This window comes from Amycolatopsis sp. WGS_07, from assembly GCF_045278895.1.
Lineage (GTDB): Bacteria > Actinomycetota > Actinomycetes > Mycobacteriales > Pseudonocardiaceae > Amycolatopsis.
In genome coordinates, this window is record NZ_CP136053.1 from 856,265 (window position 1) to 912,599 (window position 56,335).

Here is a 56,335-nt window from a genome sequence, read left to right on the forward strand (position 1 = left end):
TGCCGAACTCGTGCAGGCTCTGCTTGATCTGGCTGAACATCAGCTCGATGCCGATGCGCCGGAACGTCTCGTGCCGCTCGTCCTCGGGCAGGCTCAGCGCGCTCGGCTCGGCCTTGATCACCTCGGCCGCGATGTCGCTGATGTACCCGCCCGCGTAGCCGTCCTCCGGCGCGGGCTCGCCCTTCGCGGCGGCGATCAGCGAGCGCACGAAGCGGTCGATCTGCGCGCCGGCGTCGTTGAAGTAGTACTCGCGGGTGACGTCCGCGCCCTGCGCGGCCAGCACGCGGCCCAGCGCGTCGCCGACCGCGGCCCAGCGCGTGCCGCCGAGGTGGATCGGGCCGGTCGGGTTCGCGGACACGAACTCCAGGTTGATCCGGGTCCCGGCCAGCGCGTCGCCGCGGCCGTACTCCGTGCCGGCGGCCAGCACCTGGCGCACGACCTCGCCCTGCGCGTCGGCGGCGAGCCGGAAGTTGAGGAAGCCCGGCCCTGCGACCTCGGCCGCGGCCACGCCGTCCGCGCCCGCGACGACCTCGGCGAGCGCCTCGGCAAACTCGCGCGACTGCATCCCCGCCTTCTTCGCCACCTGCAGCGCGAGGTTGGTCGCGTAGTCTCCGTGGTCCGGGTTGCGCGGGCGTTCGATGGTCACGGTCTCCGGCAGCACGGCGGAGTCGACGCCGCGTGCGGCGAGGACCTGCTCGGCGGAGCTGCGGACCAGATCGGCGAGAGCGGCGGGAGTCACTCTCCGGATTCTAGGTGCGCTTCGGCCGCGTGCTTCCGCCGGTACGCGCTGGCGAGACGGCGGGCACACCGGAGGCGGATGTTCCGCTCGCCGGGGCGCCTCGCGGGTGTTCACGGTGATCGCACGCCCGGTCTCTACACTGGGCTACCGGCAGGGGTCCGCCCGGCTCCCTTCCCCGCTCTCACGAGGAGATCTCGGCAATCATGGCCAACGGGACCACCAAGAAAAAGGGCTCGTCCGCGGTCAAGGCGGCGAAAAACCGCTCGGTCGTCGCGGGCAAGCGGACGCCCTGGGGCACCATCATCGGCGTCGTCGTGGTGGTCGCCCTGCTGGCCGGAGTCGTCACCTACTACCTGGTGAAGTCCGCTCCGAAGCGCGACCAGGCGTCCCGCGACGAGGCCGCCGCCGCCTTCGCGCCGACCGCGAGCAACCCGGACCCGTCGAAGAAGATCCCCGGCATCGTCATCAAGCAGTACACCGGTCAGCTGCACATCCTGCCCACCGAGCGGGTGGCCTACGACCAGAGCCCGCCGTTCGGCGGCCCGCACGACCAGAGCTGGGCCACCTGCACCGGCGTCGTGTACCCGGAAGCGGTGCGCAACGAGAACATGGTGCACTCGCTCGAGCACGGCACGGTGTGGATCGCCTACAACCCGGACAAGATCAAGGACGACCAGGTCGCCCTGCTCGAGGCGCGGGTCAAGGGCAAGCCGTTCACGATGATGTCGCCCTACCCCGGCCTGGACAAGCCGATCTCGCTGCAGTCGTGGGGCCACCAGCTGAAGCTGGACAGCGCCGACGACCCGCGCATCGACCAGTTCATCGCCGCGCTGCGGAGCAACCCGAACGGCGTGTACCCGGAGATCGGCGCCTCGTGCGACGCGCTCGGCAAGGGCCTGTTCGACCCGGCCAACCCGCCGAAGTTCGACCCGAGCAAGCCGGGCAAGGACGCGAAGCCGATGGACTACAAGGGCACCCCGGGTGCGCAGGGCGAACAGGGCGGCATGCCGGGGACCCCGCCGGCCGGGCAGTGACCGTGGGGCGCTCCGAAGACCCGGCTGAGACCTCCGGCGTCGCGAGCACGGCGCCGGAGGCCGTCGAGGAGCCGGCTCCGGCGGAGCGGACCGGCTGGTCACGCTGGGTCGTGATCGGCGGGACGCTGCTCGCCGTGCTGCTGGTCGGGGCCGCGATCGGCGTCTTCGCGACGCGGCTCACTGACGGCAGCGACGCGGTGCCGGCGACGCCCGGCGCGGGTTCGGTCGAGGTCGGGTTCGCCCAGGACATGTCGGTGCACCACCTGCAGGCGGTCACGATGGCGGGCTGGGCCCGCGACCATTCGGCCGACCCGGAGATCCGCCAGCTCGCGTTCGACATCGAGCGCACGCAGACCGAGCAGGTCGGGCGGATGAAGGGCTGGCTCATGCTGTGGGACCAGCCGGAGCAGGCGACCGGCGCGTACATGACGTGGATGACCGAGCCGATGGGGCACGCGGGCATGCAGATGCCGACCAGCTCCCCCGCGGGCGGCGCGCCGATGCCCGGCATGGCCACCGACGCGGAACTCGCGAAGCTGCGCACACTGTCCGGCCCCGCCCTGGACGTCGACTTCCTGCAGCTGATGCTGCGCCACCACCAGGGCGGCGTCGCGATGGCCGAGTACACGCAGGACCACACGGCCAACGACGCGGTGAAAGCGTTGTGCCGCAGCATGTTGGTGTCGCAAGGGGCCGAGATGGACCAGATGAAGGCGATGCTGAAGGCGCGGAGCGCGCAACCGCTGCCCGCCCCCTGACCAACCCTCGTGAGTGTGAAACCCGGTTCGAACCGGGTTTCACACTCACGAGCTTTTGTACTGCGGCCTCGCCAGCTCCCGCACGCCCCCCACCGTGCCCCATTCGTCCCGCCCCAGCCGGGACAACGGCCGCAGCCGGTCAATCAGCGGATGGTCCCCGTCCAGCACCTCCTCGCTCACCGCGAGGTGCACGACCCGGCCGAACACCACCGTCGAACGCCCGAAACCGACCGTGCTGTGCAGTTCGCACTCGAACGCCACCGGCGATTCCGCCACCCGCGGCGGGCGAACCTTCAGACTCGGCTCGCGGGTCAGCCCCGCTTCGTCGAATTCGCTCAGCTCTGGCGGGAAATCCGCGCCGGTGGCGTTGATCTGCTCGAACAGCGGCTCGGGGGCGAGGTTGACCACGAACTGCCGGGTCGCCTCGACGTTGCGCAGGGTGTCCTTCCGCCCGACCGACGTGAACTGCAGCACGGCGGGCGCGGCCGAGGCGACGGTGAAGAACGAATGCGGCGCGAGGTTGTCCACCCCGTCCCGCGACGTGCTCGACACCCAGGCGATGGGCCGCGGCACGACGGTGGCGGTCAGGAGGCGGTAGAACGCGTTCGGGGCCAGCTGTGCGGGGTCGAAGTCCTTGCGCATAGTCCCCGGTCTACCAGGACAGCTCCGAGCACCGGCGCGCGCATTGCGGTCCCTCGACTTGCAGCGTCGCGTGTTTGATCTCGTAGCGGACCGACAGCAGGTCCTGCGCCTTGGTGAGCACTGTGGACTGTTCGGCGTCGGCCTTCATCGTCAGGTGCGCCGAAGCGACCTCCATGCCCGAGGTGAGGGTCCAGACGTGCAGGTCGTGCACGTCCGCGACGCCCGGCAGCGCGGCGAGTTCGGTGCTGATCTCGCCGACGTCCACGCCGGCGGGCGCGTGCTGGAAGAGGATCCGCAGCGCGCGGCGGGCGAGCGTCCAGGTGCGCGGCAGCACGAACAGTCCGATCGCGACACCGATGATCGGGTCGGCGTAGCGCCAGCCGGTGGTGAGCGTGATCGCGCCGCTGAGCAGCACGCCGACCGAGCCGACGAGGTCGGCCAGCACCTCGAGGTACGCGCCGCGGACGTTCAGGCTCTCCTTCGCCCCCGAGCGCAGCACCAGGAACGAGACGACGTTGGCGACGAGCCCCGCCGCCGCGGCGAGCAGCACCGGCAGGCCGGGCACCTCGGGCGGGTCGGTGATCCGGCCGATCGCCTCGACCGCCACATACCCCGCGACACCGAACAGCAGCACCGCGTTGGCAAGCGCGGCAAGGACTTCCGCCCGGTACATGCCGAACGTGCGGCTGGGCGTCGGCCCGCTGCGGCGCGCGAGCACGATCGCGGCGAGCGCCATGCCGACGCCGAGGACGTCGGTGAACATGTGCGCGGCGTCGGAGATCAGCGCGAGCGAACCGGTGGCGAAGCCGACCGCGAACTCCAGCACCATGAAGCCCGCACCGACCGCGAGAGCGATCAGCAGTGCGCGGACGTAGCGGCCGGACGCGCTCGCCGGAGCGGCGGTGTGCCCGTGGCCGTGCCCGTGTCCCATCGCTCGCCTCCCAAGTCTTGGTGTCGAGAGGGAATATATAGTGACATGCGCATATGTGCAATACAGGTTAGCCTAACTTCACTCTAATGCCTGGTGGAGCGTTCTCCCAGCCCTGTTCCGCGAGCTGGGAAAGATCAGCGCACGAGCCGGAAGAACCCGCGAATCTGCTCGACAAGCGACTCCGGTTGCTCCATCGCCGCGAAGTGCCCGCCGCGCGGCAGTCGCTCGAACCAGCGCAGATCGGTGTACTTCAGCGCCGCCTGCCGCCGCGAGGGCCGGACGATGTCACGCGGGTAAACCGAGATGCCGGACGGCGCGGTGACGAGATCGCCGAAGCTGCGGTAACTCTCCCAGTACAGCCGGGCGGACGACGTCGCCGACGCGGTGAACCAGTACGCCGAGATCGCGTCGAGAAGCTGCTGCCGGGTGACCGCGTCCTCGGGATGGCCGTTGTTGTCGGTCCAGGCCCAGAACTTCTCGGCGATCCAGGCCGCCTGCCCCGCTGGCGAGTCGGTGAGGCCGTAGCCGAGGGTCTGCGGACGCGTGCCCTGCTGGCCCGAGTACCCCTGACCGGTGCGCCGGAACTCCGCAACCGCTTGCGCGCCTTCACGTTCCTCGGCCGTCTCGTCCTCGAATTGTTTCTGCGGCGCGGCCGCCATGTTGACGTGCACCCCCGCGACCCGCTCGCGCGCGACCTCGCCGAGCGCCCCCGACACCGCCGACCCCCAGTCGCCGCCTTGCGCGCCGTAACGGTCGTAGCCGAGGGAGACCATCAGCTGATCCCAAGCCGTCGCGATCTTCTGCACACCCCAACCGGCCTTGCTGGGCTTGCCGCTCCAGCCGTACCCCGGCAGCGAGGGCGCGACGACGTGAAACGCGTCCGCCGGGTCACCACCGTGCGCCCGCGGGTCGGTCAGCGGGCCGAGGATGTCCAGGAACTCGAGCACCGACCCAGGCCAGCCGTGCGTGATCACCAGCGGAAACGCGTCCGGCTCCGGCGAACGGAGGTGCACGAAGTGAATCCCGAGACCGTCGATGGTCTGGCGAAACTGCGGGAAGACGTTAAGCCGGTCGGCGAAGCCGAAGTCGTAGTCCTCGGCCCAGCTGCGGCACAGCTCCTGCGCGTAAGCCAACGGCAGCCCCTGCGACCAGTCGCCGACGGTCTCCGCCTCCGGCCACCGGGTACGCCGCAACCGCGCCCGCACGTCGTCGATGTCCGCAACAGCCACCCTGACCTGGAACGGCTCGGCGCGCACCGCCGCCTCCCTCCGTCTCGATACCTCGACGCTACCGCGCTAAGCACCCTCTGTGCGTGGGCGGAAAGGGGTATGCGCTAGGCTTTGCTCAGTCGCGAAAGCGAGCCCTCGTAGCTCAGGGGATAGAGCACTGCCCTCCGGAGGCAGGTGTCGCAGGTTCGAATCCTGCCGAGGGCACCACAAGGATGGGAACGGGAGAGATGTCAGACATGACATCCTCCCCTTTCTCGTGTTTGCGCTGGTCAATCCGCTTGCTTCGGTCAAGCGGTACTACGACTGCATCACGGGCAGCATGCTGCGCCGCTGAGACCGCAGGTCCGATCAACGTGGCTGTGCACTTGATTTGATTGGTTTCCTTCTGGTAATGCAGCTCAAGCCGGAGGGCTTCGAAGAGCTGCCGCGCGACGTCTTCGGGCAACTCCTCGACCCGAACCTCGCCCATGGGCAGAGCGTCGAGCAGGTCCGGATTGGTCGCCTGTTGCTGCTCCTCTTCGACCTGGGCGAGCTGAGCTTCGAGCTGGGATTTGCGTTCGTGAAGCTCGTTGCGCTCGTCATTGATCTCTCCGACAAGTTCCTTGGTCGGTTTGTCGAAGAGCGCGAAACTGCGGACCACGTTCTTGATCATGCGAGCGGTGTCGTTGATCTCGCGGCGGAGGGCGTCGATGCGTTGCTCTCGCTCCCTCTGAGCGACAGCCCCGAGTTCGCGAGCAGCATCTCCGAGCAGGCTCCGGCGGTAGGTGCCGAAGATGTGTGCGGACAGGAACTCGTTGAGCTTGTCGACGATGGCATCTTCGCGAATCCAGAAGCTCCCCGCGCCAGGGTGCCCGTCGGGGACGTATCCCTTTTTCGGAGCGCAGACGTAGTAGACGTGACCACGGCGGGTCTTGCCGTTCATGCGTCGCCCGCAGGCCCCGCAGAACAGGTAGGTGCGCAGCAGGTAACTGCGCTTGGTCTGGGGATGATTGACGTTCGTGTTGCCGGTGCTGCGAGAACCGAAGCGGTGGCCGCTGACGTCCTGAGCTTGCAGCCAATCGTCCAAGGTGACGAGAGGTTCGTGGACGGGCTGTGCACTCCAGATCCATTCCGTTATCGGGTTGGCGCGGTTCCCGCGAGATTTGCGCCCCTTGCGGTTCCACACCATGTGCCCGGTGTACTTGGGATTGGTGAGGATGTCGCGGACGTTCGAGTAGGTCCAGCGGCCGACGGCACGACTCGGGTCGACAGGGACAGGCGGAGGGTAGACGGCGGAGTCGAGGTTGAGGCGGTCTGCGATTGCTTGGTAGCCAAGCCGTTTGGTGATTCGCCAGTGGTACGCCTTGCGCACCGCGGGTGCCTGGGCAGGGTCGACTTCAAGGAACGTTTTCTTGACACCCTTAGCCCGCTTGGCGGGGACCGGGTGCGGCACGTGGCGCGCACGGTAGCCGTAGCAGGCTTTGCCTATGTTGTATCCCGCTTCGGTATGAGTGGCGTAGCCGTCCCAGGACTTCTCCAGCATGTCTACGACGTAGAACTCGGAGATGCTCTGCTTGACCCGACGAGTCAAGAGTTGCGTGGCGGTCTTGGGCTTTCGACCGTCCACTGTGGTCAGCTGAAAGGGTTCATCGGCGGCTAGGAGGCGAACTCCGGCGCTCTCCAAGCGATGTTCGATGGTCGTGCCGTAGTACATGTGCCGGGCGGTGCGCTCGATCGACTCGCAGATGACGTAGTCGAATCGCCGGTCAGGCCGCTCGGCCTCGGCGAGCAGGTCTTGGATGCCGCCGTCACGCGGGATCGTGAGGTCGAATTGTTCGTGCGCGTGCCCGCCTCCGCGAATGTCGAGATCCATGCGACCGGACTCGACGTCGTAGAAGTGCGCGACGATGAGGCCGCCTTCGGGGAGCGAGCGTTGCGACGATCCCAGCTGACGAGGCAAGGACAGGGTCGGGTCCTGCATGTCCCGTGTGGACACACGCCCCAGCCACGCGAAGCGTAGAACCGTTGGTTGTGCGGCAATGCCCACCCGTTCGCAGTCCGCCGTCTGGCCGTAAGGGCTTCGCACGCGCCCTACGCCGCGTTGCCCAACCCATCTGCGGACCTGTTCCGGGCCTGCCATTGGGTCACCTCCCACAACGCCTCTGCTTGCTCCAGGCGAAGCCGCACCGCCTCGGCGCCGTCGGCAGACCGGATGTCAAAGATCAGCTCCGGAGCTTCGTCCAGGCTGAACCGCCCCGCGTCGGGTCGCTTCATGTCGCTCCTCTCGCTGTCGTACGACTTCGACTGGACCCCGTGCCGACGCTCGCTGGGAGGAACGTCCACTCGACCCAACGGAGGTGAAGCCGATCGGAAACTAAGCTAACACCTTAGCAAATAAGCCAACACCTGAGTAATGCAAGTCGCACCTGTCCTCCCGGTTGCGCTTGCTGAACACGCCGGACATGCAGAGACACGCTGACCGCTGTCATCGGGAACACTGAGCGTCGGTTGGCGGCGAGGTGAAGCGCCGTGGCATGACGACGGCGGGACGGCAGCAGGTGAAGATCGAGTGGCAACTGCGACAGGTCGCGGCCTCCCGCGGCGTCTGGGACGCAACCCAAATGCGCGCACTCCTTAGCCGCCGAGCAGGATTCGAACTGTCCCTTCAGTCAGTTAACGTGCTGCTCAAGAAGGAGCCGGCCCAGGTGAAGATGGCGACTCTGCAGGCGCTTTGCACAGCACTGGAGTGCACGCCCAACGAACTGTTCGGGTTCGACGCGCCACATCGGGTTTCGCTTGGCGAACCGGACGACGTGTAGTCGTGAAGCTGCGGTACTAGCTGTCATCCGGGGCGGCCGGGCACCGACAAGACACAGCCTGGCGTTGCTGGACCCAGTCGAGACGGCTTCCGGCTAGCCCCGTTGGAAAGAGATCGGACGCTCAGTTCGCGCCTGCGTTCGTTGCCGCGTTTCAGAAGAGCAAGACCACGGCGAAGGTTCAGCTGTGACCGTTCATGCCGCGCTCGGCAGTACGTCAAGTGGTGCCGCTGAACCCGGTGCGACCGGCTGGGCACGTTGGAACGTGCCGTCGTCGATCAGCCGTTCATGGGCGTTCCGCGCCGAGATTACCCACTGCCTCGTAGGCACCGGCCGGCCGTCGACGGTACGGGCCCAGACCTGCCGCCCGGTGTACTTGACGTTCAAGACGATGCGTCGGACCGACTTTGCAGTCCACCGCCCGTTGGGCACCGGGGCCGGATACTGGCGCAGGTCGCTGTTCAGTCGCGCGGCGATGGCCGCGAACGTGAGACCGTCGTCTGCGCGCCAGCCGAAGATCTGCTTAACGACAGCGGCGGCCTGCCAGTCCTGGACGAGCACCGCCCGCAGCCGGCTGTTTCCAGTCGGACCGGTAACCCGGACGCGCACGACTCGGTAGCCGTAGGGCGGCGGACCGATCTGGTAGCCGGCGCGGACGATGTCGGCCATCGCCGCACGGGCGCGACGGGTGGTCTCGGCGTGGTGTACAGCGAGCACGGCCCACTGAACGCGGTCGCCGCGGGTATCAACCAGATCGCCGTCAACGGCGGGGGCTTTCGCTCCAGCCTCGGTGACAGCTGCGGCTTTACGCACGGAACCTGTGCACAGGGTTATCCACAGCCTTGTCCACCATGGCGGGCAGGACTCGGCTACCGGTATTCCGGTGCAGCGGTGGCGGGCAGCAGCCCGCAGCGCGGCGCGCTTCCGCCAGAACGCGAGCTGCCAGCCGCACTCACGACAGTACAAGCGGGCAGTCATGCCGCGCACTTCCCGTTCCTCCAGGCGAGGTCTCCCGCAGCGGGCACGCCAACTGCATCTTCAGTTGGCAGGGAGTCATTGCCTGACGCCACAGCGGCGAGTTCGACCTCGGAGTCGAGGCCGAACACGAGCACTTCGTGGTGCACCGTGAGTGTCGTCGGCTCGCCGGCGGCAGCCGCTCGGGAGGCGGCGCGGCGGTCAGCAATCGAGGACCGCGGAACCAGCCGACTTCCACGCAGTTCAGCGGTCAGCGCAAGGCATCGCTCGACCAGTGCGAGTCCGGCCGCGGTTGCAGCGGCGGCGATCGGAGTGGTGAGGTCGACCAGTGCACCATCCGGGTTCCGCCGCGGTCGCGTGACGACGACAAGACGCCCACCGGTGTGTAGCAGCGGCTCGCAGTAGTGGAGTGTCGTGGCGAAGCGGGAGAGAACAGACTCGAATGACTCGCGTTCCGCATCCTTCCGATGATCCGTCTCCGTGCGCAGGGCGGTCAGGACGAGTCCCGCTCGCCCGATCAACCCGGCGGCCCGGACGGTCCCTAGCACCCTTGGCCGGGCGTCGAAAACTGATCCGTCGCACCAGGCACCTGCGGTCTTCGCGGCAGTGATGTTGCCGCGAGCAAGGGCCCACCACGGGGTGGCGGGGGTCAGGCCGAGCGCGTGCCGCCCTGCGCGCAACGCTTCGGTCAGTACCGTGCCCGCTCCGCAGGAGGGATCCACGACGAGATCACCAGGGTGGCTGTAGGCGGTGATCGCGTGCGCGGCAACGGCAGGTGGAATCCGCTCGGTGTCGGTCTCGGTGCCAGGCACACAGCCGGCGTCGCGCAGCTGCGCAAGCGGGCCTCGCTGCCCGGTCGGCCAGACCGACGGCAGCGGTGTCGGCGATTCCTTCCCCGCAGGAAGAGGATGCGGCAGTGGCGGTGTGGGGCGGTCACTCATCGGAGGTTTCCACTTCTCCTGCGGCGGTATTCGGAGCCGGTTGACGGGTGAACACGAACAAGTCGTCGTGCACCTGAACGTGCTGTGCGAGCGCGCGCGGCGATACCTGTGGGCGAGGGCGCGCGGCCGGAGCCTCAGCGAGCGCACCGTCGCGAACCGGTACGCGCAGCAGAGCGATGCGATCGAGGTAGCGCAGTCCGGCCTGGCGCGCAGCGCGCACTATTGAGCTGGCGGGGTCGATGAGTCGACCCGATGATCGGTCACCTTGCGTGACTACGGCGAGAGTGCCGGAAGGGGTAAGCAGACTCGGCCAATCAACCGGCCGGAACCAATCGGCGGTGCATGATTCGGCCGCGGCTACGACAAGGTCATAGCGGTCCGGACTGGTGCCGGTCGCCGCAGAGTCCGCTCCGGAGCGACGGTCCGCAAACGGCCCGGCGGCTTTGTCTTCGGTCAGACTGTTCGGGTCCAGTCGGAGTCCGGACTCGGACTCGACGCTCGCGCCGCCGGAGCGTCCGCGGGCTGCGCCGAGGCGAGAGACATCTGTCAGCGTCTGGACGCAGCGGCCGAGTCGGACCACGGTCCAGCCGGCTTCGTGCAAGCCAGCGTACGGACCGGGCCAGGGCTGGCTGCGACCGCCGATTAACGACCACGACGAGGGCTTCGCGAGGTAAGGCGCGCGGTCAAGCAGGAGCACTCGCTGCCCGGGCCGGGTGTAGGTGGTGACGATCTTGACGACTGCTGTCAGCAGCCAGTCGGCGATCAGTCCAGTGCAGTCGCGGAGATCGCCTTGCCCACACGGCCAGACAGTGCTCGGTCGCGCAGGACGGGGATGGCGCGATAGCCGACGGCGAGCGCGCATCCGCGGCGAGCGCCGTCGCCGCGGAAGCGGGATCGGGGCGGTCGGCGGGTCAGTCCGGTCATGCTCGTGTGCACCCGTTGGGGAGTCGTTGCCGTGTGCCGGGGTCATCGCGGGTCTCCTCCATCGGATGGGTATCGCATGCTCTTACGCCCTTAACTCCGGATTGCAGCCTCGTTTTGGACGCACCTTCGCGAAGTTTCTCCGTCTGCGCCGAAGGCTGCGGCGAGACCTCTTCGAAGAACCGCTGGAAGCCACGCTGCATAGAATTGGAGGTAGCCCCTCAGTGCAGCCGCTCACAAGGTTCCGAAAATCGCTACGCCGTTCCGCGCCGATTCGATTGCCGAGCTTTTCGATCACGACCGGGGCAGCCTTGGAAGCGCGTCGCCCACAGTCGTCCGCGCAGCTGCTGACGCGACAGTCATGCAGAACGAATAGCCAAAGCTCAAGCCCTACTAAAGCTCGGATGTCAGACCCCGCCGGGAGACCATGATCTGATCCCTTATTTCGCGCAGCAAGGACACGAATAGCAAGTCGCTAGTAGACCGCTCTTGGATTTCTGGCCAGCAGATAGTAATACTATGATATTTCCGCAGTATACGTTGTGAGTTCCTGGCGTCGTTGTTGTTCGCATCGACGCCGCAGGAGTCACGACATGGCAACGCAATCAACATTTCGCCGCCGCGGTTCCGCGGCGGCCACCAATTCACTGGATATCGCACGGGACGCGTTTACCTGGCTGGTTACCGGGCCGCATCCGGTGTCGCTGGACGGCCGGATCTTCCAAGGCCTGCCAGACAGGCGCGTCGCACTGGACGAGGTCCGCGATCGCCTATTGGCACGCCGGTGCCCGCAGGCGACCCGGGACGCGGTGTGGGCGCATCTGGTGCTGCGCTCGCGTACTGAAGGAGCAACCTGGACAGTCGCCGCGGTAGGTGTCGCGCTGCCCGCGCTGACGTCGGTGGCGGCTACTTTGTCCGGTCGGTTCGTCGGCGATCCGGCCGACATCTACGCCGAGGTGTTGCGAGGTTTTCTCGCCGCCTTGCCGAGTATCGACCTGCGTCGTCCGCGGATCATGCTGCGCCTGCGGTGGGCTGCTTACCGGTCCGGCTACGCGGCGCTCGCCGAGGCGTTGGCGGTTCCGACTCCGGTCGCACCGGGGTTCCGCTCCACTCCGCCGCACGCTCCGTGGGGACACCCCGATCTTGTTCTCGCCCGCGCGGTGGCGGACGGAGTCCTGACCCAGACCGAAGCAGCGCTCATCGGCGCGACTCGGCTGGAGCACATGCCGGTGGCGGACTGGGCGGCGCGGCATCAGACCGGCGAGTGGGCGGTCTACAAGGCGCGCAAACGCGCCGAGCTGAGGCTGGCCGACTATCTGCGCGACCGTATCGCCGAGGCCGATCCAACTGACCTGCTCGCCGTTCAGGTGGCTACTGCGGTGGCACTCGCCCGCCCCGCCGACACGGCTCCAGGCAGAGCAACGCCGTCACCTTCCGTGTCCGCCGAGCACGCCGGCTCCGGGCGGAAGAGCCCGGGCCACGTGTCCAAAACGGATGCGAAATCCGGAGTTCAGGGCTGCGGGACACACCCGCGCTCAGCCCGCCCCTCGGAGGTGCCGCCATGCGCCTGATCGACCACTCTTCTGCCACGACGGTCGAGCCGCGCTGCGCTCGCGCCGAAGACAACCGCTTGCCGCCGTCACAGAACGCCAGGCAACGAAACCTCGAACGGCTGCCCGGCCGACCATCGAAAGATCGGACCAATAAGCGCGGACGACTGTCGTCGCGTTGGCACCGATCCCGCGCTGCGTTCGTCGCGCAACTGTCAGGGGCAGCGCTCCTCGCGTCGGCGTCGGCAGCACATGCCGACACCGTGGTGGTCGCCTTGGCTGGCTCCGTCACCGAGATTCTGAGCAACGTCCAGACGTGGATCATGGGGATCCTGGCGGGCCTAGCCACGTTGTTCATGACCGTCGGTGCCTCCCGCTACATGTGGGGGAACAACGAACCTCAGGAGATCGCGAAAGCCAAGGCCGCGGTCAAAGCGGCCGGGTTCGGCTACTGCCTGGCTCTGCTTGTGCCACTCGTCCTCGAGATCCTCAAAGGGTTCGTGGGCGCGTCATGACCGCCAGTGCCCCTCCGACAGTTCGCTCGCGTCGCCGCACTAACAGGACCGACGACGCGGCCGACTGCGGAACGTCTGACTCTTCAGCCCGCCTGCATCGGCCGCCGCCTGATCGACGACGGCGCTGGCGTGCGGCCGTGCTGTTGTTGCTGAGCGTCGTCGCGCTTCTCGCCGCAGTGCTCGCGGCGAACGCCGGAGCCGTGCCTGCTGCCCCGCAGCAACCGCCCCCGCCGGCACCGCTCCCAACCAACGAACCGTGCACACCGGGTTCCCCGTTGCCGGCATGCCACCTGCCAACGCCGACCACGACGACACCGAAGCCGCCACCGAACACACCGCTGCCCGTCCCGACCGAGGTTCCTCCACCGACGACATGCAGCTTTCCCGGACAACTCAGCTGCGCCTCACTGGGTCCGACGACAACTGCACCGTGCGCAGGCGAGGACTGCATCCCTCAGCCGACGACAACCCCGCCCGCGACCGGTACGCACCCTCCGGGCAAAGGCAGCAGCGACAGCGACTCGAAGTGCGGCATCACCGACATCGGCGCATGTATCACCGAGGCGATCAACTCTGCGTTCCGCAGCATCGTCGACTCCGCCCTGTCGCCGATCCTGGACCTGATCGGGCATAGCGCACTGTCGACGCCCACCATCAGCGACCTGCCAGGTATCGGCGAACTGTGGAACGGTTCGTGGGAGATCGTCGTCGCCGCGTACGGCTTGTTCATCCTCGCCGGTGCCATTCTCGTGATGAGCCACGAGAGCTTCCAGACCCGCTACTCGCTCAAAGAGATCGCGCCGCGGATCCCGCTCGCGTTCATCGCCTCTGCGCTGTCGCTGTTCCTCGTTGACAAAATCATCCGGCTGGCCAACGGCCTGACCCAAGGCGTGCTGGGCGGCGGGGTCAGCCCTACCTTGGTGGGCGACACGATGACCGAGGCGCTCAACAGCGCTGCGGCTGGCGGGTTGTTCACGATCCTCGTCGGCTTGGTGCTCGTCGTGGTCGGCGTCGCGCTGCTGATCGTGTACGCCATCCGAGTCGTCATCACTCTGGGCCTGATCGTCTGCGGGCCGCTGCTCCTCATCTGCCATGCCCTGCCGCACACCGACCCGCTCGCCCGCTGGTGGTGGAGGGCGATCGCTGCCGCGCTCGGTATCCAAGTCGCCCAGGCGGTGGTGCTGGTCACCGCAGTCCGGACGATCCTTTCCGGCGGTGTCCATCTGTTCGGGTCGACGCTGTCGGCGCTCGGGATGCTGCTGGTAGGCATCGCGTTGTTCTTCGTGCTGTTCAAGATCCCGTTCTGGATGCTGTCCGCGACCAAGATGGGCTCCGGGCGCTCGTTCCTCGGCAGCCTCGTCCGTGCCTACGTCATGGCCAAGACCTTCGGCATGGTCATGGGCAAAACGCGCACACCTCGCAAGGCCGCTGCCAACACAGGCACGGGCACCGTCGGTCGCGGCGGACGACCGGACGTCGCGCCACAACCCGCGCCACGTCCCGGAACGGTCGGCGAACGGCTCAAGGCCGCACACGATGCCGAACGTCAACGTGCATCGCGTCGACCGAGACTGCCGTCTCAAGCACCGCAGTTCCTCCAACCCTCGCCACAGCGAACCACTCACGATCCGGCGGTCACTCCGGCGAAAAAGGGGCCAGCGACGCCAGAGTTCAGCTCCGCGCCTGAGCCCGCCGCGCCGGTGCCCAGTCCGACGCAACAACCCCGCGCGCCGCAGTTTCGCTCTGCTGCTGCGGGCCGCGGTCGCCCCGATTCCCCGGCTCCGGCACGGCCGATCCGCACGGCTGCTGTACCGCCGAAGCTGAAATTCCAGTCAGCCGCGCCGACTCCGCCGCGACCACAGATGCCGAAGAAACCGACCGCCGCCCCTGCCGCGCCGACTTTCCGGCCAGCACAACCGGAACCCCGGATCGGCGACGCCTACCGCCGAACCCCTCGATCCCGCCCGCGGTGTTCCGCGCGCCGAAACCCGCTCCTGGAGGTGATCGGCCATGAGCCAACCGATCCGCATCCCCGCCGACGTCGACCGCGAAGACCGCATCATCGGCCCCCTGACCGCGCGGCAACTGGCGATTCTCGCCGTCACCGGGCTCGTGCTGTACGGGGTCTACACGATCACGCGCGTCTTCGTGCCGTTGCCGGTGTTCCTGATCTTCGCCATCCCGGTCGGAGTGACGGCCGCGGTGCTCGCGCTGGGGCAGCGCGACGGCATCTCCCTCGACCGGCTGGCGTTGGCCGCGCTGCGCCAGCGGATGAGCCCGCAGCACCGGGTCACTGCCCCGGAAGGCATCCGCCCAGCACCGGAATGGCTCGCCAGCCGAGTCAACGCGGACGGGCACGGACCCGCGCACCGAACTGCCAACGCTGGCACCGCGGTCTCGCCAGCACCGCTACGACTGCCCGCCGATGCGGTTACCGAGACCGGTGTCATCGACCTGGGCAAGGACGGCCTAGCGGTCGTCGCGGTCGCCTCCACCGTCAACTTCAGCCTGCGCACCCCGGCAGAACAGGAGTCGCTGGTCGCCTGCTTCGGGAGATACCTCCATTCGCTCACCGCGCCCGTGCAGGTGCTCGTCCGCGCGGAACGGCTGGACCTGTCCGGCCAGATTGCGGAACTGCGCGACCACGCTGGCGGACTGCCGCACCCCGCGCTCGAACGCGCCGCACGCGAGCACGCCGAGTACCTCGAACAACTCAGCCGGACAACCGACCTGCTGCGCCGCCAGATCCTGCTGGTGTTGCGGGAACCGCTGCTCCCGGGAACCCCCGACAGCTTCGGCATCGCCTCGCCGCTGGCCATGCTGTCCGCGAAACGCAAAGCCGCCAAACACGCCGACGCTGTCGACGACGCCGCCCGCAACGCTGCCGAGACCCGGCTGGCGCGCCGGCTCGGCGAAGCCGCAGAGTTGCTTTCCCCGGCAGGGATCACCGTCGTTCCGCTGGACGCCGGGCAGGCCACCGCGGTGCTGTCCGCGGCCTGCAACCCGGACTCGCTGATCCCGCCCGGCTCCGGGCTGGCCGGCTCGGACGAAGTCATCACCACCGCTCCGGCCGAAGGCTGGGACGACGCAGCCTTCGGTCAGCCGGTGGCCGCTGCCGCCGATTTCGACGACGCCTGGGACGACGACGTCGACGAGCCCGACGACTACGGCAACTTCGAGGGGAGGCACCAATCATGAAATCCAACCGCAAACGCCGACAGGACCCGGTCGCGGACACTCCGCTCGGACGGGCTGGCGCGTTCACCCCGGATGCCATCTCAGTCCGTCCGCGGGCGCTGGAAGTCGGCGGCGAATGGGTCTCCTCATTCGCGGTCGCGGGCTACCCGCGTGAAGTCCACAACGGATGGCTGCAACCGCTGCTGACCTACCCCGGACGAGTCGACGTCTCGCTGCACATCGAGCCGATCGACCCAGTCACCGCTGCCACCCGCCTGAAGAAACAGCTCTCGAAACTCGAATCCGGGAGACAGCACACCAGTGAGAAGGGGCGGCTGATCGATCCTGCTGTCGAAGCCGCCACCGAAGACGCCTACGACCTGTCCTCGCGAGTGGCCCGCGGCGAAGGCAAGCTCTACCGGCTCGGCCTGTACCTGACCGTGCACGCCGCCACCGAAGCCGCCCTCGCCGACGAGGCCGCCGCGATCCGGTCGCTTGCCGCGTCACTGCTGCTGGACTGCAAACCGACCACCTACCGCAGTCTGCAAGGCTGGATCACCAGCCTGCCCATGGGCATGGATCTGGTCGGCATGCGCCGCACCTTCGACACCTCCGCGCTCAGCGCCGCGTTCCCGTTCACCAGCCCGGACCTGCCACCGCCAGACCCGACCTCGGTCGGCGCGCCGAGCGGAGTCCTCTACGGGTTCAACGTCGGCAGCCAAGGCCTCGTGCACCACGACCGGTTTGCCCTCGACAACCACAACAGCGTGACGCTCGGCCGCTCCGGTGCAGGCAAGAGCTATCTCGCCAAACTCCAAATCCTGCGTTCGTTGTACCGCGGGGTCGAGATTCACGTCATTGATCCCGAAGACGAATACGCCCGCCTGGCCGCCGCCGTCGGCGGCACCTACGTCCGGCTTGGCGCGGAACAAGTCCGCATCAACCCGCTCGACCTGCCCATCCACACCCGCCCGGACGGACGCCGCACCGCGCCCCGCGACGCGCTGATCCGTCGCTCCCTGTTCCTGCACACCGTTGTCGCGGTATTGCTCGGCGCGGAACTAGCGGGAAACGAACGAGCGGTGCTCGACCAAGCAATCACCGCCACCTACCAGCGCGCCGGGATCACCTCTGATCCCCGGACCTGGACCCGTCCGGCACCGCTGCTGTCCGACCTCGCCGACGTCCTCTCCACCAACGGCGATCCCGCCGGGACCGAACTGGCAGCGCGGCTGCACCCTTACGTCGCCGGCGCGTTCTCCGGCCTGTTTTCCGGCCCCACGACAACACGGCCCGAGGGACACCTGGTCGTGCACTCCCTGCGCGACCTCGCCGACGAACTCAAACCGATCGGCACCCTGCTGACCCTGGACACGATCTGGCGACAGGTCTCCAACCCCGCCATCCGAAAACCCCGACTCGTCGAAGTCGACGAAGCCTGGATCCTCATGAAGATACTCGCCGGCGCCGAATTCCTTCTCCGCATGGCCAAGGCATCGCGGAAACAATGGGCAGGGCTGGGCATCTCCACACAGGACACCGCTGACCTGCTCGCCTCGGACGAGGGGAAAGCCATCATCGCGAACGCAGCCACGCAAATCTTGCTCCGGCAAGCGCCGCAAGCGATCGACGAGATCACCCGCGCCTTTGACCTGTCCATGGGCGAACGGCAATACCTGCTCTCCGCCGACCGCGGACAGGGCCTCCTGAGCACCGGCGTGCAACGGGTCGCGTTCCAGTCCATCGCCTCGCCGTTCGAGCACCAGCTGGTCACCTCCAACCCAGCGGAGATCGCCGAATTCGCCGACGCAGCAACGGGAACCGAGGACTCCTACGTCGAAATCAGCGCCGACCCGCTCGGCGACGGTGAGACGTCGCAGATCGAACTCGACGCTGCCTGAACGCCTCGCAGAACAAGCGTCCACACGACAACGCCGTTCCACAGCCAGGGGGATACCCATGCCCGCATCCGGCAACGTTCGCCGCCCTTCGCCGTTGCTCACCCAGAACAGCGAAATGCGCCAGATCGGCGCATGGAACTGGTCCCTGCCCGCGTGGGCCGGCCGCCTGCCCGACGGTCGCACCTTCAACACCTGCCCGAGCGCCGGCATCTGCGCGCAGGCGTGCTACGCACGGCACGGCACCTACACGTGGCCAGTCGTGCGCGCTAAGCACCGGGCAAACCTGATGTTCGTCCTTGACGACTTGCCCGGCTGGGAAGCCGCAATGCTCGCCGAGCTGGAAGCAGCCAAGTTCCGCGGAGCTTGGATCAGGATTCACGACGCAGGAGACTTCTTCAGCGACTCCTATTTGCTGGCGTGGCTGCGTATCTGTCGCGCCCGCCCCAACGTGAATTTCTATTGCTACACAAAGGAAGTTGCCAAGTTCCGCTTGCTCGTCGAACCAGAACCGCCCCCGAACTTCTTGTGGGTCTACTCCTACGGCGGAACCCAGGACGCGGATCTGAGCCCAGAAGCGGATCGCGTTGCCGATGTATTTCCCGACGAAGCCGCCATCGCCGCCGCTGGATGGGCGTCACAGGAAGAAAACGATCTGCTCGCAGTGATCGGCCCGCACCTCGTCGGCGTTCCAGCCAACCGGATTCCCCACTATCTCAAGCGCATGGCCGGGCGTCGGTTCTCCGAATGGCAAGCCGAGAGCGACAGCAAGCGCGCTGCCCGCCACAACCGCCGGCATCTGCGGCTGGTCGCCGACGACGGCAACTCCGTCGACGAAACCAACTCGCCCGATCGGGCCTCGGCGAAGCAGCTCGATCATCGCCGAGCAGCCTGAGCCGCAGCTCGGTTCGTGCCCCTTCCGTCGCTGGCTTCCTTAAGGAGGTCCCCGATGCCCTCGTCGTTCACTCTCCTACCTTTGGCTTCCGCCTCCGGCTCGCGCGCCGGTGTGGAGGCCGGAGTTCTCGCGTCGCCGTTCGGCGACTACTTGCGCGATCCCCTCGGCACGTTCCAGAGCCTGCTCTCCGCCATGTGCGACCTCGTTCTGGTATGGGGACCAGTCGCCGGTCCGATCCTGGCAGTCGCCATTGCCGCGGCGGCCACCGTGCGGGCTCGGTGGCGGCGTCGCTACCACCGGAAGCTTGTCGATGACGCTCGGCTGGTGACCGTGCTAGCACCACCAACAGTCGATCCGACCGGCGCGATCACCGCCTGGTCAAATCTGGTCGGGCTGCTGCGACCAGGCTGGCTCCGCAGGTTCGGCAGCCAGCCGCACATCGGGTTCGAGCTGAACTTCACCGCGGACGCCGTGCGGATCCGGCTCTGGGTGCCTGGCCTCGTACCTCCCGGCATGGTTGAACGTGCCCTCGAAGCGGCCTGGCCCGGTGCCCACACCCGCACCAGTCCGGCCAAACCGCCGATCCCGCTCACCGCCGCGCCCGGACACCGGGTCGAAGCCGTCGGCGGGGAGATGCGGCTAGGACGCACGGAAGCGTTGCCGATCCGCACCGATCACCCAGTCGATCCGATCCGCGCGCTGCTCGGCGCGCCAGTCGGACTCGGCCCGCGCGAGCGTGCGTGCGTCCAAGTACTGGCCCGCCCGGTCGCAGGTCACCGCGTGGCCAAGGTCCGTCGCGCGGCGCGTCGGGTGAACGAAGGAAGCTCAGTCAACCCGGTCGGGCGCGCACTCGATCTCGTCACCGCCTTCATCTCACCCGGAAAAGCTCCCAGCGCATCGCCAAGTACATCGAAACCCCAGCTGGATCGCCAGACCAGCCTCGAGCACGCCGCCCAAGACCGCGCCGTCGTGGACAAGCTGCGCGCCAACCAGTTCGAGACGCTCATCCGCTACGCGGTCGCCACCACAGTCCCCGCGGGCACCCCTCCCGCCGAAATCCAGCCCGTACGGGAAGTGCTCAGCGGCCGCGCACACGCGATCGCATCCGCATTCGCTGCGTATTCCGAGCACAACTACTACCGCCGGGCCCGGCTCCGTCGGCCGGCTGAGGCTTTGGCCGGACGCCAACTCGGCAAAGGCGACCTCCTCTCCATCCCCGAGCTGGCCGCAATCGCCCACCTGCCCACCGACGACGCCGCCCCCGGGCTACAGCGAGCCGGTGCGAAGGCCGTACCGCCCCCACCCGGCATCCCTACGACCGGCGACCGGGTCAAACCCCTCGGGCTGTCAGACTCCGGTCACCCGCGCCCCGTCGGGCTGTACGTCGCAGACGCCCGCCAGCACGTGCACCTCATCGGTGCCACCGGTTCCGGCAAATCCGAACTGATGGCGCGGATGGCCCTCGACGACGCCGATGCCGGCCGCGGCAGCGTCGTGATCGATCCCAAGGGCGACCTCGTCCAGGACATCCTGATGCGGCTGCCCAGACGCCTCGGCGAGAACGTCGTGCTCTTCGACGCCGACAGCCGCACGCGTCCGCCGGTGCTCAACCCTCTGGAAGGAACGGACAAGGCTCTCGCGGTCGACAACCTCGTCAGCATCTTCTCCCGGATCTACGCCTCTTCCTGGGGCCCTCGCACCGACGACATCATGCGCGCCGGTTTGCTGACGCTCTGCGAAATGCCCGGTACTCCGACTCTGGTCGACCTGCCGAAGCTGCTGACCGTCCCGGCGTTCCGGCAGCGCGCCTGCGACCAGATCGACGACGACGTGCTGAAAGGCTTCTGGACGGCGTACGAGCGCATGTCGGAAGCCGGACGTACTCAGGTCACCGCTCCGCTTATGAACAAGGTCCGGGGATTTCTGTTGCGGCCCTTCGTCCGCGCAGCCATCGCCGGAGGCCCGTCCACCGTAAGTATGGACGACGTCCTCAACGGCGGAGGCATCTGCCTGGTACGGATCTCCCGCGACGCGCTCGGCATGGAGACCTCGCAGCTCCTCGGGTCGATCGTCGTCGCCAGAACCTGGCAGGCCACGACCCGTCGTTCGGCCATTCCGCAACACCTGCGCCCGGATTCCAGCCTCTACATGGACGAATGCCAGAACTTCCTCAACCTCCCCTATCCAATCGAGGACATGCTGGCAGAAGCCCGCGCCTACCGGCTCGCCGTGATCCTGGCCCACCAGTACCTCGCGAAACTCACAAAGGAACTGTCGGAAGGAATCAGCACCAACGCCAGGTCGAAGTTCTTCTTCAACCTCTCACCCGAAGACGCCAGACAGCTCGCGCGGCACACCATGCCCCGCCTGACCGAGCATGACCTGTCCAACCTCGGCGTCTACCACGCAGCCGCCCGTCTCGTGCTACGCGGCGAGGAAGCCCCGGCTTTCACGGTGCTGACCGAGAAACTCCGACCGGCCATTCGCGGACGTGCCAGGGAAATCCGCAAAGCGGCAAGGATCAACACCCGTCCGCCGAACAACGACGCAACCGGTCCGCGCAGCCGGACTGGACCTGCAACCGCTGACCCGCGCCGTTTATCTTAAAATTTCCGACTTTCACCTCTCGCGCCGAAGACAGTCGCGAAAACTGCCGTCTCCAGGCTGACTGGTTCCAGGCACGAAGTGGCACGGAATTGCCAACTTTGCGGCCGCACCTGATGCCGGCGTTCTTCATAATGTGCATTATTCCGTATTGTTCAGATGCATGCAGGCCTTGCCAGCTACGTTTCAGCGGCAGATTCCGAAGATAAAGGCTGCCCCTCAGCCCGCGAGACAGCGCCCCACCTTTGACGTCTATGCATACCACTGGAACGGCCATGGCCCCAGCCGTTGCAGCTGAGTTACTGGACGGATTCGATGCCTTCCAGCACGATCCGGTCCGCGAGGTTCTTGCCACAAATATCGCGCCTGTCGAAATCACATCAGCAGTCAGCTCAGAAGGTATCCTGGAACAGCATGTCCGGGCCGACCGAGCGGGCAATCCATGGCCCACCATCGACTTGCTCGTACGACCGACATAATTGGATTATCTTCGGCGCACTCCCGAGCCGAACCTCTTTGCGGCGGATTCTGGTTCTACTCCTAAGCAAAGATGGCCTAAAACCGGAAGTCGAAAGAAGCAGTCCCCCGGAAGCCCCCTCCCTGAGCACAACCTCAATGAGGTATTCGAATTCTCCCGTTCCGACCTTCGCCGGCAACGCCCAGTGCTTCACCTCAATGAGATAGGTCTCGATGCCGCCGTCCTGACGACGATGAACCACCTGCAGATCATATCCGCCATCCTTGCCAGGACGTGTCAGGATGACTTCATACCCGAGTCCGTCGAGAGTTTCGTACAGGACTCGCTCAAGGTCTCGCCACTCGAGTGCGAAGAGCTCTTCGGGACAAGCCGCAATCGCCCGAACAAGCAGCCGTGCGGCCGTTCGCATCACCTCTGCCACACTCGGCGCGATCGCTCGGATCGCCGAGGCCGCGATCCGCTCCGCCTCAAAGTGCATCTTATACTCATTTTCTAAGAAGTCCCGCAATACAAGTTGATCGATGCGGCCACCTTTAGTCGCCCTCCCTTCATATTCCGGCAGACTAGTCATCAAATCGGATAACTTGCGAAGAACGCTGTTTGCGGACCGAAATCGGGGACCCCTTTCCTCCAATGGAAAGATAGGCAACTTACGAAGCAGCGTGGACAATTTCTCCACCTGACCGTCTGGAACACGCGGAACCCTCCTTTCGTTCTTAAAGAGGAATGAACAGGCAAGTATTACCTCGTTACGTGTCCACGACTGTGGTCGCATTGTCATAGCGACAGCTTGCCATAGAGAGAGCGGTACATTCCAGCCAGTAAACACGATGACTCTGCTCGTCGCGCTGCGTCGCAGAAAACCAGACAGAGACAGCTCCGCTCAGACAGCCGTACCCAACCAATCTCAGCGAGGTGCATACCAGTGATTTCGAATCCCACGCCCCAACGAGCTTTGCGCGGACACATGCCCCGACGTCTCACTCCACGCGCTGCCACCACCGGGGAGCACCACGCGCAGCTTGCCGGGCGACTCACCCTCCGGGACCGCTGGCTGGCGCGAATGCTGCACGAACACAGGGTGTTCACCACCGGCCAGATCGCCGAACTCTGCTACCCCAGTGTTCGGGCGGCCAACCACCGTCTGCTTGATCTCTACAAGTGGCGCGTGGTGGACAGGTTCCAGCCCTTCGTCACGTCCGGCACTTCCCCTATGCACTATGTCCTCGATATCGCTGGCGCGTTCGCGCTCGCGTACGAAGACGGCCTCGACCCCAAACAGGTGGGCTACCGCCACGAAGACGCGATCGGCATCGCCCACTCGCTTCGACTTGCCCACACAGTGGGGATCAACGGACTCTTCACGTCCCTCGTCGCGCTCGGTCAGCAATCCAGCGCCCGCGGACAGCTGACTGCATGGTGGTCAGAACGGCGTTGCGGACGGCTCTTCGGCGACATGGTCCGCCCCGACGGCTACGGCCGCTGGCGCGAAGACCGTTGCCAGGTCGAGTTCTTCCTCGAATTCGACTTCGGCACCGAAGATCTCCGAAAACTCGCCCGCAAGCTCTACGGCTACGAAAAGCTCGCTGCCGCAACAGGGATCGCGACTCCGGTCCTGGTGTGGTTTCCCACCAGCCGCCGTGAGGCAAACGCCCGCAAATCCCTAGCCGACGCGCTGTCCCAGTTGGACCGGCCCGCACTGGTACCAGTAGCCACTAGCGCATCGGACGTCACGGCAACAGTCGGCGGGGGAAACAGCCCTGCTTCTGCCCGCTGGCTGCCGCTGTCCCCGTCGCCGACGCGTCGGCCGGGCCGGCTGCGGCTGGCTGAACTTTGGCCACAGACCGACGCGTCCGGCACCGTCACCCCCTCGGCAGCAGTTCAGCAGCAAACATCCGCCGCAATCGCGGCACCGGAGCCGTTCCCGCCATCCGCGCCGGCGAGCCAGTTCCGGAGGTGAACGATGAAGCTCGTCATGAGTGCCGCCGCGACCATCGTCGCGGCCATCGTGCTCATCGGCGGAATCGGGCAAGCAGTCGCGAAAGCGCTCCTCGGCAACGACAACAGCGACAGCCAGCCCAGCCCAGCGGCGCTGTCCGATATTCCCAGCGACTACCTCGGTCTCTACCAGCAAGCAGTCAGCGCGTGCCCCGGTTTGGACTGGTCGGTCCTCGCAGCCATCGGCAAAGTCGAAACCGATCACGGCCGATCCGAACTGTCAGGTGTGTCCAACGGTCAGAATCTCGCAGGCGCCGGCGGGCCCATGCAGTTTCTGCAGGCAACATTCGACGCTGTCGTAGCCCGGCACCCCTTGCCGTCAGGCGGATCCACGCCACCGTCGCGGTACAACCCGCATGACGCGGTCTACGCCGCTGCGTACTACCTCTGCGACTCTGGAGCGCCCAAGGACATGCGCAGGGCGATCTTCGCATACAACCATGCAGACTGGTACGTAAACAAGGTTCTGGCACAGGCGAAAAAGTACCGGGCCAGCGGTTGCGAGGCCAGTCGCGGACCGAACCCTGCCGCCACCGCCGCCATCACCTTTGCCTGCAATCAACGCGGTCTTCCCTATCTCTGGGGAGGCAACGGACCCGCCCACGGCGACAATGGGTTCGACTGCTCGGGGTTGACCACCGCGGCCTACAACGCCGCGGGATTCGATCTGCCGCGAACAGCACAAACCCAATACAACGCCGGACCGCTTGTGCCTCCTGGTCAACTACTCCTGCCCGGCGACCTTGTCTTCTACGGCACGCCAGGGCATGTCCATCACGTCGGTCTGTACATCGGGTCCGGCAAGATGGTGCACGCACCCGATTTCGGACGACCCGTGCAGGTCAGCGAGTACCGCTGGAAGAACGACGACTATTTCGCGGCGTCGCGTCCCGCCAATTGAGGTTCCTTATATGCAAGGCAAAATCAGGCACTCTTTATATTCAACTAGAGGATAACATCGGTAACTGGACGGTGATTAATCTCCGCTGCCAGCAACCGGATAACCTTACTTCTGCAATCCCGAAGAGATTGGCTAAAAGTATCCAAAATTTGAACCGAGACGTCTACCTTCCGGAACGTCCTCATATGGATAACCGTAATTCCTGACAAGTTATCCTCAGACGCGTCCGACCAGATCGCGTGGATGAACTCGTGTCGACGCAGCAACAGTGACTCAGCTTCACAAAAAGCGGCTTCATAAGCAGGTTTAAATTCAGCCTCGACGTCATGGAGCGCACGCCTCGCCGCTTTAAGCGCCATGCCCGGTCTTCCCATGGTATCCCGAGCATCCAAAGCAAGTCGTTCCCCCGCGAACACCGCCAACGCCGTTTCGAGGCCCGCAGCATCAACGACAACGCGGCCAAGTGCTGCAAGGACGTCCGTGTCGAACACCATGCCCCTCCGCTTCTAATGGTCCGGGCCAGTCCTGACCGTAGAGCCACCGCGACCAAGGCTGCGGCCGGTGTTGCTCCACGGCGGCTCACCCAGACCGCCGGTCGGGCACGCTACGGAGCCACCGGAGCGGTACAACTGCAACGACGGCACGGAAGGCGACTTGTCGCTCGGGCCGAAATCAACCGTCCTTGTCCGCGAGAAGGATTCTGCTGACCGAGGCTGCGCTGAGCTGAGCGACCGCACCGATCTTGCGGGTGGTGAGTTCGGGATTTGCTGCCTTGACGTCACGAACCAACTTTCGCCGCTGCTCCCGCAACTCGTTGGCCTTGCTGAGTGCGTCGCTGTGCGCCAGGTCGGCGGCTTCCTTGGCACGGATTGCTATACGGACTGCCTCCTCAGCACTTGCCAGCTCGTCGGCGACACCCTTCAGTTCGCTCAGGAGGGCCGAGTCCGTCCGGGCGTCGTCCGTCGAATCAGCCATCCGCCGCCACCTTCCCGCGCTGTCGCTACCAGCGCTGTTCCGTAGACCCCAGGCGCTTTCCACTGCAACCATCCGTAGCTGCACGTTACCAGGTTGTATGCCTGTTACAAGAAAGTGCGCAAGTAGGCGGCCGCGCTTGCCTCATCAGGCCCCCGACCTTGCAGCTTCCGCGCCGACGAGGTGCCTGTTCACCAGATGCGTGGCAGCTGCCGCCGTCCGGGTGGACGCTACTTCCTCCTTCGCCCTCACCGAAGTGGCGGGATCTCGCGTAGCGGGCCGGCGATGTGCTTCCGGAGCGCGCGGTAGCGGATGCGTATCTGTGCCCGCGCTTCGGGTGGCAAAGAGCTGCCCACGCGCTGACGATGGGCCCCGGCCACCCGTTCTATCAACTGCGACCATTGGTTACGCGAGATCAGCGTCGCGCAGTCCGGGCAGACGGCCCAGTCTCCTCGGCTGCTCTGGCTGCGGTCGTCGGGGTATACGAAGTCCCGGGCCGGCAGGATGAACGCCGGGAGGCCGTCGGAGCAGAAGTCGCACCGACCGCCGCGGAAGCCGGGCGGTGCGTCGATGGGCACCGGGTCGTGGTCGAGATCCTGGATGGCGTCGATGCGCGTATGGATGTAGCGCGCGCCGTCGTCGCTCCACTCGACGTCCAGGACGTTCCGGCAGACGGTGCACACCACCACCGCGTCGGGTTCAGACATCGGAGCCTCCCCTGTTCATGCCAACCCGTCGTGCGAGGGTCACCGCGTCGGCGTCAAGAAAGCGGACACGCAGTTCGACGGTCTCGTCGTCGTGGACTTGAACCGTCCCTGACGCGCATGGACCGAAGACGACGACCGGCTCGCCGCGTCGCTCCACGATCTCGCCGTCGAGAGCATGCATAAGCTGTCTCATCAACTGGTCCCGACGGTGTCGCAGGTCCTCTGCCGCAGCGCGGCGGTCGCACGCTCCGTGAATCGCCTCCTGGTACTCGGGCAGCAACCGCCGGGTGATCTCCTTCGCGATCCGTGCAGCCGAACTGGTCGGAGACACGGTGATCACGTAGCGGGCACCCGGGTTCGGCTCGAACCGCCGCAACTCGGCAGCGAAGGTGCCGTACAAGACGAGTCGGCCTTGATAGCGGGCTTGCCACCCGCCGTACCGGATCTGGATCAGTTCGCCGGCTGGGCCGACGAGGAACGCGCCGCAGTTGTCCGCGTGGTGGCCGGGAAGGCTCGACCAGCCGTCGCCGAGCCCTTCCGCGATCTCAGTCGCCAGTTGCCTGACATCGAGGGCTTGGGTTCCTCGCTCCATCACTGGCTCCCTTGTCGGCCGCGGTCGGACCGCGGGTAGTTGCCGCGCCGGGAGTCGCCTGCTCCGCGCGGTGCCCACGCGGCCGGGAGAGATCCGCCGTTGCTCAGCCACTTGTCCAGGGCTGCGAATTTCTCTGCCACGGCGACACGCTGATCGTCGGCGGCCTCGAACAGGTCGGCTGCTTCCTGGCCCGTGTCCAATTCCCGAGACCTGGTCTCGAGGTCGGCAATGTGGGCAAGCAGCTCGCGGATCTCGGCAAGCGTCCTATCTGGGTCCATTTCTTCCTCCTGGTGTTCAAGCACGAGTCACCACGCCTGCGGCAACCACGCGTCGTCGTCGACCTGGTTCCGCACCGGCATCACCCATGCCCGGTAGTCCTTGCCGATGCGCACGCGAGTCGGCCGGTTCTCGTTTTCCTGCCGGATCTCGATGTATTCCGGGTGTCCGCGGCCACCCCGTCGCTTGGCAATCGCGGCGAAGTCGGCGAAATGCGCGCCATTGATCACTCCCGGCGCGGTGCTCGCAGGGAGGCCCCCTTGCAGGCGTTGGGCAGGCTTGGGTATGTGTAGTCGTCGACGAGCTGGATTGTTTGCGTCACAGCGAAGTCGGTCACCGTCATGGTGTCGTGCTCGACAGTGAGTCGCGTTCGCCCTGCGCGTCGGAGCATCGATTCCAGCGTCTTGACAGCAGCTGCCTCAATGAACACCGCTCGGGGGAACTCGCCGTCAATCCGGACCTGTGCGTGAGCGGCACGGAACCTGTCTGTGGACCAGCCGTGCAGGTAGCCGCCCACAGTGTGCAGGCGGACCATGCCGAGCATCGGCGTGGTCTTGTCGTTGCTCGCGGTCCGGGCCAGGTCGGCTAGCATGCCGACAAGCTCGGCACCGTTGGTGGTGATCCCTGCCGCTGTCGACTTCTCGATGGTCTCAGTCATCGCCTCTCCCGATTGTTGTTGGGACAGGCCGACATCTCGTGTCGGCCACGGCGTCCGGGCGAGTTGTGCTCGTCCGGCACCGTGATCGCACGGGGATCAGGCCAGCGACGCGAGCACCATGTCCAGCGTGGCGACGGTCTGCGCGTCCAGCTTGTCCACACCGCCGGTGACCGCGCGGACCATGTTCCTTTCGGGGCGCGACGCACCTCGAATCGGCTGGGCGTGATGGGTGTAGGTGTTGACCGCCTGGACGACGCCATACGCGGTGTTCTTCCACGGCGCGACACGGTCGTCGAAGTTCCACAAACGCGACAGTTCAGCGCGCTCCGCCGATGCCAACGTCGCGCTGCGCTTGCTTTTACCCTCGATCGGCGCGTGCGCGTCCAGGAACGCATGCCATGCCTTCTCGCTGACATCGGTTTCGCACAATGCCTTGACCTCCGCTGCGAAGTCGTCAGCAACGGTGTGCACGATCGCCAGTGCGTCGCGAACCTCTGTCATGCGCTTCTGGCTGTACTTGCTGTGCTTGATCTTGATTTGTTGGCCCTGTTCATGCAGGCCCGCGGCGAGCGTGTTGTCGCACACGACCACGGTCACCGTGCGCTTGTACGTGGTGGCAAGCGATCCGTCCAGCGACGTACATGCCAGCAGGTTCGGCCGGAACTCGACGCCCTCGGGCGTCGTGATGTTCTCCGGCACCTCAACAGAAACCCACGCCTGAGCACCGTTTTTGAGCAGCCCTGCGGAACCGATTTGCAAGTCGTCGTCAAGGATCGTGGCGACATTGGACACCAGCCAGTCGCGGTACTGGTGAATTTCGTAGCCGTCGGCGAAGTAGCCGAAAATCGCGCCGGTGTCGGGGCGGCCGACGGGGAAGCGCTTGTCATCGGAAGCCAGCGTCATGCCATCGCCGTCGTCGAAGGTCACGGCTGCAGCCCTGTCGCGGCCAGTCCAATAGAACAGGCCCGCCGAGGCGTGTTCGGTGCACGGCCGGTCGAACGTGACCATCGCAACGCCCTTGACAGCGTCCCAGTAGAACAGCCGCCGGTTCACGTCCTCGACCGGGATCGCACCCGCGTAGTGGTTGGGCTCCGCGCCCTGTTCGGACGCGCGGTAGTGCCACGCTTTGCCGCGCTTGTCGGTGAACCCGACCAGGGTGTTGTTGTTAAGCCAGGTAAGAGTTTCCTTGGACATTTTGTTCTCCCTTGCTCGCCCTAGTTGGCATGGCCGCGTCCTTCCGGACGGCCGTGACCAGACCGACTCGGTGCAAGGGGCACCGCGTCACGCCCTGACGTTGAACGCGTTCAGGTGTTCCACGTCGTACGGACCCACGTAGCGCGTCCACCCGCGCGACACCACTGCGACGATTGCGGCCCAGAGGCGCGGGTTGAACTCTGGCGACTCGCCTTCCACGTGTGCGCTGCGTTCGGTCAGCACGCCTTCCGGATCTTCGTACGGGTCCAGTTCGGACAGCCAGGTGTGCCGCCGATAGGGCCCTGACTCGGAAGGTTCGCCGAAGCCCTCGCGCTCCAGCCAATCGGCGCATTCCCGCGCGTTGTCGAACGTGTGCACCTCCGTGTATTCGTCGATGCGTTCGCGTTCGTCCTCGCCCTCACGCCACGGCGCGTACCACGCGCTGTGCACTTCAATAGTGATCTTCATCGAACGTTCCTTCCCTCCTTTGGCGCGCAGAGGCCGGGCAGCGTCTCGGTGTGACACCACACGGCGAATGCATCCTGGATTGCCATGCGTGAGCCAGTGTTTCGCCGGTTGTATTCCAGCCACGCGAACGCGAACCCGTCGGGGACCGGCATAGGCAACCGGCCGCCGGTGCGGCGGCATCCGTCCTCGAATCCCCACAAGTACGCGTTGCCGTTCGCGAACGTGATCGTTTCTTCCCAGTCGCGCGGCAATCCGAACGCGAACACGTTGACCTTGATCGATTCCATAGTCTCCTGCTTCCGCTGATCTGCTTCCTGTGAACTAGCTGCACTTTCTCTGCGCGGCGAAGCCGTGCCATCAGGTGATCCCGCACTTCGCACAGCTCCTGCAGACGTGCTTGCCGTCGCACAAGCCCCACTCGTGCGGGGCGTAGTCGAGATGCGCCCAGCGGCAGCTAGGCCGAGCAATCAGCCACTGCGCGAACGCTTGCGGCACGCGTCGGAAGAGCCCCAGGAACCGGTGATGTCCCTTTGCTTTGCGGGCGTCGAACATGCAAACGAGAGGCATGCTCGTTTTCCTTTCCCTAGCGGACAGGGAGGCACACGCGCTTCAGCTGCGCGTTGGCGGCGGCGGGCGCTATGCCGCGTTTCCGCCAGGCGTGCGTTCGTGCGTGTGCAACCCTGTCAGTTAGGTGGTTCCCTCTCACAGAACCGGCACCGTGCGCCCCCGTTGCGTTCCCTGCTAGCCCTCCCTTGTCCGGGGAGCAGTCGCTAGCGTCCCGCTGGTGAGTGGCACGGCACTGTGTCCGGCAGACTCGCCAGGGTTGTCCGTGCGTCCACTGAGGACATAGGGCGCGCGGATATCGTCGCGGGTGCGTGGCTATGAAGTGCGTCGGTATCCACCCGTACGCACGGGTGCGGATGACTCACACAGTCCCCCTCACGGGGTGAGCGCTCTGCGCGCTCGGTGGCTGGATTGAGAACGTACCGACTCGCTGACACTGGCGACGGGCGCGTAAGCGCGGCATTCGGTCCCGTGGATGGGACCGCGCTAGCAGTCTCCGCCTTCCCCGCCTAGCCATGTCGGCACGTGAGGCATCCGCTCTGTAATTGACTTCCGACCAGCACAGGGGATTCCCTTGCGTCGTCCCGTTATCCGGGGGCCGCTGGCTGGAAAACTCGGCCGGGCCCAACCTTCCGTCCCTGCCTTGTTACATCAACCATACGACGTTACAACGACAATACAATAGGCCAACAGGGTGACGCGGCCCGAATGAATTCCCCTGCAGTCCGGACGCCGATGGGTCGCCATATGTCCACAACGGACTGTTGTGGACCGGCGATAGGACACCCTTGCAGGGTGCGGGCTCCGGCAGCGGAGAACGCGAGAACGTACGCCGCCCGCACAGAGGGAACCGTGGGATGACGACGGGGCGGCAGCCTACCGTCGCCATCCCACGACGGCGACGCCGTTCGGAAAACAGGAAGGTGCCCACCGCTCAAAATGACTGTTCAGATGCCAGCCGGCTGTCGAGTCGGGCGGCGCAGCGGCAGGCTCCACAAGCTGCTGACCTCGCGCTTAATGCTGCGGAGGGGGTTCCAGTCTAGAAGGCAACAAGAACGGACCGCAGGCGAGAACACCGTTGGGAAGCATGGAGAGTTACTCGCAAACGCGGCACATTGCCTGCGGTCAGCGGCCTTTCCGGCGCTGAACACGTCCTTGGTGCCGGCTTCGCGGATCAGCGACGGCACCGAGAATTAGCCACGCCAGCGCGGCAGTTAGCTCGCTCGTTGGCCAGGCAGCCGTCCGCCGCCGCTTACCAGCTCGTTCGCGAGTTTGATTGTAGTGCCAGCTGCCTCTTGGTCAATCTCGGAAAGGGACGTCTTGAGCAGTTGCAGTGTCCGGAGAATACTGTCGTACTGGCCGAGTCGCGCTTGCAGGCGCATGAGGTCCCGATAGATCGCTTCGTTGTACGGGTCAAGCCGGCGTGCTCGTTCCAGCAGGGCGAGCGCTTCTTCGGCGTCCTCGCGTCTGGTCGTACGGATGAGCGAACTGAACGCGTCAAGCACCTCACGGCGCAGCGCCTCACGTGGGCCGACAATCCATTCGGCGGGATTATCCTCGGCAAGATCGCCGCGGTACAGGTCCGTGACCCGCCTCAAGGCTTCGTTCGCCTCGGTCTGCCGGGTACATCGACGGCTGACCGTGAGCTGGTCGTGCAACTGCCAAAGGTCCACGGTCACTGTCGTCGGGTCGAGTCCGTAGTAGTGGCCGCGCCGGACAGTAATGTCGTTGACGTCGCCGCCCGTCGCGTCGCGCAGGGTGCGCCGCAGCTGCGACAAGGAAGTATGGAAACTGTTGTAAGGGCGAGCAGTTGGAGCGTCCGGCCAAAGCGCAGCGTTCACGGTGTCGCGCCGGCACCCACCAGGGTATAGCGCCAGGCAGACGAGAAGCTCCTGTTGCCGTGGGGTAAAGACGTCGATGATGTCGCGATGTTCATGAGCGGAGCGGGTCAGGTGGAGTTGTCCGAGCACGTTGAGATGCAGGGGTTGCTGTCTGCATGACGTCGACGCGGAACCGGCTGTTGGAGTAGTGGCGTGTTCGGCTTGCTCGTTAGCCGCAGAGATCGTTTCGTTGGTCGTCACGACATCTGTGCTGTCAGACTGTTGTTCCTGCGGGCCGTCGTGGGCCGTTTCCTCGGCAACCATGGCTGGTCGGTCGGGTCGCGGCGATGCGAATTCGTACTCGCGGACGGGCTGTCTGGGGCGGACAGCTTCATCCGATTCACGAGGTCCGTCGTGGAAGTCCGCGACAGTGGAGGATTCCGCGCCTTGCTCGTCTCGTTCGGGCTGTGCTGCTTGGAGCAGCGCCAGCAGCTGGCGGGCGTCCGTAGCGGGCAGCGTGAAGAGCCGCACGCCGACTAGGTCGTGCGCGCCGGGACTGGACCTCTCCACAGTGCCGTCGTCGCTCACGTGAACGGTGATCCCGTCCTGTCGTGGTCCGAGGAACAGCGCCGCCAAGTGGAGCCGCGCGCCGTTGTCCAGGACTGCGCGAGCGCGGCGATCAACATCCTCGTTCGCTGCAGCGACAAGAAGACACAGCCCGAAGCGGGTGTCCCGCTGCTCCGGGCCTTCCGTCACCAGCTGGCGCGAGCGCGTGAGCAGTTCGGCTTCCATGTGATCGAGTGCAGCCGGCAAGGAGTCGACGATACGCAGTTGGTGCGGGAGACGATCAGTCATGTCGTGCTCGAACAAATGTCGAGCCTCGGCGATTGGACTCACGATTTGAAGCGGGACGTCCTCACTCGCCGCCTGCGCGAGCAGCGACACTGTCAATGCCCGCGCTGCGGCCATGGCACCGGGACCGGTGAGCCCGAGTCCTCCAGTCCGAGCGAGGTCGAGCGCGATCTCCTGTCGGTTGCGAACGGCGACCACAGTACTTCCGTCGTCGCGACCCGCGTCCTGTGCTGCGGCAAGTGCACGGGTTCGAGTCTCGACGTCGGCCGGCTTCCCGCGATTTGACGCGACCGGCGCGCTGTCGAGATGAGAGCCCTCGTCCGGCACTCGTGTCGCCGAGTCGTAGGCGCTCTGCAAAGCACGCACTACCGGTAGGTTTGTTGGATCAGGCTGCTCAGGTTTGCCTGGTCGGTACAAGCGCCGCCGACGCAGGCGCGCGACTGTCGCGGCAAGCGTGATCAAGACCGCGAAGCCCAGCCCGACAAAACCCCCAGTCGGCAGCGATACTCCGTGCGGGGCTGCCCGATGGTCGGGGTCACCCTGGTGGTCGCCCGGGCGCGGTGGCGGCGGGACCGTCGGAGCGTTGGGACGCGGCGCGGTCGTTGGTGGCGGGGTGCGCCGCGGCGGGGCGGGTTGACCTGGCGGGCCTGGCCGGGCGTGGCGTTCGGGCAGGAGAAGCGTCCAGCCAGGTGCCACCTCGTCGGGATGGCGGAAAGTTCGCCCGTCCGATTGTTTGCGACCGTTGTTGAGGATGGCGATGTCTGGCCAGGCGTTCGGGTCGCCGAGTTCGCGTTCCGCGATCGAGGAGAGTGTGTCGCCGGGCTGTACTTCGACGGTGTGGCCGTTGAGGACCGTTCCCTGAGGTTCCAGGAGGTGCGCGGCATCGGCCGGCAGCCACAGAGTCCATTCGGGCTCGAGTTCGTCGGGGTTCCTCTCCAGCAACGCGGGGTTGAGCCGCACGATCTCGTGATACCGGAGGCCGTCGCCCAGGTAACGCTCGGCCAAGCCCCACAGGGTGTCGCCGCGGACGACCGTGTAGGAAACCCCGTCGACCGACTGCCCGGATTCCGAAGTCGCCGCCACTGCAGCAGCTGCGCTGGATCCCGGGGTGCCGTTGGTTTGGCGGGGCACGGCATCGGGTTGGGGATGCGGTCTGGGCGGCGCGGTCGCGGTCGCGGGTGATGCCGGTGTGGCCGCGGCAGTTCCTGCGGAGGTGGCCAAGATGGCGGCGGCGACGAGCCCGGAGATCCACCGGTAAGGCGGAATGCGATGCACATGATCATGGGCGCTGCGGATGCCCTGCCGAAACTGGCGGATCGTTTCGGCCACGACGGACGTGACCAGCACCAGCCAGCCGGCCCAAGCGACGGCCACGATCAGCCAGGTCATGAGATCACCGGTCAGCCAGGCCCAGCGCACAGCGCTCCATACTCGTTTCGGTATCTGGATGAGCGGAACTGGTCCTGGCCACCCTTTGGGCACCAATCGAGCTGGGCTGGCCCCGAGTAAGACCAGGCAGCACGGCGTGCCGGCGAGGACAGCCAGCAGCGTGATCGCGGCAATCGTGCCTCGAATCCGCTGCATGGACAGGCTCATGGCAGGCCGCCGTCGCGCGTACCGACGCCGAGTACAACGAGGGCAGTACCAGTGGCAGTTGCGGTGCGGCCAAGCAGGCCGACCGTGGTGGGTTCCGTGACGGTCACGGTCACGCGCACCGCTCGCGGACCGACGACTGAGACGTTGCCGGAGCGCCCGCTGCGGGCGAGGTAGGCGGTTGCGGTGTTGGCCGCGGTCGCGGTGTCGACCGCTACGAGGGGGCCGCGAGTGTTCACTGCTGTGTTCGCGGCACGGGCAGCTTCCGCAGCAATCGCATCCGCGCGTGCGATCACGCGCAACCGGGCAGAGCCGTCGACCACCAACGCCAGAACGAGCAGCAACGCGGGCACCAGGACAGCCACCAGCACGCTTGCAGAACCAGTGTCGTGGGGCGACGATGCCTGGCTGATCATCGGACGCCTCGGTAAGGATCGACTGGACTCGTGAAGGTGCTGGTGATCGTGCGGTCGCCGACGGGTGAGGGAAGGGCGAGGTCACTGAGTCGTACGCGACAAGTGACCCGTGCTCGCACGAGCCCGGCGCGACCTAACGCGATCTCGCTCGCATCCACCGACACGCTGACGTCGTTGCAAACGAGGCCCGATTGGGTCAGACGCGCGCGAGCAGCGTCACCACCTGCGCGCGTCGCAGCCACGGTTCCTCGGGAGAGGGACGCCGCCCTGGCAGCGGCGGTAGCTGCATCGTCAACGATCTGTTGGGCTGAACTGACCCGAGCACCGACGACGATCAGCAGTCCGACCGCGATGACTGCAATCATCAGTGCGGCGGTTTCGATGCTGACCGAACCCTCGTCTCGCGGGCGCTCACCGGCCAGGAAGGCGCGGGATCCGCGGTTCACGAGCCGTTCCCTCCGATCGGGACAGTGAAGCGTTCCTTCACCACCTTGGCGCTGGCGGTGACCCGCATGCTCAGATTCGGGATCGGTACGAGCCGGATAGCGGTGCCCGATACGTCCACCTGGACCGTGCCAGCAGTCATGGACGCATGGACTTCCGCTTCGGTGAGCACGCCTCGTCCCGCTCGATCAGCGAACAAGCGCGCCGCGGCGGCAGCGGTCGTCGTTGTCGCGCCGACTGGGCGACCAGCGTCGGCCCCTGTTTGGGCGGCTTGGGCGGCCACCGAGTGCGCGTGCCACCAGAGACCGCCTTGGACCGAAGTGAGGATCAGCAGCAACACAAAGGGAAACAGCACGGCCAGACCGACCGACTCTGCGCCGCCATCACGGGTTTTCGCTGTACAGAAAGCGTGTTCGGGTCGCCATGGATCGTTGGAACTCATGAGTGAGCCTCCGCACCGTTCTGCACAGGGGTTCCTGGCTCCGACAGCGCTGCCTCCGCAGATTCGGGAGGTGCGCCATTCGCGCTGGCGTTCGCCATCGGGTTCGGCTGGCCGAGGCTTCTCGACCGAGATGAACCTGCGGTTGGCTTCTTTCGTTTGGCTCGGTGGGGTTTCTCGTCTCCCCTCCACCTGCCGAGGTCTTCGACGGGCACGTCGGTAAACCTGGCCAGCTCATCGAGACTGATGATGCTGCGGGACTCAGCCAGTACGTCGCCCAGTTCCTGTTCCACCCTGGCCAGTTGTTCAGCAACCTCTGATCGGCGTTGGGCTAGTTCCCCGACTTGCGTCGCGACCTTCGTACGGTGGTCAGTGCGGGGAATGTCGTTTTCCTTGACTCGCTGGGTAATTTGTTCTTCCGTGGCAGTCATCGTTCACACCTCGTCACCGCTGACGGGTTCGCTCCCGTCGCTAGGGATTGTTCCCAAGGGAATCGCCCCGCTCGATTGAGATCGCGGGCAGCGGTAGCATGAAAGAAAGTCTTCTGCAGAAGCGATTCTGCTGCCGCTTCTACGTCAGATGCGGGTATCCCTTGCAGCGAAACCACTTCGCGCTCTGCACCCTGCGCGGCCTTGATTCCGTGGAGCTTCCGGCTCCACTCCTTGGCAAGGACAACGCAACCTTCTAGGTGCCGAACGGAACTGTCCAGCTGTTGGTAGACATCGACGACGGTGCGCCCGAATGAGTCGGCAGTCTCCGAGTGTTCCGGATGCCCTAGGAGCTGCCCGGCAATCGTGCTGGCCGTACGAGTCTTGTCCAGGCAGCACAGGATGTCCCACGCCCGCCGTCGCACAGCGTCAGGAAGCTCCGGATCCAGCCCAGGGTGCTCTGGATTCAGCGCGAAGTACTCGGCAACGTCGATCGCGCGGGCTGCGATTCCCTGTGCCACCGCGCCCATAGCCTCGAAGTCGCGAGTACGGTAGCAAAACTCACCCGGACGTTTCTCTACGAGGCAACCCCGGTCCGCATGGTCGCACACGCCGGTGACGAAACACGCGACGTTCCGCCGACCACTCATGACACCGCACCAGGCGACGAGGGCACCGAAAGCGGTGAACCACAAAGCTTCCCCTCCTGCCGCGACACCGATGATGACCAGGCACACCCCGCCGGCCACCGTGCCGAGAGCTGTCCTCGACACAAAGGCGCGGGCCATCCCTGGCCATTGTCGGGGCCTGAGCGAGTTCGGGTCCCACATAATGCCGCCGGACTCGACCGCACGCTGCGCGGTCGGGTCGTCGAAATCTTCCGGGTAAGTCACGGTGCTCCCCTCTCCGTCGACTGGCTGGATTACTTGATCTGAGCCTGGTACTTCTCCACTGCGGCGCGAATGGCGATGGCAAGTCCGATGGCCACGGCCAAGCCGATGGCAACAAGAACCGCCTTCTCCACGGATTCCGAACCTCGGTCTCCGGACGCGCGAGTCCGTGCCCAGCGAGCTTGCAGGGCAACGATTAGGGCGAGCGACGCCTTGGCTGAGATCAACGCCAGTTGAGCTTGCCCTCGCCGCACCGCGGCATGGAAACTGTTGCAGGACATCATTTCTGCTCCTTCGGTTGGTGCTGAACCGTTTGATGCGTTGATCTTTCGGGAGTTTCAAAGGCTAGGTTCCGCCGAGGAGAAGACGGTTTACAGCCGGATACAGCACCAAGAGCAGGAAGGCGATCAGCAGCAGCGCGACGGGGAGCGCGAGGCGTTGGGACCGCGAGTTCGCATCCGCCTTGTCCGCAGCCAGCGCGGCCGCGCGGAGCGCCGCTGACTTCGCGAGCAGCGTCCGGTAGATGGCAGCGCCGTCCGCGGCAGTGGCGACGATGTCGGCGAGATCTTCGAGTTCCGCTACAGCCATCCGCCTTCCGAGCATGGCCAACGATTCCCACGGCGTCGAGCCGGCGTGCGCCGCGTGGCCGAGTGCTCGACGTATCCGGGCGAATGCCCACGAGTCACCGATGGCTGCGGCTTCGTCCAGAGCCTGACTGGGCGCACGTCCCGTGGCACGTTCCTGTGCAACGAGGTCGAGGTATGCGGCTGTGGCACGACGGAACTCCTCACGTGCCCGGCGAGCGTCTTCACGCACGGCGAGAGCTGGTACGACCGATCCAGCTGTTGCCATGGCCAAGAGCGCCAGGACTGCCGCTTCGACAGGCAGCCCCATGCCCGCCAACCACGCAAGTGCGCAGACAGTTGTGCCAAGGGCGGCAGCTCCACCCGCCCAAACCAGTCGCCGTAGGAGAAAGCGCTCGGCGGTCAAGTCGAGCACGTCGAGATCACGAGCTGGGATTCCCCACCAGAGACTCGATGATCGCGCCGAGTAGCCCGCGAGCCGTCGTATCCGGCGCGCGGAGCGGCTGGGCGACCCTGTTCCGTCGCCACGCCGGCGCACGCGGTCGTCCAAGTCAGCAATCGCGGCGGCGACGTCGACTGGTGCCGGACGCAGCAACGCGAGGACGACGAGCGTGACCGCGAGCCCGGCGACAACGCCGAGTACGGTGGCAGCGGCTTCCGCGCTCATCATGCCGCCTGCCAGCGGGCTGCGGCGACTGACGTTCGCTGGGGTGCGGCCGGTGTACGGGAGTCCGCGCCGAGCAGACGCGAGGGGCGATGAGTCCGGGTCAGCATGTGCATCCACCAGCCGGCCGCGCCGAACAAGACGCCGATGCCTGCCATCACCAACTGGCCGAGCACGTCGTCGAACGGTGTGAGGAAGTCGCTGGCGAAGACGAACAACCCGGCCAGCAGGACCACAGTGATGCCGAGGATCGCGCGCACGTCGGTGCGAGGCTTTGCGCGGTCGGCTTCTACATCGCGCCGAGCCACTGCTTCTCGTTCCATGGCGGTCGCGGTGGCATCGAGGATGTCGACGAGCCCGCGTCCTCCCGCACGGACCCGCAGGATCAACGTCAGGACCACTTCGTCCGCTGCTTCGTCGCCCACGTGGTCGGCGAACCCGCGGAGCGCGGCCTCCAGGCTTCGGGTGCGGAGCCTGGCCACCAGGGTCTCGATTTCGACAGCCAACGGGGCTGGCGCGGTGCGGGCCGAGCTGATGATCGCCTGCTCGAGACCACCCGCGCCGGATGCGAGCAGGTCAGCCAGCCGCCGTACCCAGGCGGCCAAAGCGTCCAACCGTGCGATCAGCCGCTGCTCGTCGTGCCCGCCAACCAGGACGGGCACCGCGGCGACCGCCGCCACTGACAGGATCGCTGCCACCGGCCATCCAGTGGTCCACCACACGATCACGCCAGCAGCCACGGCCACAACCGCCTTCCGGAGCGAGACCATGGCACTGAGCCGTTGCCAGAGCACCACTGGAAAGGCACGAGAACGCTCGACGCGGCTAGGCCGCAATACCGGCAGAAACGCGATACCGGCGCAGCCGATCGCAAGGAAGACGGCGACACCGAACACGACTGCCCACATGCCCGTCATCGCGCACCGTCCCGGAGAACACCGGCCGCGATCCGCATGTCGGCGGTGTCAAGCTGACGGCGGTCAAACCCGTGACGTTCCAGCCGCTCCAACAAGGCTCGGCTCGGGGCGTATGCCGGAACCGCTCGCCCAGTACCTGGGTCCGGCTCGAACAGCCGAGTGGTGTCCGGCCGACCCGCGTCGCCGACCGGGCCGACTTCGACCACTTCTGACACACACCGAGTTCGCCGCAGGCCCAGAAGGCTGGCGGCGGTCGGTTCGCGCGACGTGCACCACAAGATCGATGGCTGACGCGGTCCACTGGTGTGCGGCGTCGATCGCCAATGGCGGATTCGCCAACTGACCCAACGCGCAGATCCGGTCGAACACGGCAAGCGCGCTGGTTGCGTGAATGGTGCACATTCCGCCCGCTGCACCATTGCCGAGCGCGCGCAGCGTCGCGGTCACCTCGCCGGCGCGAACTTCCCCGACGATCACGCGACTCGGCGAGTGCCGGAGAGTTTGTTTGAGCAGATCGTCCAGGGAGACTTCCCCGACCCCTTCCGCGTTCGCCGGCCGTGCCTCCAGCGGGGTGACCAAAAGGCGCGGTCCCAGGTGCAGACCGAGTTCGTACTCTTCCTCCACAGTGACGACGTGCTCGGCGTCCGGAATCTCGGCGCACAGTGCCCGGAGCAACGTGGTTTTGCCCGCGGCCGGACCACCGGAGATGATCATGTTGCAGCCCGCCCTCACCGCGGCCCGCAGAAACAGCCCGAGCGCCGGATCGAGCGTCCCGTTGGCGACCAGCTCGTCCAGGCCGACGTCGACCAGGCGGTGCCGACGGATCGCGACCCGCGGCCGGTCGGACACCTCCATCACCGCCGCTACCCGAGCACCGAGCGGTCCGCCGGCTCCGATGCGGAGATTCCCCAGTGGTTGCCCGGCGTTGAACTCCCGGGACGTCTGGCCTTGCCGCGCGAACATCGCGGCAAGCATCTCGACCAGTTCGGCATCGGTGTCCGCGACGGGGTGCGGCCACCGCTCCATGGTGCCGTCGGCCAACTCCAGGATGACGCGGTCGCATCCGTGCACATGGATGTTCTCAACATCCTCGCGACGCAGCAGCTCTTCCAACGCACCCAGCCCGGACAACGCGGCTACCACCGCGCGGGTCAACCGGCGTTCTTCCTCCATCGGCAAAGGAGGATTCCCGGCGTGAGCGCGGCCCCGCACCCACTCACCGACAGCATCAGCGACGAAAGCGCGCATTCGCGCCTGTCGTTCTTCTTGCGACAACGGGGTTTCAAGCTGAGACTCGCCCGCGGCGGCGCGCTCCAGCCTCGTGGCAACGGATTCGCGTATTTCGCGCACGTCCTGCGGCGAGAAGTGCTCGAGAGCGTGCTGCGGATGCCCAACCGTCTGCGGTGAGACAGCGAGAGCGGGATCGACCGTGTGAAGAGGAATCGCCGCCCCGGTGGGGAGCGTGTAGTCAGCAATACGTCCGGCAGCGGGGTATCCGTTACTCGACAACGTCATCGTGTGCCTCCGGCAAGCGACCGTGCAACACGGTGTGCGGCTGCAGTGCGCACCTCGGCTGGCGTGTAACGGTGATAGGTGCGGTGAAGACGAAGTCCGGCGTCATGGGTAGCGCGCAGCAATGCGGAACGGGGTGGCAGGGCTCCCGCGTCGCGGCTCTCGGACAGCACAGCCGCGGTCTTCGCATCAATGGGAACCTCAACGGCGACGTCCCGGCCGAGTGCAGCCCGAACCGCCCTGGTCCCGGCCGGAGTGGTGACGCACACCGCCAGCGCCAGCCTTTCCGGTGCAACGCGCCGGGCAAGTTCGGTCAACACCGGCCGAGCCGCGAGCAAGTGGCGCTGTGTCGGACGCACCGCGAGCAATACCGCATCCGCTGCTCGCAACAGCGGCCACGGCGTCACGACGCCAAAACGGCCCGCATCAACGAGCGCGTCGACCGGCTGCCCCGCCTGAGTCTTGAAAGCCGCCAGAGCAGTCGTCAGCCGCATCCATCCCTCAAGTCCGAGAGCAGCATGCTGTCCCGGTGCGCTCAATCCGGCCAGCAGGCCGACATGGCGAGCCGGCGGTACCGCCTGGACGTGATCGATGAGCGAAGCGGGATCGCCAGCGATTGCGTGCCGCGTCGCGGTGGCGTGCGACAGTACGCCCACGTCGGCGCGGATGCGGCCCGCGAGCATCCATTGCCCGAGCCAGCCCGGAGCAAGGTCGCCGCCATCCGGGTCGCAGTCGGCCAGCAACACCTGGGCTGGCCACGTAGCCGCGAGCGCGGCCAAGGTCGTCGTAGCGCCCGGTGCGCCTTTTCCGGAGATGATCGTGATCAGTGCCATCGTTCTCGCTCTTTCCTCTGACAACTTCGCGTCTACGCACCTGGCCCGAGTTGGACTACGACGACCTGCCCGGCCGCAGCGCTGGTTGCCGCTGCGGCGGCATCGCCGCCCACAACGACATCGACCGTGACCGCGCCTGCCGAATCCGGCGGTCCGATACCCAGCACGCGTGCGCGGAAGGGCACGACAGGACTAGCCGGTGTCTGTTGCGCGTCGTTTCCGGCGCTGCCCACGACGGGTACTACCTGCACCAGGTCTCCCGCTGTCAGGCCACGAGAAGGAAGATGGCCCGGTTTCACCGGCAGCCCGACCAGCCGTTCGCCAGGTCCGGGGACCGGCTGCTCGGTGAGCTGCCCTGGCGTGAGCACTGTGCCCGAAGACAACGTCGAACGCGCGAACTGACCGATGACCCGGTCCCGGTCGCTGACGGGAATGGAAGCCAGCGGCTGGGCCGGTACCGCTTTGGCCACGCCGAGATCGGCGTCATTGATCGGATGGCCCCAGCCGACGTCGTGGATCAGGACCAACACGTCGACTCGTTCGTCCTGGGTCGTGATCAGGACGTAGTTGCCGTACCCGGCCAGCGCGGCCAGCAAGGCCGCGATGCCCAGCAACCACCAGCGCCGCCGCCGCGGAATCCTGGGGACCTCGCCCATGTCGCGCTGGCTCCCGGCAGCATCTCGGTCGATATGCGCCGGTCGTGAAGAAGACACAGCAGTACCCACGGGGCAACTCCTTCCCCAATCAATAACGAGTCAATTCACTTTGTTTGTAAGAGAAATCTCGTAGCGCGATGGCGATTATGCGAATCGATTCCTAGCTTCGCGCGCGCAGCGCTGGATCTCCGCTACCGCGTACGTCGCCGTCGCGCGCGACAACATCTGCGGGAACTCGCCTCCGACACCGGCAGTACCGTCCGAGCCGGTCCAGCTAACCGACCACGTGATCGACCATTCCGCCCGCACTTGGTCGCCCGAGAGCCCGTAGGACGACCTCGTGTAGACGAAGCCGCAGTCCGGACTGGCCGAGTGAAGCCCGAAGGAACCGTTGAATGGGGTCCCCGGCCCGTCGCATGAAGTCGAGCCGCCTGTGCCGGAATCGAACGTCAGGCGTGTCGGGACCGCGGTCACCTGCGCCCATACCGGCCCGACCTGAACTCTCTTCACTGCTGATGTCCACGCACCGCGATCTGTCCAGATCCAAGTGTTCTCGCCGACGATCGTCGCTGCACGTCCGTCCGGTAACTGCACGTCAGGGGAATGACGAGGGAGCGGTAACGGCAGCCGCAACTGTTCGAACGCCTGCGCGGCCAGTTCTGCCGGTGACGGCAAAGCAGGTGCGGCGGGCGCGGGCGCAGCAGGCGCTGGGTTGGCAGGCAGTGGTGGCATGCACCGCATACCGAAGGCGCTCCCGGCTGGTCCATGCAATCCGCCGCCTGCGCCGAACCCTCCGATGAAGCAGCCTGGTGGCAGCGCGCTTGACGGGCCCGGCCGGCCCTTCGTGCCCGATTGGCGGTCCGGTCCGTTGGCCGGTGGTCCCGGACCGTGGCTGACCGGGGCCTCGCCCTGAGACTCCAGCACCCGCATGTCGACGCCCGGCTGGGAGTAACGGCCAAGCGGATCGGAAGGAGTGACGATCACCTGGCCGTCATCGTCAGAACTCGCAGCGGCGATAGCGGAATTCACGACTGAGAAGCCGCTGGCGACCATGGCGCACGCGGTCACAGCGGTAAGGCGGATGTGGTGTCGCATCAGCACGCACCGCCAGGAAATTCGGTTTTCGAAACCTTCCACGTTCCGTTGGCCGTGTCGCGAACAAGCATCGCGTGCACCAGCATCCTCGCTACGCCAACCGTCTTCTTTGCTCCCGTGCGCGCATCTGCTTGTCCCGCATGCGAAGCGTCCTGACAGTCGACTACCTTCGCCGTGGAACCTGATACCTCGACTGACAAGATCCGCACAGCGACCTGACCGTACGTCGTGATGCCCGCGGCTTTCTGCCGTTCCATTGCGGCCAACGTGGTCGAGAGCTGCGGATCGACCGCGATTGCTGCCAGGGCTCCGCGCCAGGAATCCTCAGGCCCGTTGCCAGCGTCCAACGATCGCGGCCAGAACTGTGTGTATGCCGCCGCGACCGCTTCCTTGCTGTCCGTCGGCGCCGAACTGGGCGCAGTCGGCCCCGGCGACGGCGCTGACAGATTCGGAGAAGAAGGACGTGGCTGCGAGGCACCTCCGCTGCAGCCCGCCAGACCGACGGTTACCGCAGCGGCACCCGTAAGCGCAATAACATGACGCAGTCGTCCTGCTCGGGTCAACATCCCGGCTTCCTCCCCACTCTGTGTCCAGCCTGACCTCGAGAACGCGGCTGTCTCCGCCGGATTCACGCGAGCAGGACGCTCGCGAACGCGCCAGCTAGGAGCGACGGACCCGCTGGGAAGCGTGTTCGCGCGCGTCCTGAACACGCCGCAACTACGAGCCCTACCACCGCGGTGAGTCCGCTGGCTATCAACAACCCCCGGAAGAGGCCTGCCCACCCGAACCACCCCAGGTACAAGGCAAGGACTCCATACAGCGCCGTGTCTCCGCCACCCGTGTGATCTGGCAGCGCCATCTGCACTGCAACGGCTGCGGCGAACACGGCAGCAGCCGCCCCACACGCAAAAGCGAGTCGTCCCCACCGTCCGTCGGCGACCGCGGCAGCGAGAAACGTTGCTGCCCCACCTGCTCCGAACGCCGCGACGAGCGCGAAGGGAAGCCTGCGAAAATACAGGTCCGCGAGTGCCAAGCTGATCCCGAGCGAGCACGCCCAGCACCAGGTCGCCAGCATCGAGGTCACGCCGAATCGCAGCCAGCCGGCCAAGTACAACCCGCCGACGGCGACCGAGGTCGCCAGCAACACCGCGGCGCGAGTCCCCGCTGACCGCAACGGCAAATCTCCGGCTGCTCGCTCGGCGACCAGGACCGACAACGACCCGAGCAGCAGCCCTGTACCGCACGTGACCCACGGAAGATACGCCGCCATGCGGGCCTCCTAACGAGGAGCAACACGTCATCTTGCTGCCTCCTGAACCATTCGGTGGCCGTCTCGGCCATTGCAACCGTGCCTGCGTCTCCAACCATGACCCCGAGCTGTCGAGCGCGACCAGCGTCGGCAGAGGACAAATCAGTGCTCGTTCTGTCCCGATCTTGTGCTGGTTCTGTGTCGGTCAGCTTGAGCCTGGCGTTTCCGTGACGGCCGCAGCGCACAACGGAACAACCAGGGCGTGCGTGCCCGCAACCGCAGCAGCACGGGGGCATCCTTGCGAATCGGAACGAACGGCCGGACGCCGCTGATCGCCGTTCCCGAACCAGCCGACGGCGTCCCGCTCCGCCGGCTTGCAATCTCGAATACCCGGGTCGACATCGTGTCGCCTCCTGCGCGCTGTTTCCGGCGAACTGGCCCTCGCTGGCGGCTCTCGTCGGCCGAAGGTTCGGGCGAGACGCCCGCCCGGTGGCTTGCGGGCGGGGCGCCTCGCTGCTTCCGTTCCCAGGGCCGTTCTCCCCGGGCACCAACCCGGTCTAGCGCGCTGACCTCGGGTGAGCGCAACGTAACGGCCTGCTGAGTTTGGACTCACCGCGCGCATGTTCACCCGTTCAGTCCACGCCGCGGCCGATCCGGAGGAAGCGGTGGCGAGCGGTCAATTGATCATGTATTCACCAGAGGGTGGACAAGGACGAAGGCTCGTCATACCGCCAGGCCCTTCACGACCTGTCATCGCTGTTGACCGGCCAGTGGACGATCGCTGTCATCGCCACGTTGGCGGTCGGCGAATTGCCCTTCGGGGAAGTGAAGAACGACGTAAACAGAGCGCTCAACGGTCAGCGGAACCCGATCAGTCCGCGCGTCCTGACCGACACCCTGAAACGGCTGGAGAAGAACCAGTTGGTCGAGCGCCGGGAGGAGGACGACGCGAAGGTCGGCGCTTCGAGGGTCTACTACAAGCTCAGCCCGGACGGCAGAGAGTTGCTCAGCATGTTGCGACCGTTGGCCAGCTGGGCTGCCAACCGTCGGACGTCCGAATCCAGTTGAACTACAACGCTTCCTTGACCTGATTCCGGCCGGAGTCCTTGGCCGCGAAGAGTGCGTTGTCCGCGGCGATCATGACGTCGTTGAGGTCGTGCCCGGCCGCGGGGAAGACTGCTGCACCGATCGACGCGGTGATCTCTACCGGGCTCTTGTCCGCCCCGTCGACCTCGATCTCGGCAATACGTTCTCGGATCCGTTGGGCCACAACCACAACGTTTTCCGCATCGCCACCCGGCAGCAGCACGACGAACTCGTCACCGCCGAGGCATCCGCACAGGTCGTCACTGCGTACGACAGAACTCAGCGCGTTGCCCGCCGCACGAAGAACAGCGTCGGCGACCAGCGGGCCGTGAATAGCCTTCAGCTTTCCGAAATGGTCGATGTTGATGAGCGCGATACCGAGGCTAGATCCAAGCTGCCGGACACGTGCGAACTCGCTCTCCGCCAGCGCACGCCAGCTGGCCATGTTCAACAGCCCGGTCTTCGGGTCCCTGATCGCGGCCTGCTCAAACTGCCTGACGAGCGCACTGAAGTGCAGCGCGTAGAGCGGAACGAAGACAAGAACCAACAGCCAGGGCAGCTGCGCGATCAGCAACGCAGCCAACGTGCCCATGCACAGCGTCGCCAGTTCCAGGAGGTTCTCGTTCAGCCGTCCGATCAGGCGCTTCGGCGACCGTATCGACGTCGAAAGTGCGATCACGGCCCCGACCACGGCCGAGTTCACCACGAAATAGGCAAGGACCACCACGACCGCAACTAGGGCGGTCCATGCGCTCCGGTCGTGCCCGAGAGGCAGCACGTTCATCGAGCGGGCGCACCAGGCTGCCACTTGGCAGGACAAGATCACATTGCACGCGCTGAACACCGTCCGATGCGCGTAGACACCGACAATGCCCCGCCAGCTCCGCAACCACAGGTGCAGGTAGAGCGCAGCCACCACAACGACGGCCAAGGCACCAGGGAGCGTCAACGCAGCGGCCAACGTCCAGACCGACGAAAAGTTGACGTGCGGTTTGTCCGCGAAACGACGGCGCCGCCGCTCGACCTGACGAGCCATCTCGGCGGCTACAACCCCGAGACCGATCACCACCACGCAGGTGAGGAGATCGTGCGCGGTCAGCCGCGTCGACACTGCCTCGACCGCGACAACTCCGACCGCGAACAGCTCGATGAGCAGCACAAACACGCGGACACGTGCAGGCAGGGACCAGATCGCCCAACTTCTCACCCGGGTTGCCCAGCTGGGCTGCCCGGAATCGGTAACGCGCTGCATACTGATCTCGCTTCCGTTCCCACGGGGAAGGCCACGGTCCTTAATCCGTTCCTGGCTGCGGTCCTTCCCCACCGCCGGATGTCCCTGGAGGGGTCGCATGCGCAACAAGGATTGGTGAAGGCAGTCGAACTATCGGTGCGGGCTCGTCCTCGGCAGTTTTCGCTTGCCGCGGGCGAGTTCGCTTCCACACGACCGCGGCCCCTATGGCCAGCACGGACGCGGCAGCGCCGGAGGCCGCCACGGTGACAACCGGGCCGACTCGATCAGCCGCGAGCCCCGCGGCCACGATCGCCACGCCCTGCGAGGTGTAGATGCAGGTGCTCAGCCTGCCCATCACTGTCCCGCGTCGCGAATCGGGGACGATCGCCACGACGATGGATTGCAGGCGAACCAAGTAAATCGTGGACAACGCACCTGAAACCGCCCACAGCACTGCCGCCACCGGCAACGAGGGCACCGCGGCCGACGCGACCAAGGGCAGCCCAGCAGCAACCGCCGGCAGGATCACGGCCGGAGGCGAGGCCACCGAGCTGCTTCTGCCAGCCCACCACCCTCCGATAACACTGCCGACCGGGTCCGCCGCCATGAGCAAGCCGACTGCGAACGACGCCGTGCCGATCGCCCCGGCGAACGGTGCCGCAATGCCTTCCGGCACCACCAAGAGGCCGACCATCGATATCAAAATCACGGGAGCAACCAACTGCGAACCGACCCGACGCGAAGCCGTTGCTGGCGAGGCCTCAGCGGTATCCGGGTTACGGCTCGCCGCGGGCCGCGCCCGAACACCGAGCAGAACCACCACGGCACTCAACAGGAACGTGCCGCCGTTGACCGCCAGCGCCGCACCAGCGCCGAACGCCGGCACCAGAACACCGCCCAAGCCGAAGCCGGCCACCTGCGCGGTTTGCGTCGTGACCTGACGCAAGCCGAGACCAGCCTGGTAAAGCTCTGCGGGCAGGACATCAGGGAGAAGCGATAGCTGCGCCGCTTTGAACGGCGCGCCGGCCAGCGTCAGCACGCCGACCAAGCACCACAGCACAGGCAACGACAAGCCCGGAATCACCATCGCGAGCGCGAGGCAACCGCGGACCACGTCGGTCACGACGATCACCGCGCGGCGCGGATACCGATCGGCGAGGCCCGACAAGAGAAACCCGCCAAGCACGGCGGGCGCGAAAGTCAGTGCGTAGGTCAACGCCGTCAACGACGCAGAGTTCGTACGGCCGTAGACCATCAGCGCCAGGGCGACTCTGGCCAGCTGGTCGCCTGCGACCGACAGCGTCTCGGCCGCCCACATCGCACGGAACTCGCCGCAGCTCAATGCCGCGGCAAAATTGCCACGCGCACGCAAAGCCATCGGTTCGCCCCCTCCCCGGAGCAGCTTTCCAACCCGACCGGCTGTTTACTTCGCCAAGCCACCTTGGATATTCCAAAGTATGCCCGCAGCGTGCACATATGGACACAAACAGCGACAGTTCACCCATTTGAACTACGGTAGTCACACTGGGTAGCAATGGAGGCAGATGGCCAAGCCCAACAAATTGGACTGACTGCCATTTCCGCTCTGCATTCGTCAACCGGAGCCATACAGCGCGCGAGCCGAAGGCGAAACCGTGCGGATATGTTTGCGCTGCGGCCTCGAAACGGCCGCAGCGCAAGAAGAATCTCAGGCGGGACCGTAGTAGCCGGGTTGACACCCGACGCCACCGTTCCACCACGCGTCGATCACTCTCAGCCTGATGACGGGCTGAAGATTCGTTGTGCCAGCACCGACGCAGTAGTGATAGATGCTCCGCAAGATGTCCTGTACATCCAGCATGACCGTAGAGCCGCTCCCGCCGTCGCAGTGCCGATACATCCCCGGGTCGATGTAGCCGCAAGGGTCGAGGACTCGGGCCGGCGCGGCTGGCGTCGCCGACACAGCCGAAGCGGTGCCGACCCAGAGTGCAAGCGCGGATACGCTTGCCACGACCGTGCGCCGCCAGGCGGTAATTCTAGACATTATTCCCCCTCAGCGAGAATGAGATCATTCGAAACGAGCGGCGACGGGTTCCCGTCAGGCAATCAGGGACGATTCAATTCCTGGCGACTCCGCTTGCAGGCGAAGCAGTCGTCGTTCCCTGTTTGCGCTCCGCCGCCGATCTGTCTTCGCGACCAGCGCCACGGGTCGTGAAGGCATCTCCGGGGTAGCAGGAGGGTGCCGCGTGAGGTCAACGTGACCTGGCACTGAGTTTCGGCTCACCTCGGCACCGTTCACCCGTCCGGCCTATCGGCGAGATTGAGGAAGATGTCCGGACGCGGACTGGGATGCGGCGTGTTCGAGAGGTCTGTGCAGCAGGCGCTCGGCTCGCCGCCGGCGTCAGGTATCACCCGTGAGTCCGAGGGCGGTAGTCACCGAACTGGTGACGGCGGGCGGGGCCTCGCCTTCGAAGCAAGTGTGCTGGCACGTAGTGGCTGACCGGTCGCGACCACTGGTCGTCCGCGGTGACGAGTTGGTAGGTGACCCATCCGAGCAAACCGCCATCCTCTCGGCGGGCCCATTCGAACAGAAGGCCGGGGATCTCAGTCTCGATCCGCAGGCCAGCGGGATTGCGCGGGGCGCGGATCTCAGTGCCGAGCACGAGCAACTTGCGCACGCTCACCCAGACTGGAGTCGGCGGACTGACTCTCCGCACAGTTGACGGCCACTCGTCCACCTCAGGTCACCTGCTTGCATCCACGGACAGGAGTCGCTCATGGTTCTCGACGACCCCTTTTGAGTCGAACATAAGTTCGACTAAGAAGTCAAATCAAGCCAAGAGTGCAGGTCGGCAGTCCAGCGTGACTGTGCGCTCTATCCGTCCCTTGTGCGAGCTAGTTGTCGCCAGGGTGGAGCGGAGCCGGTCGGTTTCGCGGCGTCGAGATCGATCGCGAACTGGCAGAGGTAGCTGTCGCCGACGCTGAACGCCCTTCACGACTAGGCGGTCGGCAAACATCTGGAGGACGCGGTGCGCGGATAGTCCGGGGTCAGTCCGCGGTGCGGCTGAAGGACTCCCATTCGGCCAGTTCCGCGAGCCGGTTCTGTTCGGCTGCGAGGATGTGCTGGAATGCCGATCCGCCGAGCGGGAGGTGCAGCGGCGGTGCGTCGAGCCCGATGACGTCGAGCACGAACTGGGCGGCCGCCGCCGGGTCGGTCCCCGCGGAAGCGCCGCCGGCGTAGGCGTCGGCGAGCGGCGCGATCAAAGCCGCGTAGGGCGCGCTCGGCTCGGGGATCGTCATCGACGACGCGATCGAGGTGGCCATCCGGCCGGGTTCGACGATGGTCACGCGGATCCCGAAGCCCGCGACCTCCTTCGCGAGCGCTTCGAGGAAGCCTTCGGCGGCGAACTTCGCCGTCACGTACGGGCCGAGGCCGGGTGCCGGTGCCACTCGGCCGCTCACTGACGAGATCTGCACGAAGTGCCCGCGGCCGGCCTCGCGCAGCATCGGCAGCGCCGCCTTGACCACGTGGACGACGCCCCAGAGGTTCGTCTCCACCACCGCGCGCAGCGACGCCAGGTCGGCGTCCTCGATGCTGACGATGTCGGAGTATCCGGCGTTGGTGACCACCACGTCCGGCACGCCGAACCGCCCGGCCGCCAGCGCGTGCTCAGCGGCGCCGGGATCGGTGACGTCGAGCGCCAGCGCTTCGGCCGTCTCGGGGAACCTGCCGGCCAGATCCGCCACGGCGGCCGGGTCGCGGGCGGTCAGCACCACCCGGTGCCCGGCCTCGAGGGCCGCCTCCCCGATGGCGCGCCCCAGGCCGCGCGACGCGCCCGTCACGAAAATCGTCTTCACCGCTACCTCCTGAACAGGTGTTCAGTAGCGGACTGTACCTGAACACCTGTTCAATGAGGTGGTGAGCACCCGGAACCTCCGCGCGGAACTGATCGCCGCGGCCGTGGCCAAGCTGGCCGAACCGCAGGCCGTCGCCGTGCCCTCCCTGCGGTCCATCGCCCGCGACTGCCGGGTCGCGCCCTCCGCCGTGTATTGGCATTTCCCTTCGGAGGCAGATCTGCGCTCGGCGATCCTGGACGCCGTCTACACCGACCTCGTCGAGCACGTCGAACAGGCGATCGCGGCGACCCCGGAGCGGGCGGAGCCGGTGGACCGCCTGGTGGCGGCGGGCCAGGCCTACGTGCGCTGGGGCCTGGCCCATCCCGGCGCCTACCAGCTGCTGTTCGAAAGCGGGGACCCGGTGCCGGAAACCCGGGCACCGACCGGCCCGCGGCTGCAGGACCGGATCGTCGGACTCGTCGCGGCGGCCGACCCGGAAACCCCGTTCAGCTCGGCGCTGCTGCTGTGGTCGGCCTACCACGGCCTGGTATCGCTGCGCCTGCACAAACCCCACTGGGACTGGGGCAGCACGGCCGACGAGGCGGCCGCGCGCGTCGTCACCGCCATGGTCGCGTCCTTCGCGAACCCCTAGCCGACGCGTCCAGCCCGGCTGGACGCGCGCAGGTGATCGAGACAGAGGTCCAGCGCGCTGCGCAGGTAGCGGGCGGAACCGGTCGACATCAGGATCGTGACGCCGCCCTGGATCGCAGCGACGATCGCCATCGCCGTGCGCTCCGGATCGACGTCCGCGCCGACGTCGCCGCTCTCGCGCATCGCCTCGATCCCGGCGCGGACCTGAGCCTCCCACTGCTCGATCAGGCGCCCGGTGACCTCCTGCGCCGCCGGCGTGTGCCGCCCCAGTTCGGTGATCAGGACGCCGAGCGGGCAGTGCACGCCCTGCCGGCGGTACCGCTCGACGACGGCGTCTCGCCACTTCTCCCACGCCGTCCAGGTGGTCAGGCTCCCGAGGTGGGGCTGCTGGTCTTCGAGCACGCGGTCGGCCTCCCGCTGGGCGACCGCCAGCAGGAGCTGTTCCTTGCCGTCCGGGAAATAGTGGAAGAGCTGGCTCTTGCCCGTTCCGCTGCGCCGGCACACATCGTCCAAAGTGGTGCCGTTGACGCCGCGTTCGCGGATCTCGGCCGCGGCGGCGTCGACGATCCGCTGGCGGGTCGCGGCGCCCTTCTTGGTCAGCAACGCGGGCCTCCAGGATTGTACTTGCGGGTACATTTTATCCGGACGACACTGGCCGGGTCAACGCCGATCACCCCCAGCTTGGACGGAGAAAACCCTTGCAGGCCATAGTCATCGAGCAGCTCGGCGGGCCGGAAGCGCTCGCTATTCGGGAGGTTCCGGATCCGGAACCGGGCCCCGGCGAAGTCCTCGTCGACATCACCGTCGCGGGAGTCAACTTCATGGACACCGGGGCGCGGCAGCACGGTCCGGCGGGCGGAACGGTGCCGTTCGTTCCCGGCGTCGAAGGGGCGGGCGTAGTCCGCAGGCTCGGCTCCGGCGTCACGGGGCTCGCCGTCGGCGACCGGGTCGCCTGGGTCTACGCCTACGGCAGCTACGCGGAGAAGATCGTCGTGCCGGCGGCTTCGCTGGTGCCGCTGCCGGAAGGCATCTCCGACGAGGTCGCGGCGAGCGTGATGATGCAGGGCATCACCGCGCATCACTTCACCACCGAGGCTTACCCGGTCGAGGCCGGTGACGTCGTTCTCGTCCACGCCGCCGCCGGCGGGCTGGGCCGGTTGCTCGCCCAGATCGCGAAGCTGCGCGGCGCCGAGGTGATCGGCGTGGTCTCCCGGGAGGAGAAAACGGCCGCGGCGAAGGAAGCCGGAGCCGACCACGTGATCGTCTCGACCGGAGAGGCGTTCGTGGCCGACGTCCTGCGCCTGACCGACGGCGAGGGCGTGCGAGCCGTGTTCGACGGCAACGGCGGGCCCACTTTCCGCGCGTCCATGCGGGTGCTGCGCCGCAACGGCACCTTGCTCTACTACGGCGCCTTCATCGGCGACGTCCCGACGATCGGCATGCGGGAGCTGCCGCGGAGCATCAAGATCTGCTATCCGGCCTTCCGCGATCACATCGCCACCCGGGAGGAACTGCTGGCGCACTCGGCCGACCTGTTCGCGATGATCGCGTCGGGAAAGCTGGACGTGGCGGTGGGCGGCCGCTACCCCCTCGCCGACGCCGCCCGCGCGCACCGCGACCTCGAATCCCGCCGGACGACAGGAAAACTGCTCCTGCTCACTGGCACCAGTCCGTCCACAAAGGACTGAACAGCCGTCTTTCCTTGCTCGGCTCGGACCGGCGGTCAGCGTGGCAGCAGGCCTGCCACGAGACTGTGCACGGTCCCGGCCAGCACGGCGTCCGGGGAGCGGTCCGCGATCATGCCGGCGGTGATGATCGATGCGAGACCCTGCAGCATGGCGAGCACCGCCATCGCGGTCCGGTCGGGCTCCTCGCCGACGATCTCCCCGCGCGCCATCGCGTTCTCGATGAGGGCGACCGGCGCGGCGAACGCCCGCTCGCTCGCCTGCCGCAGATCCGGGCGCGCCGGGTCGTCCTTGCGGGCGAACATCAGCGCCAGCAGCGCCGGAGACCGGGCGGCGAACCCGACGTAGGCTCGCGCGAACGCGACCAGCCGCTCCTCGAAGCCACCGGTCGCCCGGCGCAGCCCCTCGTCGAGTTCGTCCCCGAGCCGCCGCAGCCCGCGCAGCACGAGCGCGTCGAGCAGGGCCTGCTTGTCGGCGAAGTGCTGGCGCGGCGCGCTGTGGCTGACGCCCAGCTCCCGGGCGAGCCCCCGCAGCGACAGCCCCGCGACCCCGCCCTCCTCCAGGGCGCGCTCGGCCAGGCCGAGCAGCCCGGAACGCAGGTTGCCGTGGTGGTACGGCGCGGTCTCGTCATCCATGACCGCAGTGTAGGCACTGCCTATAATATTGTCATTGACCACATTATAGGCAGTGTCTACATTGACGGGATCCGCTATCCGAGGAGCACGTCATGCCCTTCCCCGTCCGCTTCCACCACGTCAGCGTGTCCGTCGCCGACCTCGGAGCCCAGCAGCGCTGGTACGCCGAGGCTCTCGGCTTCACCGAGGTGGTGGAGACGTTCGAGGTGCCCGAAGCCGGCGTGCGGACCGCCGTCGTGCAGACAGCCGGAGGAGTCCGGCTCGAGTTGATCGAACGAGCGGGATCCACGCGTCCGGCGACGTTCGACGACCCGATGGACGCTCTGCGCGCCCAGGGTTACGGCCACTGGGCGGTCGAGGTCGACGACCTCGACGCCGCGTACGCCCGCCTGACCGGTGCGGGCGCGCAGCCGGTGTGGCCGCCGGCCGACGCGGTCCAGCCCGGCGCCCGGTTCGCCTACGTCAAGGACCCTGAAGGCAACCTGATCGAACTGATCCAGCCCGCTGCCTGCCCGGCTGGCGACCAGGGCGCGACCTCGTCATAGCGGACGAGTTCGCCGTAGCGGGCGGGACGGACGGACCCGCCCGCCGCGGGGTTCAGCAGCGCGGGCCGGGAGCGGAACGCGGTGAGAACAGGAGATCTCCGGATCGGCGCGGGCTCGCTTTCGCGCGGAAGCCCGTTGCGTGCGCCGTCGTCTGTCCCCGGCGGGACACGTGCTCGGCTGAACTGTCCGCCCGGCAGTTGCGTCAGCCGAGGCATGTTGCCGGCATCCCACTGCAATGCCCCGGCAGCCGATGAGCCCGGCCCGCAGCGCGACTTCTGCGCAACGATGCCCTGCGGCATACCGGATTCTTGACTCGCGTCGCGCAGCCTCCTGAACTGCCACCGCCCGTCGACCGACCCGTCGCGGGCGGTCCGCCCCAGTTCGGTCGGGCGGTCGCTTCCGCACGCGACAGTCCGCATCGGCCCAGCCCGCACGGGATGGGCTACCAGGGCACGGCACCGTCGTCGTTGAAGAAACCGCCGGTCGGCCCGTCGTCGGCGAGCGTCGCCATCGCGGCCACGATGTCCGCGCCCTGCGCGGCGGTGCGCGGACCGGCGTGCCCGTTGAGGTCTGTGGCGATGTATCCGGGAGTCACCGCGTTGATCTTGACGTGCGCGAGCGCGGGATCGGCCAGGAATGCCTGGGCGTACTTCAGGGTCAGCATGGTCAGCGCCGCTTTCGAGGACGCGTAGGCCAGTCCGTCCGTCGCTGCGGCGAACAACGACCCGGGCTCGGCGGTCAAGGCGTGCGACGCGGTCGTGCTCGCCACGTTCACCACTCGCGGCGCCAGGGATCGCCGCAGCAGCGGCAAGAACAGCCGGGTGACCGTGACCACCCCGAACACGTTGGTTTCGTAGGTGTCGCGGAAGTGGTCGGCGGTGATGTCCGGGGCGGGGACCGCGATCAGCGTGCCGGCGTTGTTGACCAGGACGTCGAGGCGTCCGTAGTCGTGCTCGACCCGCTCGGCCGCGGCTCGCACGGTGTCCTGGTCGGTGACGTCGAGGTGCACCGGGGTCGCCTGCAGGCCGTCCTCGGCCAGCGCCGCTGCCGCGTTCTGTCCGCGCCCGGGATCGCGGCTGCCCAGCAGCACGGTCATGCCCAATTCGGCGAGCCGGCGCGCGACCGCCAGGCCGAGTCCCTTGTTCGCGCCGGTGATCAGCGCGTTTTTCCGTTCGGGCGTCATTGTTCCGCTTGTGTCGTGGTGACGACCATCTTGCCGATGTTCTCGCCGCGGAACAGGCCGGCGAACGCCGCGGGGAGCGCGTCCAGGCCGTGGCGTTCGGTCTCCAGGGGGATCAGCTGCCCGGTCTCGACCCAGTCCACGAGGTGGTCGAGGGCGGCGGGCAGGGCTTGCGGGAATTGCAGCGGGGTGTATCCCTGCAAGGTCAATCCGTTGCTGTACAAGGGTTTGATATTGACCGTCCAGGCGGTGTCGTCGTCGTAGGTGGAGATCAGGCCGCACACGACCACGCGTGCCGGACGGCGCATCACGTTCATGACGGTCTGGCTGACCGCGCCGCCGACGGCGTCGAAATACAGATCCGGCCCGCCCGGGGTCAGCGCCTGGAGCTGCTCGGCGAGGTCGGCGGCCCGGTAGTCGAGGGCGGCGTCGAACCCGAGCTTCTGAGTCAGAATCCGGCGCTTCTGCTCGGAGCCGGCCAGTCCGATCACCCGGGCGCCGCGGATCCGGGCGATCTGCCCGGCCAGCGATCCGACGTTGCCCGCGGCCGCCGAGACCACCACGGTCTCTCCCGCCTGCGCCCGGCCCGCTTCGACGATGCCGGTGTACGCCGTCAGACCGCCGAGCAGGCCGAACACCCCGAGCGCATGAGCGGGCTTGCGGATGCGGGGATCCAGCGGGGTCATCTCCAGCCAGTGGTCC

The 56,335-nt window shown here is 66.6% G+C and carries 55 protein-coding genes, 1 tRNA gene and 2 pseudogenes (2 of these 58 cut by a window edge); 17 read left to right on the forward strand and 41 right to left on the reverse strand.

Annotated features, from left to right (window positions below; genetic code table 11):
• Positions 1-739 (reverse strand): annotated as a pseudogene (argS, locus tag RPX00_RS03840) (arginine--tRNA ligase) (it extends 913 nt beyond the left edge of the window).
• A 203-nt stretch (positions 740-942) separates the two neighbouring features.
• Between argS and RPX00_RS03845 the strand changes: the two are divergent.
• Positions 943-1,773 (forward strand): DUF3105 domain-containing protein, encoded by an 831-nt coding sequence (locus RPX00_RS03845; RefSeq protein WP_406637509.1) that lies wholly within the window; start codon positions 943-945, stop codon positions 1,771-1,773.
• Between the two features lie 2 nt (positions 1,774-1,775).
• Positions 1,776-2,531, forward strand: coding sequence for a DUF305 domain-containing protein (locus RPX00_RS03850; protein WP_406637511.1), 756 nt, complete (start codon positions 1,776-1,778; stop codon positions 2,529-2,531).
• A gap of 45 nt (positions 2,532-2,576) precedes the next feature.
• Here RPX00_RS03850 and RPX00_RS03855 read toward each other — a convergent pair whose 3' ends face one another.
• From RPX00_RS03855 to RPX00_RS03865, 3 genes are all read right to left on the reverse strand, one after another.
• Positions 2,577-3,173 carry a flavin reductase family protein gene (locus tag RPX00_RS03855; RefSeq protein ID WP_406637513.1) on the reverse strand — a complete coding sequence of 199 codons (597 nt, stop codon included), beginning with the start codon at positions 3,171-3,173 and terminating at the stop codon, positions 2,577-2,579.
• A 10-nt stretch (positions 3,174-3,183) separates the two neighbouring features.
• Entirely contained in the window at positions 3,184-4,104 is a 921-nt protein-coding gene (locus tag RPX00_RS03860; protein WP_406637515.1) for a cation diffusion facilitator family transporter, read from the reverse strand.
• 134 nt (positions 4,105-4,238) lie between these two features.
• Positions 4,239-5,360 carry an epoxide hydrolase family protein gene (locus RPX00_RS03865; protein ID WP_406637517.1) on the reverse strand — a complete coding sequence of 374 codons (1,122 nt, stop codon included), beginning with the start codon at positions 5,358-5,360 and terminating at the stop codon, positions 4,239-4,241.
• A 104-nt stretch (positions 5,361-5,464) separates the two neighbouring features.
• On the opposite strand from RPX00_RS03865, the gene RPX00_RS03870 reads away from it, so the two are divergent.
• Positions 5,465-5,540, forward strand: a tRNA-Arg gene (locus RPX00_RS03870).
• Between the two features lie 703 nt (positions 5,541-6,243).
• On the opposite strand, the pseudogene RPX00_RS03875 reads toward RPX00_RS03870, so the two are convergent.
• Together RPX00_RS03875 and RPX00_RS03880 are read right to left on the reverse strand one after the other, a co-directional pair.
• Positions 6,244-7,452, reverse strand: a pseudogene (locus tag RPX00_RS03875) (recombinase family protein); the annotation flags it as partial.
• Positions 7,404-7,586 carry a hypothetical protein gene (locus tag RPX00_RS03880; RefSeq protein WP_406637519.1) on the reverse strand — a complete coding sequence of 61 codons (183 nt, stop codon included), beginning with the start codon at positions 7,584-7,586 and terminating at the stop codon, positions 7,404-7,406. The gene RPX00_RS03880 and the pseudogene RPX00_RS03875, both read right to left, overlap by 49 nt.
• Positions 7,587-7,846: 260 nt before the next feature.
• Between RPX00_RS03880 and RPX00_RS03885 the strand changes: the two genes are divergently transcribed.
• Positions 7,847-8,131, forward strand: coding sequence for a helix-turn-helix domain-containing protein (locus RPX00_RS03885; protein WP_406637521.1), 285 nt, complete (start codon positions 7,847-7,849; stop codon positions 8,129-8,131).
• Positions 8,132-8,323: 192 nt separating this feature from the next.
• Here the strand turns inward: RPX00_RS03885 and RPX00_RS03890 are convergent, their stop codons facing one another.
• Both RPX00_RS03890 and RPX00_RS03895 read right to left on the reverse strand, forming a co-directional pair.
• Positions 8,324-9,106, reverse strand: a complete 783-nt coding sequence (locus tag RPX00_RS03890; RefSeq protein ID WP_406642749.1) for a recombinase family protein — start codon at positions 9,104-9,106, stop codon at positions 8,324-8,326.
• Positions 9,103-10,044, reverse strand: a complete 942-nt coding sequence (locus tag RPX00_RS03895; protein ID WP_406637523.1) for a DNA methyltransferase — start codon at positions 10,042-10,044, stop codon at positions 9,103-9,105. The genes RPX00_RS03890 and RPX00_RS03895 overlap by 4 nt, the downstream gene beginning before the upstream one ends.
• Positions 10,045-10,084: 40 nt before the next feature.
• Here RPX00_RS03895 and RPX00_RS03900 point away from each other — a divergent pair, with 40 nt between their 5' ends.
• The 3 genes from RPX00_RS03900 to RPX00_RS03910 all read left to right on the forward strand — a co-directional run bounded on the left by RPX00_RS03900 (position 10,085) and on the right by RPX00_RS03910 (position 13,030).
• The gene (locus tag RPX00_RS03900) at positions 10,085-10,270 is read left to right on the forward strand and encodes a hypothetical protein (protein WP_406637525.1); all 186 of its coding nucleotides are present in this window, start codon (positions 10,085-10,087) and stop codon (positions 10,268-10,270) included.
• A 1,288-nt stretch (positions 10,271-11,558) separates the two neighbouring features.
• Positions 11,559-12,536, forward strand: coding sequence for a hypothetical protein (locus RPX00_RS03905; RefSeq protein ID WP_406637527.1), 978 nt, complete (start codon positions 11,559-11,561; stop codon positions 12,534-12,536).
• Positions 12,527-13,030 carry a pilin gene (locus tag RPX00_RS03910; RefSeq protein WP_406637529.1) on the forward strand — a complete coding sequence of 168 codons (504 nt, stop codon included), beginning with the start codon at positions 12,527-12,529 and terminating at the stop codon, positions 13,028-13,030. Before RPX00_RS03905 ends, RPX00_RS03910 begins: the two co-directional genes overlap by 10 nt.
• Before the next feature lie 404 nt (positions 13,031-13,434).
• On the opposite strand, the gene RPX00_RS03915 is transcribed toward RPX00_RS03910, so the two are convergent.
• Entirely contained in the window at positions 13,435-14,580 is a 1,146-nt protein-coding gene (locus tag RPX00_RS03915) for a hypothetical protein (RefSeq protein WP_406637531.1), read from the reverse strand.
• Positions 14,581-15,040: 460 nt separating this feature from the next.
• Here RPX00_RS03915 and RPX00_RS03920 point away from each other — a divergent pair, with 460 nt between their 5' ends.
• The 4 genes from RPX00_RS03920 (at position 15,041) to RPX00_RS03935 (ending at position 21,607) form a co-directional block, all read left to right on the forward strand.
• Positions 15,041-16,228: a PrgI family protein gene (locus RPX00_RS03920; protein ID WP_406637533.1), complete on the forward strand. Its 1,188-nt coding sequence runs from the start codon at positions 15,041-15,043 to the stop codon at positions 16,226-16,228.
• Complete coding sequence (locus RPX00_RS03925) at positions 16,225-18,108, forward strand: VirB4 family type IV secretion system protein (protein ID WP_406637535.1); 1,884 nt, start codon at positions 16,225-16,227, stop codon at positions 18,106-18,108. Before RPX00_RS03920 ends, RPX00_RS03925 begins: the two co-directional genes overlap by 4 nt.
• A gap of 58 nt (positions 18,109-18,166) precedes the next feature.
• Positions 18,167-19,000 (forward strand): GP88 family protein, encoded by an 834-nt coding sequence (locus RPX00_RS03930; protein ID WP_406637537.1) that lies wholly within the window; start codon positions 18,167-18,169, stop codon positions 18,998-19,000.
• A 192-nt stretch (positions 19,001-19,192) separates the two neighbouring features.
• Positions 19,193-21,607, forward strand: coding sequence for a type IV secretory system conjugative DNA transfer family protein (locus tag RPX00_RS03935; protein ID WP_406642751.1), 2,415 nt, complete (start codon positions 19,193-19,195; stop codon positions 21,605-21,607).
• A 389-nt stretch (positions 21,608-21,996) separates the two neighbouring features.
• Here RPX00_RS03935 and RPX00_RS03940 read toward each other — a convergent pair whose 3' ends face one another.
• The gene (locus tag RPX00_RS03940) at positions 21,997-22,653 is read right to left on the reverse strand and encodes a restriction endonuclease (RefSeq protein ID WP_406637539.1); all 657 of its coding nucleotides are present in this window, start codon (positions 22,651-22,653) and stop codon (positions 21,997-21,999) included.
• 354 nt (positions 22,654-23,007) lie between these two features.
• Here RPX00_RS03940 and RPX00_RS03945 point away from each other — a divergent pair, with 354 nt between their 5' ends.
• Together RPX00_RS03945 and RPX00_RS03950 are read left to right on the forward strand one after the other, a co-directional pair.
• Entirely contained in the window at positions 23,008-24,042 is a 1,035-nt protein-coding gene (locus RPX00_RS03945; protein WP_406637541.1) for a replication-relaxation family protein, read from the forward strand.
• Positions 24,043-24,045: 3 nt separating this feature from the next.
• Positions 24,046-24,981 (forward strand): NlpC/P60 family protein, encoded by a 936-nt coding sequence (locus RPX00_RS03950; RefSeq protein ID WP_406637542.1) that lies wholly within the window; start codon positions 24,046-24,048, stop codon positions 24,979-24,981.
• A 44-nt stretch (positions 24,982-25,025) separates the two neighbouring features.
• On the opposite strand, the gene RPX00_RS03955 is transcribed toward RPX00_RS03950, so the two are convergent.
• The 23 genes from RPX00_RS03955 to RPX00_RS04065 form a co-directional block, all read right to left on the reverse strand.
• The gene (locus RPX00_RS03955; RefSeq protein ID WP_406637544.1) at positions 25,026-25,475 is read right to left on the reverse strand and encodes a hypothetical protein; all 450 of its coding nucleotides are present in this window, start codon (positions 25,473-25,475) and stop codon (positions 25,026-25,028) included.
• Positions 25,476-25,653: 178 nt separating this feature from the next.
• Positions 25,654-25,956 carry a hypothetical protein gene (locus RPX00_RS03960; RefSeq protein ID WP_406637546.1) on the reverse strand — a complete coding sequence of 101 codons (303 nt, stop codon included), beginning with the start codon at positions 25,954-25,956 and terminating at the stop codon, positions 25,654-25,656.
• A 245-nt stretch (positions 25,957-26,201) separates the two neighbouring features.
• Positions 26,202-26,660 (reverse strand): hypothetical protein, encoded by a 459-nt coding sequence (locus RPX00_RS03965; protein WP_406637547.1) that lies wholly within the window; start codon positions 26,658-26,660, stop codon positions 26,202-26,204.
• Entirely contained in the window at positions 26,653-27,252 is a 600-nt protein-coding gene (locus RPX00_RS03970) for a hypothetical protein (protein WP_406637549.1), read from the reverse strand. The genes RPX00_RS03965 and RPX00_RS03970 overlap by 8 nt, the downstream gene beginning before the upstream one ends.
• Positions 27,252-27,554 (reverse strand): hypothetical protein, encoded by a 303-nt coding sequence (locus tag RPX00_RS03975; protein ID WP_406637551.1) that lies wholly within the window; start codon positions 27,552-27,554, stop codon positions 27,252-27,254. The genes RPX00_RS03970 and RPX00_RS03975 overlap by 1 nt, the downstream gene beginning before the upstream one ends.
• 3 nt (positions 27,555-27,557) lie before the next feature.
• The gene (locus tag RPX00_RS03980) at positions 27,558-27,758 is read right to left on the reverse strand and encodes a hypothetical protein (RefSeq protein WP_406637553.1); all 201 of its coding nucleotides are present in this window, start codon (positions 27,756-27,758) and stop codon (positions 27,558-27,560) included.
• A complete protein-coding gene (locus RPX00_RS03985; protein WP_406637555.1) occupies positions 27,755-28,186 on the reverse strand; it encodes a hypothetical protein in 432 nt (143 codons plus the stop codon). The genes RPX00_RS03980 and RPX00_RS03985 overlap by 4 nt, the downstream gene beginning before the upstream one ends.
• 96 nt (positions 28,187-28,282) lie before the next feature.
• Positions 28,283-29,380, reverse strand: a complete 1,098-nt coding sequence (locus RPX00_RS03990; RefSeq protein WP_406637556.1) for a DUF932 domain-containing protein — start codon at positions 29,378-29,380, stop codon at positions 28,283-28,285.
• An 87-nt stretch (positions 29,381-29,467) separates the two neighbouring features.
• Positions 29,468-29,848 (reverse strand): hypothetical protein, encoded by a 381-nt coding sequence (locus tag RPX00_RS03995; RefSeq protein ID WP_406637558.1) that lies wholly within the window; start codon positions 29,846-29,848, stop codon positions 29,468-29,470.
• Positions 29,845-30,135, reverse strand: coding sequence for a hypothetical protein (locus tag RPX00_RS04000; protein WP_406637559.1), 291 nt, complete (start codon positions 30,133-30,135; stop codon positions 29,845-29,847). The genes RPX00_RS03995 and RPX00_RS04000 overlap by 4 nt, the downstream gene beginning before the upstream one ends.
• A gap of 1,491 nt (positions 30,136-31,626) precedes the next feature.
• The gene (locus RPX00_RS04005) at positions 31,627-34,473 is read right to left on the reverse strand and encodes a BTAD domain-containing putative transcriptional regulator (RefSeq protein ID WP_406637561.1); all 2,847 of its coding nucleotides are present in this window, start codon (positions 34,471-34,473) and stop codon (positions 31,627-31,629) included.
• A 203-nt stretch (positions 34,474-34,676) separates the two neighbouring features.
• Positions 34,677-35,048, reverse strand: a complete 372-nt coding sequence (locus tag RPX00_RS04010; RefSeq protein WP_406637562.1) for a hypothetical protein — start codon at positions 35,046-35,048, stop codon at positions 34,677-34,679.
• A gap of 41 nt (positions 35,049-35,089) precedes the next feature.
• Positions 35,090-35,539: a TadE/TadG family type IV pilus assembly protein gene (locus RPX00_RS04015; protein WP_406637564.1), complete on the reverse strand. Its 450-nt coding sequence runs from the start codon at positions 35,537-35,539 to the stop codon at positions 35,090-35,092.
• The gene (locus RPX00_RS04020; protein ID WP_406637566.1) at positions 35,536-35,979 is read right to left on the reverse strand and encodes a TadE family protein; all 444 of its coding nucleotides are present in this window, start codon (positions 35,977-35,979) and stop codon (positions 35,536-35,538) included. The genes RPX00_RS04015 and RPX00_RS04020 overlap by 4 nt, the downstream gene beginning before the upstream one ends.
• Complete coding sequence (locus RPX00_RS04025) at positions 35,976-36,407, reverse strand: hypothetical protein (RefSeq protein WP_406637568.1); 432 nt, start codon at positions 36,405-36,407, stop codon at positions 35,976-35,978. Before RPX00_RS04025 ends, RPX00_RS04020 begins: the two co-directional genes overlap by 4 nt.
• Complete coding sequence (locus tag RPX00_RS04030) at positions 36,404-37,297, reverse strand: hypothetical protein (RefSeq protein WP_406637570.1); 894 nt, start codon at positions 37,295-37,297, stop codon at positions 36,404-36,406. Before RPX00_RS04030 ends, RPX00_RS04025 begins: the two co-directional genes overlap by 4 nt.
• A 29-nt stretch (positions 37,298-37,326) precedes the next feature.
• Positions 37,327-37,578 (reverse strand): hypothetical protein, encoded by a 252-nt coding sequence (locus tag RPX00_RS04035; protein WP_406637572.1) that lies wholly within the window; start codon positions 37,576-37,578, stop codon positions 37,327-37,329.
• A 61-nt stretch (positions 37,579-37,639) separates the two neighbouring features.
• Complete coding sequence (locus RPX00_RS04040; protein WP_406637574.1) at positions 37,640-38,548, reverse strand: pilus assembly protein TadB; 909 nt, start codon at positions 38,546-38,548, stop codon at positions 37,640-37,642.
• Positions 38,545-39,282: a type II secretion system F family protein gene (locus tag RPX00_RS04045; protein ID WP_406637576.1), complete on the reverse strand. Its 738-nt coding sequence runs from the start codon at positions 39,280-39,282 to the stop codon at positions 38,545-38,547. Before RPX00_RS04045 ends, RPX00_RS04040 begins: the two co-directional genes overlap by 4 nt.
• A 240-nt stretch (positions 39,283-39,522) precedes the next feature.
• Positions 39,523-40,974 carry a CpaF family protein gene (locus tag RPX00_RS04050; protein WP_406637578.1) on the reverse strand — a complete coding sequence of 484 codons (1,452 nt, stop codon included), beginning with the start codon at positions 40,972-40,974 and terminating at the stop codon, positions 39,523-39,525.
• The gene (locus RPX00_RS04055; RefSeq protein WP_406637580.1) at positions 40,971-41,804 is read right to left on the reverse strand and encodes a hypothetical protein; all 834 of its coding nucleotides are present in this window, start codon (positions 41,802-41,804) and stop codon (positions 40,971-40,973) included. The genes RPX00_RS04050 and RPX00_RS04055 overlap by 4 nt, the downstream gene beginning before the upstream one ends.
• 32 nt (positions 41,805-41,836) lie before the next feature.
• Positions 41,837-42,460 (reverse strand): hypothetical protein, encoded by a 624-nt coding sequence (locus RPX00_RS04060; protein WP_406637582.1) that lies wholly within the window; start codon positions 42,458-42,460, stop codon positions 41,837-41,839.
• 1,723 nt (positions 42,461-44,183) lie between these two features.
• Positions 44,184-44,825 (reverse strand): methyltransferase, encoded by a 642-nt coding sequence (locus tag RPX00_RS04065; protein WP_406637584.1) that lies wholly within the window; start codon positions 44,823-44,825, stop codon positions 44,184-44,186.
• A 681-nt stretch (positions 44,826-45,506) separates the two neighbouring features.
• On the opposite strand from RPX00_RS04065, the gene RPX00_RS04070 reads away from it, so the two are divergent.
• Positions 45,507-45,872: a winged helix-turn-helix transcriptional regulator gene (locus RPX00_RS04070; protein WP_370934586.1), complete on the forward strand. Its 366-nt coding sequence runs from the start codon at positions 45,507-45,509 to the stop codon at positions 45,870-45,872.
• Between the two features lies 1 nt (position 45,873).
• On the opposite strand, the gene RPX00_RS04075 is transcribed toward RPX00_RS04070, so the two are convergent.
• From RPX00_RS04075 to RPX00_RS04090, 4 genes are all read right to left on the reverse strand, one after another.
• Complete coding sequence (locus RPX00_RS04075) at positions 45,874-47,055, reverse strand: GGDEF domain-containing protein (protein WP_406637586.1); 1,182 nt, start codon at positions 47,053-47,055, stop codon at positions 45,874-45,876.
• Positions 47,056-47,182: 127 nt separating this feature from the next.
• On the reverse strand, positions 47,183-48,499 hold the full coding sequence (locus tag RPX00_RS04080) for an MFS transporter (RefSeq protein WP_406637588.1): 1,317 nt from the start codon (positions 48,497-48,499) through the stop codon (positions 47,183-47,185).
• Positions 48,500-48,808: 309 nt separating this feature from the next.
• Entirely contained in the window at positions 48,809-49,144 is a 336-nt protein-coding gene (locus RPX00_RS04085; protein ID WP_406637590.1) for a DUF6355 family natural product biosynthesis protein, read from the reverse strand.
• A gap of 1,004 nt (positions 49,145-50,148) precedes the next feature.
• Positions 50,149-50,958 (reverse strand): SDR family NAD(P)-dependent oxidoreductase, encoded by an 810-nt coding sequence (locus RPX00_RS04090; RefSeq protein WP_406637592.1) that lies wholly within the window; start codon positions 50,956-50,958, stop codon positions 50,149-50,151.
• A 61-nt stretch (positions 50,959-51,019) separates the two neighbouring features.
• Between RPX00_RS04090 and RPX00_RS04095 the strand changes: the two genes are divergently transcribed.
• Positions 51,020-51,589: a TetR/AcrR family transcriptional regulator gene (locus RPX00_RS04095; protein ID WP_406637594.1), complete on the forward strand. Its 570-nt coding sequence runs from the start codon at positions 51,020-51,022 to the stop codon at positions 51,587-51,589.
• Here RPX00_RS04095 and RPX00_RS04100 read toward each other — a convergent pair.
• Positions 51,586-52,191, reverse strand: a complete 606-nt coding sequence (locus tag RPX00_RS04100) for a TetR/AcrR family transcriptional regulator (RefSeq protein ID WP_406637595.1) — start codon at positions 52,189-52,191, stop codon at positions 51,586-51,588. The two genes, RPX00_RS04095 and RPX00_RS04100, sit on opposite strands and share 4 nt — an antisense overlap.
• Before the next feature lie 95 nt (positions 52,192-52,286).
• Here RPX00_RS04100 and RPX00_RS04105 point away from each other — a divergent pair, with 95 nt between their 5' ends.
• A complete protein-coding gene (locus tag RPX00_RS04105; RefSeq protein WP_406637597.1) occupies positions 52,287-53,276 on the forward strand; it encodes a quinone oxidoreductase family protein in 990 nt (329 codons plus the stop codon).
• 35 nt (positions 53,277-53,311) lie between these two features.
• On the opposite strand, the gene RPX00_RS04110 is transcribed toward RPX00_RS04105, so the two are convergent.
• A complete protein-coding gene (locus tag RPX00_RS04110) occupies positions 53,312-53,908 on the reverse strand; it encodes a TetR/AcrR family transcriptional regulator (RefSeq protein WP_406637599.1) in 597 nt (198 codons plus the stop codon).
• Positions 53,909-54,000: 92 nt separating this feature from the next.
• On the opposite strand from RPX00_RS04110, the gene RPX00_RS04115 reads away from it, so the two are divergent.
• Complete coding sequence (locus tag RPX00_RS04115; protein WP_406637601.1) at positions 54,001-54,453, forward strand: VOC family protein; 453 nt, start codon at positions 54,001-54,003, stop codon at positions 54,451-54,453.
• A gap of 442 nt (positions 54,454-54,895) precedes the next feature.
• On the opposite strand, the gene RPX00_RS04120 is transcribed toward RPX00_RS04115, so the two are convergent.
• Positions 54,896-55,636, reverse strand: a complete 741-nt coding sequence (locus RPX00_RS04120) for an SDR family oxidoreductase (RefSeq protein WP_406637602.1) — start codon at positions 55,634-55,636, stop codon at positions 54,896-54,898.
• Positions 55,633-56,335: the 3' portion of a zinc-binding dehydrogenase gene (locus RPX00_RS04125; protein WP_406637604.1), read on the reverse strand. Its footprint extends 329 nt past the window's final position; only the last 703 of its 1,032 coding nucleotides appear in the window; its start codon lies beyond the right edge, outside the window — the gene reads right to left on this strand; the stop codon is at positions 55,633-55,635. The genes RPX00_RS04120 and RPX00_RS04125 overlap by 4 nt, the downstream gene beginning before the upstream one ends.

What these genes read in the sequence shown, in the direction of transcription:
- RPX00_RS04085 (WP_406637590.1), bottom strand. Translation starts at nt 49,144, where the DNA reads ATGTCTAGAATTACCGCCTGGCGGCGCACGGTCGTGGCAAGCGTATCC.
- RPX00_RS03950 (WP_406637542.1), top strand. Translation starts at nt 24,046, where the DNA reads ATGAAGCTCGTCATGAGTGCCGCCGCGACCATCGTCGCGGCCATCGTG.
- RPX00_RS03895 (WP_406637523.1), bottom strand. Translation starts at nt 10,044, where the DNA reads ATGAGTGACCGCCCCACACCGCCACTGCCGCATCCTCTTCCTGCGGGG.
- RPX00_RS04055 (WP_406637580.1), bottom strand. Translation starts at nt 41,804, where the DNA reads ATGGCACTGATCACGATCATCTCCGGAAAAGGCGCACCGGGCGCTACG.
- RPX00_RS04005 (WP_406637561.1), bottom strand. Translation starts at nt 34,473, where the DNA reads ATGACCTGGCTGATCGTGGCCGTCGCTTGGGCCGGCTGGCTGGTGCTG.
- RPX00_RS03905 (WP_406637527.1), top strand. Translation starts at nt 11,559, where the DNA reads ATGGCAACGCAATCAACATTTCGCCGCCGCGGTTCCGCGGCGGCCACC.
- RPX00_RS03845 (WP_406637509.1), top strand. Translation starts at nt 943, where the DNA reads ATGGCCAACGGGACCACCAAGAAAAAGGGCTCGTCCGCGGTCAAGGCG.
- RPX00_RS03880 (WP_406637519.1), bottom strand. Translation starts at nt 7,586, where the DNA reads ATGAAGCGACCCGACGCGGGGCGGTTCAGCCTGGACGAAGCTCCGGAG.
- RPX00_RS04040 (WP_406637574.1), bottom strand. Translation starts at nt 38,548, where the DNA reads ATGATGAGCGCGGAAGCCGCTGCCACCGTACTCGGCGTTGTCGCCGGG.
- RPX00_RS04000 (WP_406637559.1), bottom strand. Translation starts at nt 30,135, where the DNA reads ATGGAATCGATCAAGGTCAACGTGTTCGCGTTCGGATTGCCGCGCGAC.
- RPX00_RS03965 (WP_406637547.1), bottom strand. Translation starts at nt 26,660, where the DNA reads ATGTCTGAACCCGACGCGGTGGTGGTGTGCACCGTCTGCCGGAACGTC.
- RPX00_RS04065 (WP_406637584.1), bottom strand. Translation starts at nt 44,825, where the DNA reads ATGGCGGCGTATCTTCCGTGGGTCACGTGCGGTACAGGGCTGCTGCTC.
- RPX00_RS03855 (WP_406637513.1), bottom strand. Translation starts at nt 3,173, where the DNA reads ATGCGCAAGGACTTCGACCCCGCACAGCTGGCCCCGAACGCGTTCTAC.
- RPX00_RS03940 (WP_406637539.1), bottom strand. Translation starts at nt 22,653, where the DNA reads ATGACTAGTCTGCCGGAATATGAAGGGAGGGCGACTAAAGGTGGCCGC.
- RPX00_RS03885 (WP_406637521.1), top strand. Translation starts at nt 7,847, where the DNA reads ATGACGACGGCGGGACGGCAGCAGGTGAAGATCGAGTGGCAACTGCGA.
- RPX00_RS04080 (WP_406637588.1), bottom strand. Translation starts at nt 48,499, where the DNA reads ATGGCTTTGCGTGCGCGTGGCAATTTTGCCGCGGCATTGAGCTGCGGC.
- RPX00_RS03920 (WP_406637533.1), top strand. Translation starts at nt 15,041, where the DNA reads ATGAGCCAACCGATCCGCATCCCCGCCGACGTCGACCGCGAAGACCGC.
- RPX00_RS04035 (WP_406637572.1), bottom strand. Translation starts at nt 37,578, where the DNA reads ATGATGTCCTGCAACAGTTTCCATGCCGCGGTGCGGCGAGGGCAAGCT.
- RPX00_RS04025 (WP_406637568.1), bottom strand. Translation starts at nt 36,407, where the DNA reads ATGACTGCCACGGAAGAACAAATTACCCAGCGAGTCAAGGAAAACGAC.
- RPX00_RS03960 (WP_406637546.1), bottom strand. Translation starts at nt 25,956, where the DNA reads ATGGCTGATTCGACGGACGACGCCCGGACGGACTCGGCCCTCCTGAGC.
- RPX00_RS04020 (WP_406637566.1), bottom strand. Translation starts at nt 35,979, where the DNA reads ATGAGTTCCAACGATCCATGGCGACCCGAACACGCTTTCTGTACAGCG.
- RPX00_RS03925 (WP_406637535.1), top strand. Translation starts at nt 16,225, where the DNA reads ATGAAATCCAACCGCAAACGCCGACAGGACCCGGTCGCGGACACTCCG.
- RPX00_RS04110 (WP_406637599.1), bottom strand. Translation starts at nt 53,908, where the DNA reads ATGGATGACGAGACCGCGCCGTACCACCACGGCAACCTGCGTTCCGGG.
- RPX00_RS03990 (WP_406637556.1), bottom strand. Translation starts at nt 29,380, where the DNA reads ATGTCCAAGGAAACTCTTACCTGGCTTAACAACAACACCCTGGTCGGG.
- RPX00_RS03910 (WP_406637529.1), top strand. Translation starts at nt 12,527, where the DNA reads ATGCGCCTGATCGACCACTCTTCTGCCACGACGGTCGAGCCGCGCTGC.
- RPX00_RS04050 (WP_406637578.1), bottom strand. Translation starts at nt 40,974, where the DNA reads ATGACGTTGTCGAGTAACGGATACCCCGCTGCCGGACGTATTGCTGAC.
- RPX00_RS03955 (WP_406637544.1), bottom strand. Translation starts at nt 25,475, where the DNA reads ATGGTGTTCGACACGGACGTCCTTGCAGCACTTGGCCGCGTTGTCGTT.
- RPX00_RS03935 (WP_406642751.1), top strand. Translation starts at nt 19,193, where the DNA reads ATGTGCGACCTCGTTCTGGTATGGGGACCAGTCGCCGGTCCGATCCTG.
- RPX00_RS04120 (WP_406637602.1), bottom strand. Translation starts at nt 55,636, where the DNA reads ATGACGCCCGAACGGAAAAACGCGCTGATCACCGGCGCGAACAAGGGA.
- RPX00_RS03860 (WP_406637515.1), bottom strand. Translation starts at nt 4,104, where the DNA reads ATGGGACACGGGCACGGCCACGGGCACACCGCCGCTCCGGCGAGCGCG.
- RPX00_RS04115 (WP_406637601.1), top strand. Translation starts at nt 54,001, where the DNA reads ATGCCCTTCCCCGTCCGCTTCCACCACGTCAGCGTGTCCGTCGCCGAC.
- RPX00_RS04060 (WP_406637582.1), bottom strand. Translation starts at nt 42,460, where the DNA reads ATGGGCGAGGTCCCCAGGATTCCGCGGCGGCGGCGCTGGTGGTTGCTG.
- RPX00_RS03890 (WP_406642749.1), bottom strand. Translation starts at nt 9,106, where the DNA reads ATGACTGCCCGCTTGTACTGTCGTGAGTGCGGCTGGCAGCTCGCGTTC.
- RPX00_RS03930 (WP_406637537.1), top strand. Translation starts at nt 18,167, where the DNA reads ATGCCCGCATCCGGCAACGTTCGCCGCCCTTCGCCGTTGCTCACCCAG.
- RPX00_RS03995 (WP_406637558.1), bottom strand. Translation starts at nt 29,848, where the DNA reads ATGAAGATCACTATTGAAGTGCACAGCGCGTGGTACGCGCCGTGGCGT.
- RPX00_RS03970 (WP_406637549.1), bottom strand. Translation starts at nt 27,252, where the DNA reads ATGGAGCGAGGAACCCAAGCCCTCGATGTCAGGCAACTGGCGACTGAG.
- RPX00_RS03985 (WP_406637555.1), bottom strand. Translation starts at nt 28,186, where the DNA reads ATGACTGAGACCATCGAGAAGTCGACAGCGGCAGGGATCACCACCAAC.